Annotated in this window: 48 protein-coding genes (2 of these 48 only partly in view); 23 read left to right on the forward strand and 25 right to left on the reverse strand. The window is 68.0% G+C overall.

All coding sequences use genetic code 11. The features are described from left to right. A protein-coding gene (locus tag ACZK0Z_RS22110; RefSeq protein ID WP_197633484.1) for a benzoate/H(+) symporter BenE family transporter crosses the window boundary here: on the forward strand, positions 1-158 show its final stretch. 1,030 nt of this gene lie to the left of the window's left edge; the window shows 158 of its 1,188 coding nt (coding positions 1,031-1,188); its start codon lies off the left edge, out of view; the stop codon is at positions 156-158. A 6-nt stretch (positions 159-164) separates the two neighbouring features. Here the strand turns inward: ACZK0Z_RS22110 and ACZK0Z_RS22115 are convergent, their stop codons facing one another. From ACZK0Z_RS22115 to egtB, 5 genes are all read right to left on the reverse strand, one after another. Next, complete coding sequence (locus tag ACZK0Z_RS22115) at positions 165-938, reverse strand: DUF2628 domain-containing protein (RefSeq protein ID WP_049429223.1); 774 nt, start codon at positions 936-938, stop codon at positions 165-167. A 50-nt stretch (positions 939-988) separates the two neighbouring features. Continuing rightward, positions 989-1,855 carry a D-hexose-6-phosphate mutarotase gene (locus ACZK0Z_RS22120; protein ID WP_049429222.1) on the reverse strand — a complete coding sequence of 289 codons (867 nt, stop codon included), beginning with the start codon at positions 1,853-1,855 and terminating at the stop codon, positions 989-991. A 40-nt stretch (positions 1,856-1,895) separates the two neighbouring features. Further along, positions 1,896-3,164 carry a lytic murein transglycosylase gene (locus ACZK0Z_RS22125; protein WP_049429221.1) on the reverse strand — a complete coding sequence of 423 codons (1,269 nt, stop codon included), beginning with the start codon at positions 3,162-3,164 and terminating at the stop codon, positions 1,896-1,898. Between the two features lie 81 nt (positions 3,165-3,245). Further along, positions 3,246-4,220 (reverse strand): L-histidine N(alpha)-methyltransferase, encoded by a 975-nt coding sequence (gene egtD, locus ACZK0Z_RS22130; RefSeq protein WP_197619870.1) that lies wholly within the window; start codon positions 4,218-4,220, stop codon positions 3,246-3,248. After that, on the reverse strand, positions 4,217-5,488 hold the full coding sequence (egtB, locus tag ACZK0Z_RS22135; protein WP_197633486.1) for an ergothioneine biosynthesis protein EgtB: 1,272 nt from the start codon (positions 5,486-5,488) through the stop codon (positions 4,217-4,219). The genes egtD and egtB overlap by 4 nt, the downstream gene beginning before the upstream one ends. Before the next feature lie 150 nt (positions 5,489-5,638). Here egtB and ACZK0Z_RS22140 point away from each other — a divergent pair, with 150 nt between their 5' ends. Next, entirely contained in the window at positions 5,639-6,919 is a 1,281-nt protein-coding gene (locus tag ACZK0Z_RS22140) for a diguanylate cyclase (protein WP_197633482.1), read from the forward strand. Between the two features lie 3 nt (positions 6,920-6,922). Here ACZK0Z_RS22140 and ACZK0Z_RS22145 read toward each other — a convergent pair whose 3' ends face one another. Beyond that, complete coding sequence (locus ACZK0Z_RS22145; RefSeq protein WP_197633480.1) at positions 6,923-7,315, reverse strand: YchJ family metal-binding protein; 393 nt, start codon at positions 7,313-7,315, stop codon at positions 6,923-6,925. A gap of 102 nt (positions 7,316-7,417) precedes the next feature. On the opposite strand from ACZK0Z_RS22145, the gene ACZK0Z_RS22150 reads away from it, so the two are divergent. Beyond that, positions 7,418-8,197: a sulfite exporter TauE/SafE family protein gene (locus tag ACZK0Z_RS22150; protein WP_029380158.1), complete on the forward strand. Its 780-nt coding sequence runs from the start codon at positions 7,418-7,420 to the stop codon at positions 8,195-8,197. 105 nt (positions 8,198-8,302) lie between these two features. Here ACZK0Z_RS22150 and ACZK0Z_RS22155 read toward each other — a convergent pair whose 3' ends face one another. The 4 genes from ACZK0Z_RS22155 to folE all read right to left on the reverse strand — a co-directional run bounded on the left by ACZK0Z_RS22155 (position 8,303) and on the right by folE (position 14,581). After that, complete coding sequence (locus ACZK0Z_RS22155; RefSeq protein ID WP_197619871.1) at positions 8,303-11,683, reverse strand: SbcC/MukB-like Walker B domain-containing protein; 3,381 nt, start codon at positions 11,681-11,683, stop codon at positions 8,303-8,305. Positions 11,684-11,699: 16 nt separating this feature from the next. After that, positions 11,700-12,401 (reverse strand): DUF4194 domain-containing protein, encoded by a 702-nt coding sequence (locus ACZK0Z_RS22160; RefSeq protein ID WP_049429216.1) that lies wholly within the window; start codon positions 12,399-12,401, stop codon positions 11,700-11,702. Further along, a complete protein-coding gene (locus tag ACZK0Z_RS22165; RefSeq protein WP_049429215.1) occupies positions 12,388-13,857 on the reverse strand; it encodes a DUF3375 domain-containing protein in 1,470 nt (489 codons plus the stop codon). The genes ACZK0Z_RS22160 and ACZK0Z_RS22165 overlap by 14 nt, the downstream gene beginning before the upstream one ends. Positions 13,858-13,969: 112 nt before the next feature. After that, positions 13,970-14,581, reverse strand: a complete 612-nt coding sequence (folE, locus tag ACZK0Z_RS22170) for a GTP cyclohydrolase I FolE (protein ID WP_004141296.1) — start codon at positions 14,579-14,581, stop codon at positions 13,970-13,972. Between the two features lie 691 nt (positions 14,582-15,272). Between folE and ACZK0Z_RS22175 the strand changes: the two genes are divergently transcribed. From ACZK0Z_RS22175 to ACZK0Z_RS22200, 6 genes are all read left to right on the forward strand, one after another. Then, positions 15,273-15,728, forward strand: coding sequence for a MarR family winged helix-turn-helix transcriptional regulator (locus ACZK0Z_RS22175; protein ID WP_008265191.1), 456 nt, complete (start codon positions 15,273-15,275; stop codon positions 15,726-15,728). 108 nt (positions 15,729-15,836) lie between these two features. Further along, a complete protein-coding gene (locus tag ACZK0Z_RS22180) occupies positions 15,837-16,046 on the forward strand; it encodes a DUF1656 domain-containing protein (protein WP_049429213.1) in 210 nt (69 codons plus the stop codon). Then, positions 16,043-16,960, forward strand: a complete 918-nt coding sequence (locus ACZK0Z_RS22185) for an efflux RND transporter periplasmic adaptor subunit (protein ID WP_049429212.1) — start codon at positions 16,043-16,045, stop codon at positions 16,958-16,960. Before ACZK0Z_RS22180 ends, ACZK0Z_RS22185 begins: the two co-directional genes overlap by 4 nt. Then, positions 16,957-18,426 carry an efflux transporter outer membrane subunit gene (locus ACZK0Z_RS22190; protein WP_049429211.1) on the forward strand — a complete coding sequence of 490 codons (1,470 nt, stop codon included), beginning with the start codon at positions 16,957-16,959 and terminating at the stop codon, positions 18,424-18,426. Before ACZK0Z_RS22185 ends, ACZK0Z_RS22190 begins: the two co-directional genes overlap by 4 nt. A 3-nt stretch (positions 18,427-18,429) precedes the next feature. Continuing rightward, positions 18,430-20,469, forward strand: coding sequence for an FUSC family protein (locus tag ACZK0Z_RS22195; protein ID WP_459004588.1), 2,040 nt, complete (start codon positions 18,430-18,432; stop codon positions 20,467-20,469). Positions 20,470-20,562: 93 nt separating this feature from the next. Then, a complete protein-coding gene (locus ACZK0Z_RS22200; RefSeq protein ID WP_197633478.1) occupies positions 20,563-20,961 on the forward strand; it encodes a hypothetical protein in 399 nt (132 codons plus the stop codon). Positions 20,962-21,414: 453 nt separating this feature from the next. On the opposite strand, the gene ACZK0Z_RS22205 is transcribed toward ACZK0Z_RS22200, so the two are convergent. The 4 genes from ACZK0Z_RS22205 to recC form a co-directional block, all read right to left on the reverse strand. Further along, positions 21,415-21,957, reverse strand: coding sequence for a hypothetical protein (locus ACZK0Z_RS22205; protein ID WP_197633477.1), 543 nt, complete (start codon positions 21,955-21,957; stop codon positions 21,415-21,417). Between the two features lie 130 nt (positions 21,958-22,087). Next, positions 22,088-23,968 carry an exodeoxyribonuclease V subunit alpha gene (gene recD, locus ACZK0Z_RS22210; protein WP_197633475.1) on the reverse strand — a complete coding sequence of 627 codons (1,881 nt, stop codon included), beginning with the start codon at positions 23,966-23,968 and terminating at the stop codon, positions 22,088-22,090. Beyond that, entirely contained in the window at positions 23,965-27,645 is a 3,681-nt protein-coding gene (recB, locus tag ACZK0Z_RS22215; RefSeq protein ID WP_197633473.1) for an exodeoxyribonuclease V subunit beta, read from the reverse strand. The genes recD and recB overlap by 4 nt, the downstream gene beginning before the upstream one ends. Beyond that, positions 27,642-30,989 carry an exodeoxyribonuclease V subunit gamma gene (recC, locus tag ACZK0Z_RS22220; RefSeq protein ID WP_049429206.1) on the reverse strand — a complete coding sequence of 1,116 codons (3,348 nt, stop codon included), beginning with the start codon at positions 30,987-30,989 and terminating at the stop codon, positions 27,642-27,644. The genes recB and recC overlap by 4 nt, the downstream gene beginning before the upstream one ends. A 189-nt stretch (positions 30,990-31,178) precedes the next feature. Between recC and ACZK0Z_RS22225 the strand changes: the two genes are divergently transcribed. The 6 genes from ACZK0Z_RS22225 to ACZK0Z_RS22250 are packed head-to-tail and all read left to right on the forward strand — an operon-like array spanning position 31,179 to position 35,278. After that, positions 31,179-31,967, forward strand: coding sequence for an ABC transporter ATP-binding protein (locus tag ACZK0Z_RS22225; protein ID WP_049429226.1), 789 nt, complete (start codon positions 31,179-31,181; stop codon positions 31,965-31,967). After that, the gene (locus ACZK0Z_RS22230) at positions 31,967-32,716 is read left to right on the forward strand and encodes an MlaE family lipid ABC transporter permease subunit (RefSeq protein WP_005414955.1); all 750 of its coding nucleotides are present in this window, start codon (positions 31,967-31,969) and stop codon (positions 32,714-32,716) included. The genes ACZK0Z_RS22225 and ACZK0Z_RS22230 overlap by 1 nt, the downstream gene beginning before the upstream one ends. Positions 32,717-32,775: 59 nt before the next feature. Beyond that, a complete protein-coding gene (gene mlaD / locus ACZK0Z_RS22235; protein ID WP_005411706.1) occupies positions 32,776-33,300 on the forward strand; it encodes an outer membrane lipid asymmetry maintenance protein MlaD in 525 nt (174 codons plus the stop codon). Further along, positions 33,297-33,959 (forward strand): MlaC/ttg2D family ABC transporter substrate-binding protein, encoded by a 663-nt coding sequence (locus ACZK0Z_RS22240; protein ID WP_049429205.1) that lies wholly within the window; start codon positions 33,297-33,299, stop codon positions 33,957-33,959. The genes mlaD and ACZK0Z_RS22240 overlap by 4 nt, the downstream gene beginning before the upstream one ends. Continuing rightward, the gene (locus tag ACZK0Z_RS22245) at positions 33,949-34,260 is read left to right on the forward strand and encodes an STAS domain-containing protein (RefSeq protein WP_197633471.1); all 312 of its coding nucleotides are present in this window, start codon (positions 33,949-33,951) and stop codon (positions 34,258-34,260) included. The genes ACZK0Z_RS22240 and ACZK0Z_RS22245 overlap by 11 nt, the downstream gene beginning before the upstream one ends. A 1-nt stretch (position 34,261) precedes the next feature. After that, a complete protein-coding gene (locus tag ACZK0Z_RS22250; protein ID WP_197633469.1) occupies positions 34,262-35,278 on the forward strand; it encodes an MlaA family lipoprotein in 1,017 nt (338 codons plus the stop codon). A gap of 106 nt (positions 35,279-35,384) precedes the next feature. Here ACZK0Z_RS22250 and ACZK0Z_RS22255 read toward each other — a convergent pair whose 3' ends face one another. From ACZK0Z_RS22255 to ACZK0Z_RS22265, 3 genes are all read right to left on the reverse strand, one after another. Continuing rightward, positions 35,385-35,930 (reverse strand): glutathione peroxidase, encoded by a 546-nt coding sequence (locus tag ACZK0Z_RS22255; RefSeq protein WP_049429202.1) that lies wholly within the window; start codon positions 35,928-35,930, stop codon positions 35,385-35,387. A gap of 126 nt (positions 35,931-36,056) precedes the next feature. Then, positions 36,057-36,455 (reverse strand): hypothetical protein, encoded by a 399-nt coding sequence (locus ACZK0Z_RS22260; RefSeq protein ID WP_049429201.1) that lies wholly within the window; start codon positions 36,453-36,455, stop codon positions 36,057-36,059. Between the two features lie 71 nt (positions 36,456-36,526). Continuing rightward, complete coding sequence (locus tag ACZK0Z_RS22265) at positions 36,527-38,077, reverse strand: DNA recombination protein RmuC (protein WP_049429200.1); 1,551 nt, start codon at positions 38,075-38,077, stop codon at positions 36,527-36,529. Between the two features lie 45 nt (positions 38,078-38,122). Between ACZK0Z_RS22265 and ACZK0Z_RS22270 the strand changes: the two genes are divergently transcribed. After that, positions 38,123-38,728, forward strand: coding sequence for a glutathione S-transferase N-terminal domain-containing protein (locus ACZK0Z_RS22270; protein WP_197632695.1), 606 nt, complete (start codon positions 38,123-38,125; stop codon positions 38,726-38,728). Between the two features lie 68 nt (positions 38,729-38,796). On the opposite strand, the gene ACZK0Z_RS22275 is transcribed toward ACZK0Z_RS22270, so the two are convergent. Continuing rightward, the gene (locus tag ACZK0Z_RS22275; RefSeq protein WP_197632694.1) at positions 38,797-39,804 is read right to left on the reverse strand and encodes a zinc-binding alcohol dehydrogenase family protein; all 1,008 of its coding nucleotides are present in this window, start codon (positions 39,802-39,804) and stop codon (positions 38,797-38,799) included. Positions 39,805-39,895: 91 nt separating this feature from the next. On the opposite strand from ACZK0Z_RS22275, the gene ACZK0Z_RS22280 reads away from it, so the two are divergent. Continuing rightward, a complete protein-coding gene (locus ACZK0Z_RS22280; protein WP_065428073.1) occupies positions 39,896-40,867 on the forward strand; it encodes a LysR family transcriptional regulator in 972 nt (323 codons plus the stop codon). Between the two features lie 14 nt (positions 40,868-40,881). Next, positions 40,882-41,511 carry a leucine efflux protein LeuE gene (leuE, locus tag ACZK0Z_RS22285; RefSeq protein ID WP_049429196.1) on the forward strand — a complete coding sequence of 210 codons (630 nt, stop codon included), beginning with the start codon at positions 40,882-40,884 and terminating at the stop codon, positions 41,509-41,511. A 148-nt stretch (positions 41,512-41,659) separates the two neighbouring features. On the opposite strand, the gene ACZK0Z_RS22290 is transcribed toward leuE, so the two are convergent. Next, on the reverse strand, positions 41,660-42,562 hold the full coding sequence (locus tag ACZK0Z_RS22290; RefSeq protein WP_049429195.1) for a LysR family transcriptional regulator: 903 nt from the start codon (positions 42,560-42,562) through the stop codon (positions 41,660-41,662). A gap of 97 nt (positions 42,563-42,659) precedes the next feature. Here ACZK0Z_RS22290 and ACZK0Z_RS22295 point away from each other — a divergent pair, with 97 nt between their 5' ends. The 3 genes from ACZK0Z_RS22295 (at position 42,660) to ACZK0Z_RS22305 (ending at position 45,808) form a co-directional block, all read left to right on the forward strand. Next, a complete protein-coding gene (locus ACZK0Z_RS22295) occupies positions 42,660-43,745 on the forward strand; it encodes an aldo/keto reductase (RefSeq protein ID WP_197632692.1) in 1,086 nt (361 codons plus the stop codon). 57 nt (positions 43,746-43,802) lie between these two features. After that, positions 43,803-44,222, forward strand: coding sequence for a hypothetical protein (locus ACZK0Z_RS22300; RefSeq protein ID WP_049429193.1), 420 nt, complete (start codon positions 43,803-43,805; stop codon positions 44,220-44,222). Between the two features lie 158 nt (positions 44,223-44,380). Next, on the forward strand, positions 44,381-45,808 hold the full coding sequence (locus ACZK0Z_RS22305; RefSeq protein ID WP_197619878.1) for an amino acid permease: 1,428 nt from the start codon (positions 44,381-44,383) through the stop codon (positions 45,806-45,808). A gap of 126 nt (positions 45,809-45,934) precedes the next feature. On the opposite strand, the gene ACZK0Z_RS22310 is transcribed toward ACZK0Z_RS22305, so the two are convergent. Both ACZK0Z_RS22310 and ACZK0Z_RS22315 read right to left on the reverse strand, forming a co-directional pair. Further along, positions 45,935-47,170 (reverse strand): dipeptidase, encoded by a 1,236-nt coding sequence (locus ACZK0Z_RS22310; RefSeq protein ID WP_049429191.1) that lies wholly within the window; start codon positions 47,168-47,170, stop codon positions 45,935-45,937. A 138-nt stretch (positions 47,171-47,308) separates the two neighbouring features. Continuing rightward, entirely contained in the window at positions 47,309-48,478 is a 1,170-nt protein-coding gene (locus ACZK0Z_RS22315) for a class I SAM-dependent rRNA methyltransferase (protein ID WP_010487449.1), read from the reverse strand. A 320-nt stretch (positions 48,479-48,798) separates the two neighbouring features. Here ACZK0Z_RS22315 and ACZK0Z_RS22320 point away from each other — a divergent pair, with 320 nt between their 5' ends. Next, positions 48,799-49,761: a TerC family protein gene (locus tag ACZK0Z_RS22320; protein ID WP_010487446.1), complete on the forward strand. Its 963-nt coding sequence runs from the start codon at positions 48,799-48,801 to the stop codon at positions 49,759-49,761. A gap of 106 nt (positions 49,762-49,867) precedes the next feature. Continuing rightward, on the forward strand, positions 49,868-50,638 hold the full coding sequence (locus ACZK0Z_RS22325; RefSeq protein ID WP_197632690.1) for a rhomboid family intramembrane serine protease: 771 nt from the start codon (positions 49,868-49,870) through the stop codon (positions 50,636-50,638). A 140-nt stretch (positions 50,639-50,778) separates the two neighbouring features. Here the strand turns inward: ACZK0Z_RS22325 and ACZK0Z_RS22330 are convergent, their stop codons facing one another. The 4 genes from ACZK0Z_RS22330 to yidC all read right to left on the reverse strand — a co-directional run. Then, on the reverse strand, positions 50,779-51,894 hold the full coding sequence (locus tag ACZK0Z_RS22330) for a glycerophosphodiester phosphodiesterase (RefSeq protein WP_197632689.1): 1,116 nt from the start codon (positions 51,892-51,894) through the stop codon (positions 50,779-50,781). A gap of 137 nt (positions 51,895-52,031) precedes the next feature. Then, on the reverse strand, positions 52,032-53,381 hold the full coding sequence (mnmE, locus tag ACZK0Z_RS22335) for a tRNA uridine-5-carboxymethylaminomethyl(34) synthesis GTPase MnmE (protein ID WP_197632688.1): 1,350 nt from the start codon (positions 53,379-53,381) through the stop codon (positions 52,032-52,034). A 3-nt stretch (positions 53,382-53,384) separates the two neighbouring features. Then, a complete protein-coding gene (locus tag ACZK0Z_RS22340; protein ID WP_197632687.1) occupies positions 53,385-56,057 on the reverse strand; it encodes a polysaccharide deacetylase family protein in 2,673 nt (890 codons plus the stop codon). A gap of 168 nt (positions 56,058-56,225) precedes the next feature. Continuing rightward, positions 56,226-56,809 carry the final stretch of a membrane protein insertase YidC gene (gene yidC / locus ACZK0Z_RS22345; protein WP_049429186.1) on the reverse strand. Its footprint extends 1,132 nt past the window's final position, so the window shows 584 of its 1,716 coding nt (coding positions 1,133-1,716); the start codon falls outside the window, past its right edge; it ends in the stop codon at positions 56,226-56,228.

Here is a 56,809-nt window from a genome sequence, read left to right on the forward strand (position 1 = left end):
CCAGTGCGCTGGCGGTAGAGCGGGACCGCGAGGCGGCACTGGTCACCTTCCTGGTCACCGCCTCCGGTGTCACGCTGGCCGGCATCGGCTCGGCGTTCTGGGGCCTGGTGGCCGGTGCGCTGTGCCTGCTGGTATTGCGGCCCCGCGGGGGTCGCTGATCCAGCCTATCCCGCCAGCACAGCACCAACCGTACCCACCGCCAGCATGATGACGATGGCCACCAGTGTGGCAACTACGCTGGTGCCACCACGCGCGGCCAGTTCGTTGCGCATGCGTGCTTCATCGCCCCCCGCCACGGCACGGGCGCGGGCGATCTGTCGCTGGCAATGGGCCAGGTACCAGCTGTTGCCGAACATGCCGGTGGTGATGCTGAGCGCAAAGGTGATGACCAGTGACAGGCCATCCGGCACATCCAGCAAGGTCTCCACCACGCTGATCAGCAGCAGCAGGCCAACCCAGAGCGCCGCGAGGCGGTACATCCTGCGGTACATCATCCACACCAGGCCGATCAGGAATGCCGGCCAGTGCCAGGTTCCGGCACCCGTGGCGATGCCTTGATCCAGGCGCCAGCGCTGTCGGTAGACCGGGAAGTTGCCGCCGACCACGCTGGCGTACAAGGCCATCTCGCCCTCCAGCCCGGCGGCCGCAGCCATCTCCGGTGCAGCGGCAGGCGCACGATACGGATCGGACGGGTCGCCGACACTTGGCGCAATGCCCTCAACCCCCGGTATCGCGTCGATATCCGGGGGCGGAGCCACCGCGATGGGTGTTGAGACCTGCTCCAGCTCCGCCAACGGCCGCCACGAGAGCATGCCTTCGCACCACACCAGCGTGCGTGCCGTAACCGTTCCTTCCTGCTGCAGCTGGCGAAGACCGGCCAGATCCACCGGTCCTTCGCTCTGCCTGCCGTTGGCGTACCACCATTGTGCTTCCTGCATGTTTTCCATCCTTGTTACCCACATCGACAAACTGAAACTGCTGCCAGCGCTTACAGCGTGGAACTGGCCAGGGTCTGCACCAGCTGATGGCGCGCGCCCGGCACAAGGGTCATCTGCCCAGGCCCGGCGTTGGCCACTTCCAGGCACACATAGTCGCGCCAGCCATCGCCGACATCCGCCATGTTTGCCGCCGCCTCGGCGCCCGGATTCCAGGCCACCAGGGTCTGGCTGCCTTCGCTGCGGATCTCGATCCGCCGTTGCAGCACCGGATCGCGCAGCACGTAATGGCCGCCGGCACCGTTGTAGATGCGATCACTGCGGCCCGGGTCACGCGGGTCGCGCAATGACCACGGCCCCTGCTGCAGGCGCAGCTGCGCGTAGTCCTCGTACTTGTCCAGGTACTGCAGGCCATCAAGGCCATCGACCTGGGCACGGAGCGCATCGCCCACGCGGAAGTAGCTGTGCAGGGCCTGGGTGAACGTCACCGGCGACGTTCCCGTGTTCTCGGTGATCAGCTGCTGGCGCAGCTGGCGGCCGATGCGCAGCTGCATCTGCAGGCGCAGGCCGGGATGGTCAGCCGTGGAGGGTGCCAGCCCCAGTTCCACGTCGCCGGCCTCATTCTGCCCGGCGTGCTGCAACTCCCAGCGCGCGGTTCGCACCAGGCCATGTGCGGGAGCATCAGCATCCTGCCCCTGGCGGCCGAACCACGGCCAGCACACCGGCACGCCACCGCGGATCGGCGTCGGCAGCTCCGCGCGTTGCGGCGACAGCCACAGCAGGTCCGGTTGCCCTTCGGGGATGAACGACAACAGCTGTCCACCGAACACGCTGATGACCGCCGTCGCGTTGGAGGTGCGCACGTGCCAGGCCTCCAGGCCGTGATACAGGCCGGTGCTGATGTCCGGATTCAACTGCATGCGATGACGCTCCTTGAAGACCGCGGCGATGATGTCGCGGTCAACGTGCCGCCGGCAAGGCCTTCTGCCCAGCGGGTGCGATGGCGGCGGCCTCTTCCTGCAGCGCGCGCAGGATGCGTTGTCCGGCGCGCCCATCCGCATTGGCCCATCCAAGGCGTTGCTGCTCGGCCTGGATCGCGCGACGCGTGGCGGTGCCGATCATGCCGTCGGCAGCGCCGATATCGTGGCCGCGGGACAGCAGCAGGGTCTGCAGCTGGCGGCGCTCATCACGGCCGATGCCGGGATCGTCGGTCGGCCAGGCCGTGGCCAGCCCGGTACCGCCGCGCAGCTGGTCGGCCAGCGTGGCGATCGCGAGCGCGTAGCTTTCGGCGGCGTTGTAGCTGTAAATCGCGTCGTAGTTGCGGAACACCAGCAGCGCTGGGCCCTTGCTGCCGGCCGGCAGCAGCAGGGCGGCACGCGCGTCGGCCGGGAGGTTGGCCGGGGCCAACGCACTGCCATCCAGCGCGGTCACGCCTTGCACGCGCCAGTCGGCCAAGGCCCGACGTTGGGTACGCCCCGCCTGGCTGGCATTGAAACCCGCGGGGATCCGCACTTCCATGCCCCACGGCTCGCCACTGCGCCAGCCGGCGCGCTTGAGGTAGTTGGCGGTGGACGCCAGTGCATCGGGAATGCTGCCGACCAGATCGCGGCGGCCATCGCCATCACCATCGACGGCGATGCGTGCATAGGTGCTGGGCATGAACTGCGTGTGCCCGAAGGCACCGGCCCAGGAGCCGGTGAGCCCCTGTGCCTGGAGGTCGCCGCGGTCGATCAGCTTGAGCAGGGCCAGCAGCTCACCGCGGAAGAAGGGCTGGCGGCGGCCGGCGCAGGACAGCGTAGCCAATGACTGCAGCAGCGGGCGCTTGCCGAACACCCGGCCATAGTCGCTCTCCACGCCCCAGACCGCGACGATGGTGGCCGGATCGACGCCGTACTGGGCCGACACGCGATCGAGCAGGTCGCGGTGCTGCAGCAGCAGGGCGCGCCCATCGTCCACGCGCTGGCGATCGACCAGCGCGGCCAGGTAGTCCCAGATCGGCGTAGTGAATTCGGGCTGTGCATCGAGCAGGCCGAGCACGCTGGGGTCGGGTGTGAGGCCGGCGGTGATTTCATTGAAGCGGTCGGGACGGATTCCTTGTGTCGCAGCAGTGGCCTGCAGGCCCGACAGGCAGCGGCTGAACGCCGGATCGATGCCGGCGGCAGGGGCGGCAGGCGCTGTCGGCGCCGAGGCAAGCGCGGCCGCCAGGCCGAGCGTGGTCAGAATGGGCATGGCGTCCTCCGTGTTGCCGTTGCAGGGCCATCTTAGGCGCAGCGTCGCCATCGAACCTGAAGCGGCGCCGGCTGCCGGTGGCTATATGCCGCGCAACAGGCGCAGGCCATAGGCCGGGCTTTCAGCATCCCAGCGCCGCACGAGCTGCAGGCCCGCTGGCAGCAGAAGCGCTTCGAAGCTGTCGTCGGTGTACTTGTGGCTGTATTCGACGCGGATCGGTTCGTTGGCCTCGATATGGAAAGTGCGGCCATCCAGATGGACGTCCTGTGCGCGCTGGCTGACCAGATCGGTCTCAATGCGCAGCCGCGCGATGCTGTAGCGGGCGCGGTGGCGGAAGCCGTCCAGGTCGAAGTCGCTGCCGATCTCGCGGTTGAGGCGGGCCAGCAGGTTGAGGGTGAACGCGGCGGTGACACCCTGTGCATCGTTGTAGGCCGCCTCGATCAGGGCCGGGTCCTTGTGCAGGTCGATGCCGACCAGGGCCAGGCCATCACGGCCCATGGTCTGGCGCATCGCGCGCAGCAACGCGATGGCATCCTCTTCGACGAAATTGCCCAACGTGGAACCGGGGAAGAACAGCAACCTCCGCGCGGGTTCGCGTTCGGGCATGGGAACGGCAACGGGACGGGTGAAGTCTGCACAGACCGGCAGCATCTCGACCTCGGGCAGCGCCGGGGCCAGATGGTCGATGCTGGACAGCAGGGCGGCACGCGAGATCTCGATGGGGGTATACGCCACCGGTTCACGCAGCGCGGCCAGCAGCAGTGCGGTCTTGCGGCCACTGCCACTGCCCAGCTCCACCACGTGCAGGTGCGGGCCGACGCTGCGGGCGATGTCCGGCAGTACCTGCGAAAGCAGGGCCAGCTCGGTGCGCGTGGGGTAATACTCGCGGGTCCGGGTGATCTGTTCGAACAGGCGCGAGCCACGTGCATCGTAGAAGTACTTGGACGGCAGCTGGCGCGGTGTGCGGGACAACCCGGCCACCACGTCAGAAAGGATCTGCTGGCGACCGGGCGTGAGATCGGTCAGCGCCTGCAGCGCGTCGTGCACCGTGCTCATGACAGATCCCGGGCCAGGCGCAGGCCGGAGAACTGCCAACGCGCCGGTGGCATGAAAAAGTTGCGGTAGCTGGCGCGCACATGGCCACGGGGCGTGGCACAGCTGCCGCCGCGCATCACCCATTGGCCACACATGAATTTGCCGTTGTACTCGCCGAGGTTGCCGGCAAAGGGGCGGAAGCCCGGGTAGGCGCCGTAGGCGCTGTGGGTCCATTCCCAGACATCACCGAACAGCTGCCGCAGGCCGCTGCCCTGCCCCACCTGGGGATGCAGATGATCGTCATCAGCGAAGTGACCCCGCACCGGCTGAGACGCGGCCGCAGCCTCCCACTCGAACTCGCTGGGCAGGCGCGCTCCGGCCCAGCGGGCACAGGCGTCGGCCTCGAAGTAGCTGAGATGGCAGACCGGCGCGTGCGGATCCAGTTCGCGCCAGCCGCCCAAGGTGTATTCGCGCTGCAGGGTGTCATCCCAGTACAGCGGATGCTGCCAGTCTTCGGTTTCGCGCAGTGCCCAGCCTTCGCTGAGCCACCAGCGCGGTTCGCGGTAGCCGCCGGCGTCGATGAAGGCGCGGTACTCGGCGTTGCTGAGCGGGCGTTCGGCCAGGGCGTGGGCGGGCAGCAGCACGCGGTGCGGCGGCGATTCGTTGTCGTAGGCGAACACGGCGTGGTGCGGCCAAGAGGCGGCGCCGACGGTGACGATGCGTTCGGGCGATTCGATCCAGCCCTGGGCACTGGCAGCGCCGGGGGTGGTAGGCAGGTCCTCGCGGTAGGCCGGCTGCAGCGGATTGGACCAGAACGCGTGCTTGATGTCGGTGAGCAGCAGCTCCTGGTGCTGCTGTTCGTGCTGCAGGCCCAGCTGCAGGTGCTGCAGCGCCTGATCGTCGAGATCACCCGCGTCCAGCCGTGACTGTACCTGCGCATCGATCTGGCAGCGGTAGTCCTGCACCTGCTGCAGCGAGGGCCGTGACAGCAGCCCGCGCTGCGGCCGTGCATGCGCCGGGCCGATGCTCTTGTAGTAACTGTTGAACAGGTAATCCCAGCCAGGGTCATGCGCCGGTGCAGCCGGGAAGCCGGCCAGCACGAAACGTTCGAAGAACCAGGTGGTGTGGGCCAGGTGCCACTTGCTGGGGCTGGCATCGGCCATGCTCTGCAGCATGGCATCTTCGGCACTGAGGGGGGCCGCCAACTGCACGCTGCGGTCCCGCACACGTGCGTACTGGCGGGCGAGATCGCGCTGCGGGGCAGCGACGGCGGCGGCTACGCTGTCCATGCCGGCAGCATCGGCGCCGGCGGGTGAGTGCGACGTCATGGTTCGACGTCACTGCGTTCACAAGCGTGACCGCGCCGCATTCAAGAAGCCGGTGCGGGCGCCGCTAACGGCAATGCTGCGGCCGCGTCGTCACCGCGCTGGAATTCCTGCTTGCCCCTGCATCCGCTCCGCCAGCCTGCGCATTACCTGTTCGTGCTGCCCGCCGTGCTGGTTGCCGTGGTGCTGTGGGCAGCACTGGGCAACGAAGACGTGGCCAGTCCGGCCCAACGCATCCTGCCCTGGCTGCTGGCCTGCCTCGGCGCCGGCCTTGCCCTGCTCTACCACCAGGTGCGTACGCTCTGCCTGATGCTGGTGGTGGCCGTGATGTTCGCCCTGCTGCACCAGGACGTGGGTGGCTACCTGCGCAGCGGCCATGTCACGGCGCTGACACCGTTGCGCTTCCATGCCATTTCGGCCTGGTTGCCCTTGCTGTTCGCTGGCCTGGCGTTGTGGCCCGAGCGCGGCCGCCGCCGCCGCGACCTGCTGCTGCGGGGCGTTTCCAGTGGCACCGCGCTGATGATCTTCCTGCTGCTGGCCACGCAGCAACCGCGTGGCATGCACGATCTCCTGTCCAACCGCCACTGGAGCTGGATTCCGGCCGACTGGAACGCGCTGGCACAGCTGCCAGCCCTGCTGTTCCTGTTGGCAGCCGCCGCGCTGGGCTGGCAGGCCTGGCGGCATCCGCGCCCACTGCACACGGCGATGCTGCTGGCCCTGCTGTGCCTGTGGTGGATGCTGCCAAGGGTGTTCCTGCAGCCGGTGCTGCTACCGGCACTGGCCAGTGCGGCCCTGCTGCTGCTGCTGGGCGCGATGCTGCAGGAGTCGTTCCATATGGCCTTCCGCGATGAACTGACCGGCCTGCCGGGGCGCCGCGCCTTCAATGAGACCCTGCAACGGGCGCGTGGCACCTACAGCATCGCGATGGTGGACGTGGACCACTTCAAATCGTTCAACGACACCCACGGCCACGACACCGGGGACGATGTGCTGCGCCTGGTGGCCTCGCGGCTGGGGCGGGTGGGCGACGGTGGCCGGGCGTTCCGCTATGGCGGCGAGGAGTTCGCGGTGGTGTTCCTGGATCGTCCCGCAGCGGCCTGCGTGGATGCGGTCGAGGCACTGCGGCAGACCATCGAGGAAACCCGCATGCAGCTGCGCGACCGGAGCACCCGCAGCCGCGACGATGAGACGGGGCGCCAGCAGCGCGGGCGCGGCGGAAGCGGGCAGACGGTGCAGGTGACGGTGAGCATCGGGCTGGCGGACAGCCGCGTGGATGGGCGGCCGGCCGCAGTGATCAAGGCCGCCGACCAGGCGCTGTACGCAGCCAAGGACGGTGGCCGCAACCAGGTCCGCGCGCATGCCGGACAGCGCGTGCTGGCGGTGCGCGGCGGCTGAGGCTCACACCGCGTCGAGGTAGTACCAGCGGCCGTCGATGCGCAGGAAGCGGCTGTGCTCGGCCATCTTCACCGCGCTGCTGCCGCCCACGCGGTAGCGGGCGGTGAAGCGCACTTCGGCGCTGTCGGCACCGGTGACCGTGTGCTCGTGCACGGTCAGGCCCAGCCAGTGCGTACGCTGGCCCGGCGCATCCTCGAGTGACAGCTCGGCCGGGCGGGTGTCCGGGTGCCAGCTCTGGCGCAGGTAGTCGGCCAGGCCCCGCACATAGGCGCTGTAGCGCGAACGCATCAGGCGCTCGGCATCGGGTGCGGCCTCACCGGCATGGAAACGGCCACAGCAGGCGGCGTAATCGGCGGGAAGGCCGCAGGGACAGGGATCGGAGGGTTTTCGGCTCATGCGGGCATTGTCGCCGGGTTGTGCGGATTGATCCACGCGGGGCACGGGTCAGCCGGTGCGGGACAGGCGTATGCTGTCGCGCCCCCACATCGATTGATCGCCGTGCTGGAACTGGTTCCCCCTGAGTTGTGGTGGCTGGTGGTGATCGCCTTCATCGCCGGCCTGGTCGATGCCGCCGTCGGTGGCGGTGGGCTGGTGCAGCTACCCGGCCTGTTCACCGTGCTGCCGCAGCAGACGCCGGCGATGCTGTTCGGCACCAACAAGTTCAGTTCGATGTTCGGCACCGGCGCGGCCGCCTGGCGTTACGCGCGCAACGTACGCTTCCCGTGGAAGCCGGTGCTGTTCGCGGCAGGCACGGCCTTCATCTTCTCCTTCGCCGGCGCCACCGCGGTAAGTTTGCTGCCCAAGGACGCGGTGCGCCCACTGGTGCTGGTACTGCTGATCGCGATGCTGGCCTACACGCTGTGGAAGAAGGATTTCGGCGCGCTGCACCGGCCGCAGGAGATCGGCCGCCGTGAACTGGCGATCGCGCTGGCCATCGGTGCAGCGATCGGCTTCTACGACGGCTTCTTCGGGCCGGGAACCGGCAGCTTCCTGATCTTCCTGTTCGTGCGCTTCTTCGGCCTGGATTTCCTGCGTGCTTCTGCGGCATCGAAGGTGGTGAACCTGGCGACGAATGTGGCGGCGATCTCGTTCTTCGTGCCGACCGGCAACATCCTGTGGTTGTTCGCGCTGCCGATGGCAGCGGCCAACATCATCGGTTCGGTGGTGGGCACGCGTCTGGCGCTGAAGGGCGGCACGCCGTTCATCCGCAAGCTGTTCGTGGGGCTGGTGGTGGTGCTGATCGCGCGGATGGCGTGGGATACGTTCCGCGGTTCTTGAGGGGCGTTATGACGTGGCAGGTGCCAACCTTGGTTGGCACGTTGTTTCAGGTCGCGAAGGGCAGCCGAGCATGGCTCGGCTCTACAGGTGGATTGCCCGAGGCGCTCAGGCCTCGGCTTCTTCCGGTTCGTTGGCCTGTTGGCGGCTGCGTTCGGGCAACCTCAGGCGCTTGCCCTCTTCGTCGTACTCGATCAGCAGCACGCCGGAGTCGTGGCGGCCGCTGATTTCGACGAAGCAGGCGCCGCCGATGAACGGTTCCAGCGTCATCACCGACTTCAGCGGGGTGGCGACCACCATCTGGAAGCCGAAGTTGTCGAAGATGTTCATCGCCAGCGCGGTGAACTCGTTGTCGGCCTTGTCGAAGGCCTCGTCGAGCACAACCGCGGCATAGCTGGGCAACTGGCTGTCGGCACCACCCAACTGGTAGCGCAGCGCGGCGGCCAGGCAGGTGGTGGCCAGCTTCTGGCGCTGGCCACCAGACTTGCCGGCGCCGCTTCGGTAGATCTCGACCTGCTGGCGCGTTTCCGCATCCAGCTCGACGCCGATGAACTCCACGTGCATGCGCACGTCCAGCACCAGCTCGCGCCAGCGCTTGTCCTCGCCTTCCTGCGAGCCGAGGCGGTTGACCAGCTGCCGCAGCACGGTGAACTGCGATTCGGCCAGCTCGCGCTGCTCGGTCTGCTGCTGCGACAGCACCTCACGCAGCTGCAGGTGGAACTCGCCCACCTCCGGCAGACGGCGGTCGCTCAGTTCGATGGTCAGCAACGTGCCACGGTTGAACGGCACCTGTTCCAGGCTGGCGTTCACTTCGTCCAGGCGCTGGCCGATCGACTTGCGGGCCTCGGCACTATGGCGCTGCAGGGCCAGCAGGTTGTTCTTGCTCTGGTTCTGCAGCAGGTCGAAGAAGCGCTCTTCGTGCTGCGGCAGGCCATCGCGCTCCAAGCGTTCGAGGCGGGCGAGGAAGTCCTCGGCCGAGGCCACCGACACGGTGAAGTCGCCCGATTCCTCCGGCCACTGCTGGATGAAGCGGCGGAAGCAGCCGATCAGCTGGTTCTCGATGCGGTTGAGGTCCTGCTGCGAGGAGGACAGCTGCTCGTTCAGCGCGTTGCTGACCTGGCGCATGTGCGCTTCCAGCGTTTCCAGGCTGAGCGGGCCCTGCTCCTGCAGGCGCTCGGCCAGACCGGCTTCCTGCTCCTGGGCCAGGCTCGGCAGCACCAGCGCACGGCTCTGCTGGCGTGCGCGGTCGAGGCGATCGCGCTCCTTGACCAGCTGGCCACGCTCGACGCGGACGTCTTCATAGGTGCGGCGCGACTGTTCGATGTCAGCGCGCACCGCGTCGATCTGCTTGGCCAGCTTGGCCAGGTCGGCATTGCCTTCGCGCAGGTCGCGCAGCGTCGCTTCGATATCGCTCAGGCGCTGCTGCGGGGCGGCGATATCGATCTCGTTCCAGCTGATGCTGACCAGCTCGTGACAGGCCAGGCGGCGTTCGTTGTCGCGGTCACGCTGGCCACGCAGGCGCGCGATGTCGGTCTCGCAGCCGGCGATGCGCTTGGCCAGTTCCTGCGCTTCACGCTCGAAGGCGCCGACCTTGTCGTGGTTGTTGAAGCCGAGGATCCAGCGACGGCGGTCGCCAACGGCGCTGCGGTCGTCCTTCTCGAAACGGTCGCCCGGATGCTTGACCTGGCCTTCGCGGGTGATGCCGCGGTCAACGTTGCGCAGCTGCCTGGCGTCCACGCACTCGTAGTCGAAGCGCTTGCCGAGCTCGCGCCGCAGCCAGCTTTCGAACACATGCTCGCGCAGTTCCAGCTTGTGCAGCAGCGACTTCGCCGACGGCTCGCGCGCGAACGCATCGTCGTTGCGGCGCACGCGGTAATAGGTGAAGCGCATGCCCAGGTGGGTACGGTTCACCCACTCGGCGACGTCGTTGTAATGCTTGTCGTCGACCAGCAGCGACAGTGCGAAGCCGCCCAGCACGCGCTCGATGGCACCCTGCCAGCCCTGCTCTTCCGAGCGGACCTGGATCAGCTCGCCGACGAACGGCAGCGCCGCTTCGGCGATGCCGGTTTCCTCGGCCAGGCGCGCGCGCAGCTTCTGCATCGGGGCCGGGATGTTGGACGGCGTGCGCTGCATCGCTTCAAGTTCCGCACGGACTTCACCGAAGCGGCGCTCGTCATCGCGCTTGCCGCCCAGACGATCGCTGATCGCGTCGTCCAGCGCCGAGGAGGCACGCTGGCGGTCCTGCAGTTCGTTCTGCGCGCGCTCGACCAGCTCGGCGAAGCCGTGGGCGTCGTCCGGCAGTTCAGCCTGCAGCTGCTGCGCGGCCTGGCGTGCCTGCTCGCGCTTGGCCTGGCGGCGATCGCGCTCGGCTTCGGCACGGCCCTGCTCGCGTTCCAGTTCCTCAATGCGCTCACCGCCCTGCTGGCGGCGCTGCAGTTCCAGCTCGGCCAGGCGCTCGGTGTGATTGTCGAGTGCGGCACGGCGCTGGGCTTCCTCGCCAAGCAGGCCACGGTCACGCACGTCCATCTCGCGCAGGCGCGCTTCGATCAGCGCCTGGCGGCGGCTTTCGCGGAAGCTGTCGACGCCGAGCTTCAGCGCTTCGTCGTCGCCACGCTGGCGGTGCATTTCCTTCAGGTCGTTGTAGTAGGCGCGTGCCGGCAGCAGGGTTTCCACCTGGCGGCGCGCGGTGACCACCGCCTGGTGCGCGCCATCAAGCTCGGCGAAGTCGCTGACCAGGCGCTCGGCGGCGTCGAAAGTCTTCGGCGTGTCGAGCATGAAGTCGCGCAGGAAGACGTTGAGGTCGCCCAGGTTCTTCGCCGACTGCGTCTTGTGCAGCAGGCGCAGCGCCATTTCGTTGTCGATGCCGAGCAGGTCGCGGAAGCGCTCGGCGTAGCCGGAGAAGGTGTCGAAGTGGTGCAGGTCGGACAGCTTCTGCTTGAGCTTGCGCAGGTCCAGGTCGAAGCCACCAAGATCCTTGGCGATGTCGAACGGGCGTTCGGCGATCATGTAGTGCTTGCGCACATCGCCGGCCGAGGTGCCGTTGCCGGAGATCCACAGCAGGCGCACCAGGCTGACCACACGGCCATCGCCGGCGCGGTATTCCAGCACCAGCGCGGTCCAGGTCGCGCCCTTGCGCAGGTACTGGGTGGCGATTTCGCCGGTGCCGCTGTCCTGCTGGTCGGCCCACGCGCCACGCACGTAGGACACCAGGTTGCGGTCGCGGCCACTGCGCTCGGCTTCACGCGCGGCGGCGTTGAAGTCGACGATGGCCGGCGGCGTCAGCAGCGCGGACATGGCATCGAGCAGGGTCGACTTGCCCGAGCCGGAACGGCCGACGAACAGGAAGCCACGCTCGGCGATCGGTACTTCGGTCAGGCCGTTGAACGTGCCCCAGTTGTGCACCTGCAGACGGCGCATGCGGAACTGCTGCAGGCGCGGGTCCGGCAGGCCTTCGTTGAACAGGGCGGGAGTGTGCTTGGAGATAGCCATGCGATGGTCGGGTCTCTCAGGCCTCGGCGGCCGGGGTTTCGCGCAGCTGGCGGTAGACCGCCGAGAGCTGGGACACGTCTTCGGCGGAGAACAGCAGCTTCAGCGCCGGCGAGACTTCGTGGCGGTCTTCCTGGCCGCTGAGGCGGGTCAGGATGTGGTTGTCCTTCATTTTCTGCACCGCCGAGGCGACGCGGCGGTTGAAGCCGGCGCGGTCGGTGGACAGGTTCTTTTCATAGATGGCCAGTGCTTCGGCCATCTCGGCATCGGCGACCACCGCGCGATTGCCGCGCGCATCGGCCTCGGCCAGCTGCTGGCGCAGGTACAGCAGCAGCACCGAGTCGATGAAGGTCAGCGGCGAGGTGCGCAGCAGCACAGGCGCGTCGACATCTTCGGTATCGGCCTGGCGGGTGAACGCCACGCCGCTGTCACGGTCGAGCACCAGTTCCAGGAACAGGTCCGCCAGCGACGAGCGGATGGCCGCTTCGCTGCGGATCAGCGCCGGCCACAGCTTGGCGTGGCGCAGCTGGTCGATGCTGGGACCGATCAGCAGCTGGCACAGCGCGCGGCGCGCATCCAGCGGCAGGCGCCCGGTATCGCCGAGGTAATACACGTCGTTGCCACGGCGGGGCTGCGCCACGGCCGTCACCGGCTCGGCCTCGTAGGCGTCTTCCGCCACGTCGGCCTGCGGTGCGTCGATGGGATCTTCATGCCAGCTCATGGCGTCTCTCCTGGGTGAACCAAACCAGCGGGATGCGGGCGCGACGGATCTGGCCGTCGCCGCCACGCCATTGCGCAAGCTCCTGCTCGCCGGCAACCACGTTGCCGAAGCGCGTGCCCAGCGACAGGTAGCCGATGACGCTGCCGAGGCCCTGCGGCGCTTCGCGCTGCGACAAAGCCTGGGCGATGCTGAGCCGCGGCTGTGCGTCGAGCAGGTCGTGCAGGTCCTGGCGCAGCGTACGGAAGTCGATTTCGGACGAAGCGACCAGGTCGCCGACGCTCTCCAGGCTGATTGCGGCCGCGTCGTTGTACTCGACATTGCCATCGACCTGGGCGCTGCGCGGATCGTGCAGCTTCCACTGCGACCACGAGCGCAGGCGGCTGGTGGTCAGCTGCAGGTCGCGGCCGATGCCGCGTTGTGCGGGGAATTCGTCACGCAGTGCCAGCGCTTCGGACTGCGCCTGCTTCAGCAGCTGGTTGAGGCGGCGCTGTTCCAGGTAGCCACGGCTCTGCACGAAGCCGCGCAGGCTGCGCGCGAAGTTCTGCAGCACATCGTGCACCTGGCCACCGCGCTCGAGCATGGTGCTGGTGAAGCTGCGCAGGAAGTTGCGTTCGTTGCGGTCCAGGCGGCGCGCGAATCCACGCGCCAGCACCGCTTCCAGCGCGGCATCGAGCTGGGCACTCTGTTCGGCGTCGTTGAGCAGGCGCCAGAAGGCCTGGAAACTCCGTCCGGCGTCACTTTCGCCGATGACATCCACACCTTCGAACAGCTGCGACAACACATCGCCGCGCTCGCCCTCGTCGTCGATGATGCGTTCGCGGAAATCGCGGTTGAGCTGCTCGAAGTCATCGCGCACACGGCGGAAGTCCTCGGTCAGCTCGTCGGCCAGGCCGATGATCTGGCGGGTGCGTTCCAGCGCGCGCTTGCCGTCCAGCGCAACCACGCGGCCAGTGCCGACCCGGGCGATTTCGGCATCGATGCGGTCGCGCTCGTCGTGCAGCGCGGACAGGCGCGCATCAGGATCGGCTTCGGTCTGCGCAGCCAGCGCCGAGAGCTGCTCAATGACCAGCGCCAGGCGGCTTTCGGTGGCGGCCACGCGCGCCTGCTCGAGGCCGTCCGCGAAGCGGATCGCCTGCAGTGCAGCAGTGGACAGCTCGTACTGCTCCTGGTCGGCGCCTTCGGGCAAACGGCGTTCCAGCCAGCCCTGGGCCAGCCAGTGCGCGATGTAGGCCTGGGCGGTACGCGGCAGCTCGCGCGAGAGTTCATCGCCGGCCAGCTGGTCCAGCGCGCGCTGCAGTCGCTCGTTCAGCACCGAGGACGGCAGCGTGCGCTCGCCGTCCATCAGCAGGCCCTGCAACAGGCCGATGATTTCCGGGGCGTGGTCGGCGGCAAGCAGCTTCCACTGGGGCTGTTCGCGCAGGTGGCGGTAACGGGCAATGCGTTCGCGATGCTTCATGCAGCGAAAGAAGTCTGTAGGGCTGACAGGGACGAGCCGCCATGCACGGCTGCCGCGTGGGCAGCCGTGGGCATGCCGGCCTGCAGGGGCCGGCGCGGTGCGGGCAAGCGGCTCAGCGCTTGCCGCCCACTTCGATGAAGCGCAGGAACTCGGCGCGGGTGCGCGCGTCGTCGCGGAAGCTGCCCAGCATCTTGGAGGTGACCATGCTGACGCCGCGCTTGTGGATGCCGCGGGTGGTCATGCATTCGTGGGCGCCTTCGACAACCACGCCGACGCCGATCGGCTGCAGCACATCCTGGATGCACTGGGCGATCTGCGCGGTCATCTTTTCCTGCACCTGGAAGCGGCGGGCGTAGGCTTCGACGACGCGGGCCAGCTTGCTGATGCCCACCACCTTGCCGGCCGGCAGGTAGCCGACGTGCACGCGGCCGATGATCGGCGCCATGTGGTGCTCGCAGTGGCTTTCGTACTCGATGTCACGCAGGACGATCAGTTCGTCGTAGCCGGCCACTTCCTCGAAGGTCCGCTCCATGTAGGCGCGCGGGTCGTCGCGGTAACCGCTGAACCAGTCGCCATAGGCTTCGGCGACACGGCGGGGGGTATCCAGCAGGCCTTCGCGGGACGGGTCCTCACCGGCCCAGCGCAGCAGGGTGCGCACCGCATCCTCGGCCTGGTCCTGGGTCACGTCGCCCTGCGGGGCGGCCTTTTCGTTGTTCTTGCTCATTGCGTACAGCGTCCCGAACGGGGGGCGAGCATCGTACCCGACCGGGGGGTGGGTCGTCCTGTTGGGACGGTTCATCGGGGGTCTCTTGCGGCGCCTCGTTGCTATCGGTTTGGAGGAGGAGAGGGGGCTGCGCAGGACACGCCGTAAACCCGTCCCTGGGGGCTCGATGGCGCCATCCATGGCGCCAACGGTCCTGCGCAGCCCCCTCTCCCCCTCCCTGACGGTTTCCTGCGGGCGCGGCCGAACCGCCCAAAAGCGGGGTCGAAAGCTTGGGTTCATGGCTTCGGAAGCGCCGCGCGACTGCGCGACTGCTGTGGTGGGTGCGAACCCTTAGTCCGCACAGCGTTGGCTTCTGCCCCTGCCTTTAAAGAGCCAACCCACCGCGCTCGCGGGATGTGGGGTGGGTGGCGGAGGGCCGGGCGGGGCAGGGCCGTGAGGCGCATGGATGCGCCGATCGAGCTTACATGGGTGAGGGCGCTTTGCTTGCGAGGCATGCCTCGCAAGCGACCGAACGCCCGGCCGCCAGCGGCTGGGCCGGGCCCCGGAGGGGTACTTGCAGCGTGCCCTGCCCCGTCCGGCCCTCCGCCACCCCAGCCGATAGCCAGCAGGCGCAACGCTTTCCTCAACCCACCCACCCATTCAGCAAAAACCATTGATAGGAATGAAATTAGTAGTATCCTATCTATCTCTTATGGACCGACCCCTCGACGAGCGCACCGTGCTGCAGATGCAGCTCAGCTCCGGCCTGCTGTACGCAGGGCGGCAGTGGCAGCGCCTGGCCGACAGCCGGCTCGGCAGCTACGGCATCTCCACCGCCTGCACCATGCCGCTGCTGATGATCGGCCGCTCCGGCGGTGGCATCCGGCAGGTGGCGCTGGCCCAGCAGCTGGGCATGGAGGGTCCCTCCCTGGTGCGCCTGCTGGACAAGCTGTGCGCCAGCGACCTGGTCCGCCGCGAAAGCGATGCCAGCGACCGCCGCGCCAACCTGTTGTGGCTGACCGACGCCGGCCAGGCGCTGGTCAGCGAGCTGGAAGACCAGTTGATCGGCCTGCGCCAGGACGTGTTCGGCGAACTGTCCATGGATGAACTGCACGCCGTGCTGAAGGCATGGCGCCTGCTGGCCGAGGCCGCCGACCGCATCACGTAAGCGCGCTGCCCCCGAACACCGCCGCTGCCGTGCACACGCCAGCGGCTTTTGCCCGTTGCCGTTGTTCTGTTGTTCCTCCCCTCCCCCACTTGCCCCCGCCCCCTACCGATGCCCGGTGAATTCAGTCTCCACGGAGTGTTCGTCCCGACCCTGCTCGGGTTGATGGTGTTGGCCTACCTGGTCAACAGCGGTCTGCATGCGCTGCTGCAGCGTGCCGGTGCCTATCGCCATATATGGCACCCGCCACTGTTCAACCTGGCGCTGTACGGGATCGTGCTTGGCCTGCTGTTCCACCTCCTGCGTTGGATGCAATCGTGAACAAGATCGTGAAGAAAGCCCTTCCCGTACTGCTGACCAGCGCAGCGGTGATCGTCGCCCTGCTGGTGCTGCGCCAGCTGTGGGTCTATTACATGGATGAGCCGTGGACCCGCGACGCCCACGTCGGCGCCGATGTGGTGCAGGTGGCGCCGGACGTGTCCGGGCTGGTGGAAACAGTGGACGTGGCCGACAACCAGGCGGTGAAGAAGGGCGACCTGCTGTTCGTGGTCGACCGCGCGCGCTACCGCATCGCGCTGGAGCAGGCGCGGGCCAGCCTGGCCGAGCGCCAGGCCTCGGTGGCGCAGCTGCGCCGCGAGATCGGTCGCGACCGCAGCCTGCAGGACCTGGTCGCCGCCGAGGATGCCGAAGTGCGCCGCGCCAAGCTGCAGGCTGCACAGGCGGCGCTGGCTACCGCACAGGCCGCGGTCGACCTGGCCGAGCTCAACCTGGGCCGTACCGAGGTGCGCGCGCCGGCCGATGGCCGCGTCAACGACCGCACGATGCGCGTGGGCGACTACGTGGTGGCCGGCAAGCCGGTGCTGGCGTTGCTGGATACCGGCTCGTTCCGCATTGATGGCTATTTCGAGGAAACCCGACTGCGCGGCGTGGCGCCGGGGCAGACGGTGGACATCCGGCTGATGGGTGAATCGACGCCGCTGCGCGGCCATGTGGAAAGCATCGCCGCCGGCATCGAGGACCGCTACCGCAGCAACGGCAGCACCCTGTTGCCGAACGTGACGCCGGCCTTCGACTGGGTGCGGCTGGCGCAGCGCATCCCGGTGCGCATCGCCATCGACGAAGTGCCCAAGGGCGTTGAGCTGATTGCCGGGCGTACCGCCACGGTGACCGTGCAGACCAACAGCACGAAGCACGCAGACAAGGCCGGCGCCGCGCCGACACAGGCGGGCCTGTGAACGCCACCCTGCCCCGTCTCGGCCTGATTGTCGCGCTGGCCAGCCTAGCCGCGTGCAGGACCGTTGGCCCGGACTATGCATTGCCGGAAGGCTCGGCGTTCAAGCGCCCCGAAGCCAATGCTGCCTTCATCGATACACAGAACCCGCACGTGGCCGCCAACCAGGCGCTGCCCGACCGCTGGTGGTCGTTGTACAACGACCCGGTGCTGGACGGGCTGATCACCCAGGCGCTGCGTGACAACGTGGAACTGAAGGCCGCCGATGCGCACCTGCGCCGCGCCGCCGCCGTGTACGAACAGGCGCTGGACGCCGGTGGCTTCGAGTACGAGGCCGAGGCCGGCGTCAGCCGCGCGCAGCTGTCGGCCGAATCGTTCCTGCAGGAGCACGAGCTGCCGGTGATCAACCTGGCCGATGGCAAGTTCGCGGTCAGCTACCAGTTCGATCTGTTCGGCAAGCTCAAGCGCGGCGCCGAAGCGGCGCGTGCCGACGAGCAGTCGGTGGCGGCGGCACGCGATCTGGCCCAGGTCAGCGTGGTCGCGCAGGTGGCCGACAGTTACCTGGAAATCTGCCACGCCAACCACGAGCTGCACGTGGCCGAACATTCGCTGCAGCTGCAGCAACGCAGCCGCACGGTCACCGAGCGCCTGATCGCGGCTGGCCGTGGCACGCCGCCGGAGCTGGCCCGCGCCAATGCCCAGGTGGCACTGCTGGAAGCTGCACTGCCGCCACTGCGCGCGCAGCGCTCGGCGGCCGCCTATTCGCTGGCCGCGTTGCTGGGCCAGACCCCGGGCCAGCTGCCGGCCGGCGTGATCGACTGCGCGCACGCGCCCAGCCTGGCGCAGCCGCTTCCGGTCGGTGATGGCCGTGCGCTGCTGCAGCGTCGCCCCGACATCCGCCAGGCCGAACGCAAGCTGGCCTCGGCCACCGCGCGCATTGGCGTGGCCACCGCCGAGCTGTATCCGGACATCCGTCTGGGTGCCTCGGTGGGCGCCGCCGGCCTGCTGGAAGACTTCGGTACGCCGATGACCCAGCAGTGGTCGATCGGCCCGCTGATCTCGTGGACGCTGCCGTCGTCGGGCACGCACGCGCGCATCCACGCTGCCGAAGCCGGCGCCGACGCCGCGCTGGCCGAGTTCGACCACACCGTGCTGCAGGCGCTGCGGGAGACCCAGACCGCGCTGGACCGCTATGCGCAGGACCTGCGCCGCCTGCAGTCGCTGCGCACCGCACAGGAGCAGGCCGCGCTGGCCGCCGAGCAGAACCGCCGGCTGTACCAGGGCGGCCGCACGCCCTACCTGTCCAGCCTGGATGCCGACCGCAGTCTGGCCACCAGCGACGCCACCCTGGCCGCCGCCGAAGCGCAGGTCTCGCGCGACCAGATCCATCTGTTCCTGGTGCTGGGTGGCGGCTGGCAGGCAACGGTTGCCCCGACGGCGCCGGCCACCGCACAGGCCTCGGCGAAGTAAGCCATGAACGCGCTGACCGACCGCCAGGCGTGGCTGTTCTCGATCAAGACCTACCTGGCCGCGGTGGCCCCGCTGTACATCGCCATGGCCGGCAACCTGTCGCGCCCGTACTGGGCGATGGGCACGGTGTACATCGTCAGCCAGCCGCTGCTGGGCCCGACCCGCGCCAAGGGCGTATACCGCATCGTCGGCACGCTGGTAGCCGGCCTGGCCACCCTGCTGGTGCTGCCAGCACTGGTGGAAACGCCGCTGGTGCTGAGCGCAGCGATGTCGATCTGGCTGGCCGGTTGCCTGTTCATGGCCCTGCTCAACCGCGGCCCGCGCGGCTACGCATTCCTGCTGGCCGGCTACACCACCGCCTTCATCGGCTTCCCCGCAGTGACCTCGCCGGAAACCATCTTCGACACGGTGGTGGCGCGCAGCGAGGAGATCATCCTCGGCACGGTGGTGGCGGTGCTGTTTGCCTCGCTGCTGTTCCCGGCCTCGGTGCGCCCGATGCTGCGCGCGCGCATCGGCAACTGGATGGAGGACGCCGCACAGTGGTGCCGGCAGATTCTTGAACGCGGTCGCGCACATGCGCCGCGCAACCGGCTGGCCGCCGACCTGGTGCAGTTCGAGGCGCTGATCGAATTCCTGCGCCGCGATGATCCACGCCATGCCGGGTCGGCGGTGTCGATGGAGCGCCTGCGCGAGCGCATGCTGCTGCTGTTGCCGGTGCTGTCCTCGATCGCCGACCGCCTGAGCGCGCTGCGCAGCGACGGCCAGGCGTTGCCCGAAGGCCTGCCGGCGTTGATCGACGACATCCACGACTGGCTGGACGGGCCGACCAATGCCAGCGAGTACGCTCGCCTGCGTGCGCGCATCAGTGCGCTGAAGCCGCAGGTGGACCGCGACCTGCAGCACCTGCAGCTGGCCAGCCTGCTGCTGCGCCTGGAGGAACTGGTGGACCTGTGGCAGGACTGCCGCACCCTGCAGCACGCGATCGACCACGGCACCGCGCCGCTGGACCGCGCGCATTACCGCATCCGCACCGAGCGCGTGGCCGCCGACAAGCACGTCGACTACGGCATGGCGCTGTTCTCCGCGCTCAGCGCCGGCGTGGCACTGATGAGCTACTGCGTGCTGTGGATCGCACTGGGATGGGAAGGCGGAGGCAACGGCGCGATGATGGCCGCGGTGACCGCCGCGTTCTTCGCCGCGCAGGACGATCCGGCACCGAGCATGGTGTCGTTCCTCGTGTGGGCGATGGTGGCCTCGGTAGTGGCCGGCGTGTACCTGTTCGGCGTGTTCCCGGCGGTACACGACTTCGGCCTGCTGGCATTGGTACTGGCGGTGGTGTTCCTGCCACTGGGCCTGATGCTGCACCACCCGAAGAGCGCGCTGTTCGCGCTGCCGCTGACAGTGAACCTGGCTGCGCTGCTGAGCTTGCAGAACACCTACAGCGCCAACATCCAGACCTTCCTCAACTCGTCCATCGCGATGTTCATCGGCATTGGCTTTGCGGTGGTGATGACCCGTCTGTTCCGTTCGGTGGGTGCCGAGTGGACCGCGCGCCGGCTGGTGAGGCAGGGCTGGACCACGCTGGCCGAAGCCGCCGAGGGTCGTGGCCAGCAGGACCGCCAGCGCTTCGCCGCACGCATGCTCGACCTGCTGGGCCTGCTCGCACCACGCCTGGCGGCAACGCCGGAAGGCAGCGACATCGCCTCGGTGGACATGCTCAACGAGGCACGCATCGGCCTGAACATCCTGCAGCTGCGCCGCGCCCGGCTGGAGCTGCCCGAGCGCAGCCGCGAGGCGGTCGAGCACATCCTGGAGGACATCGCCGCGCACTACCGGCAGCAGATTGCCGCGCGCAAACCGATGGTGGCGGCCGAGGCGCTGCGCGAGCGGTTGGATACCTCGCTGGGCCGGGTCGGCAGCGTGGGCGCCTGCAAGGCCCGCGACGAAGCGCTGATGGGTCTGATCGGCCTGCGCTTCGCGCTGTTCCCGGAGGCGAAGGCGTTGGCGCCGGGCTTGGCAATGGACACGGCGACGCAGCCGTAGCGCGCTACCCTCTGTGTCCACAGACTCCGCTCCGGGGTCGGATCCTTCGCCCCAGGCGAAGGCTCTGACCCCCGCTCTGCACAGGAAGCTCCAATGAGTTACGACATGATGGTGTTCGAGGCCAGCGCGGCCCCACGCGAGGCGGCAGCCTTCATCGCCTGGTTCGAGAAGCAGACGCAGTGGAACGAGCGCCACGAGTACGACGACCCGGCAGTCAGCAGCGCGGCGCTGCAGGCGTGGTTCGCGGAGATGGCGCAGGAATTTCCGCCGCTGGACGGACCACTCAGCAACGACGATGACGATCGTGACGAAGTGACCGAGTACAGCATCGGCCGGCAGGTGATCTACGGTGCGTTCGCCTACTCGGTGGCCGAGCGCGCGCACGGCCGTGTGCAGGACCTGGCCGAGAAGCACGGCGTGGGGTTCTTCGATGTGAGTGCCGATGAAGCCGCGATCGTGTTCCCGGATGGCCTGGTGCTGATTGCTGAATGACGGGGGGCGGCAGGGCTGCGCCCTGCACCTGCCGAATCAACGTCAACGTCAGCGGCAAAAGCCTGCATTCCGTGGGTTGGCGGGGTGGGTCCGGTTGCGGGGGACGCTGCAAGTACGTCCCTGTAAGCTCGGTCGCCGCTTGCTCGTGTGCGCTGTCCTGCGCACACGGCAAGACCGGGGTTGGGCGTCCTGCCCAACCCGCCCGAGGCATGCCTCGGGCCCATGCGGCTCACGCCCCCGCAACCGGACCCACCCCGCCTTCGACAGTTTCCCGCGATCTGTCGGAATGACATGGCTTGCTTCTGGTGGGTGTCGACCTTGGTCGACACGGTAGATCCACGCCATGCGTGGATGATCTCCAAAATGATCGAAGTACGCTTTTGTAGAGTCGAGCCATGCTCGACTGACGCGAGACGATCGTGGAGGCAGCGTTCCCGTTCACCGGCGGAAACACTAGTTGTCTCGTGTTACCTCTGCGAAGAAGATATTGACTGCCTGGTCCATCTCATCGGACATAATCTCGGTATGCAGTCTGGCCATTGGGGTGTGGCCGTGCGCGATAGCAATGGCTGCAAAGAGTGCTGAGGTTTTCCAAGCCTCCTGCGGCGTCGCGACAAGCATTGCCGCGTGTTTACCCATGCGCTGAATGGCCTGCGAATACTCCGGCTCCAATCCAGCAGGAAGTTCAATGCCTCGGTGGCATCGCAACGTTTCTATCGATTGTGCAAGGGAAATGAACTGCCAATCGTCTGAGTCAGCGTCAACTGGCAATGCGTTGACAATATGCGGCACAGCCGCAAACGAAGCGCTGTAGACATCCCCTTGATGGCACAAGCTGCTCCACAATTCTTCCCAGGTGTCTTCAATCGGATCGTCTTCCGATCTTTCACGCTTCGGAATACTCAGATTGGCGAGCAGCTCCGGGATGTCATCCGCAGCCCCGTAGGCATGCTGGAGTTCGGCCCAGCGGTGGTCATCCAGAGCGATAAGCGCCATGTGCCGGTTCCTGTATCGTGGGGTAGCAACGCAGGATAGGTAGCGCCGGCGGCGTCATCAAAGGGCAAATGCGACATCGGGGCGACGGGGTCAGAGCCCGTTCCCGGTGGGAACGGGATCCGACCCGGCGTCAGAACAACGTGCCCTGCACCGTGGGCTGTTCGACGCGCGGCGGTGCTTCGGCCACGTCTTCCGCACCCAGCCGCCAGGCCAACCCACCCAGCCGGCTGGCGTGGCGCTTCAACGCCGCCTGCAGCACCTCTGCGTTGCCTGCTACGTGAAGGCGCTGGCGCGCACGGGTCAGGCCGGTGTAGACCAGTTCGCGCGACAGCACGCGGCTGTCCTGGCGTGGCAGCTGCAACCACACTTCATCGAACTCCGAACCCTGCGCCTTGTGCACCGTCATCGCGAACGCGCTTTCGTGCGCGGGTAGTGCCGCCGAGTGGAACGCGCGCGGCTGGTCGATGGTGTCGCCAGGGAACCAGGCCACCATCGCGCCGCGGCCATCGCGCAGGCAGATACCGATATCGCCGTTGAACAGGCGGTGCCGGTAGCTGTTCTCGGTGACCAGCAGCAGGCGGCCCTGGAAGTAGCCCGGGGTGTTGCCGGCCAGCAGCTGTTCGATGCGGCTGTTGAGCCCGCGCGCGCCCTGCGGGCCTTCGCGCAGTGCCGTCAGCACGCGCAGGCGGCCGGCCTGCTGCAGGGCAAGCACCGGATCGGCCGCGTCGGCCAGTGCGCGCCAATGGCCCAGCAGATGCTCACGCTGGCCACGCAATGGGTCGGCCTCACCTTCGTGGAAATGCACGCCCGCCAATGCACCGCCGCGCAGCAGCTGCAGCGCGGTACCGCTGTCGCCCTCGCGCACGGCGTGCGCCAATGGTGCCAGGTCCAGCGCATCACTCTGCCGGTAACCGCGTTGCAGCTGCACACGGCGCCCGGCGAAGGCGCGTGGCGCGGCCTGCGGCTGCAAGGTGGCCGGTGCCAGCAGGCGGTGCAGCGCCTGTGCGTCGTCGGCACGGGTACCGATGCCATCGCCGCTGGCGCGCAGGATCGCGCTGAGCACATCACCGGCCTCGACCGACGGCAGCTGGTCGGGATCGCCGAGCAGGATCAGGCGGGTACCGCCGGCGATCGCGTCAACCAGCTTGGCCATCATCGGCAGATCGATCATCGAGGCTTCGTCGACCACCACCACGTCCACCGGCAGCGGATTATCAGCGTGGTGGCGGAAGCGCGGTGAATCGGGAATCACCCCGAGCAGGCGATGCAGGGTGGTGCCGGTACTGGGCAATGCCGCGCACAGCGTCGGGTCCAGTCCTTGTTCCTGCAGGCGTTGCACGGCTACGCGCAGGCTCTCGGCCATGCGCTCGGCAGCGCGCCCGGTCGGCGCGGCCAAGGCCACCTCGGGCAGCGGCTGGCCGGCGTGCCGGGCCTGCGCGGCCAGAAGCAGCAACAGGCGCGCGATGGTCGTGGTCTTGCCGGTGCCGGGGCCGCCGGTGACCAGCGCCAACGGATGGCGCAGCGTCACGCCGGCGGCGCGTGCCTGGTGATCCTCGCTGCCCAATGCCTGCGGAAACAGCTGCGCGAAAAGCGGCGCCAATGCAGACATATCCGGCGCTGGCAGCGGATGCCGGCCGATGCGCTGCAGCCCAGCCGCCAACTGACGCTCGTACTCGCGGTAGCGGCGCAGGTAGAGCAGGCCGTTCTCCAGCACCAGCGGCGCATCCTCGGCGATGGCGTCGGGCTGCTCGGGTGTCGCTACCCAGGGCGATGCGCGCAGCTGCGCCAGCCAGTCCTGCGCGGCAGGCCACTCGGGCACGCCTTCCAGCAACCGCTGCGGTTGTGCCGGATCAAAGCCGGCGTGGCCCTGCGACACTGCCAGCGAGGCCAGCGCCGCCGCCAGCGCCACGCTCTCGGGCGTGTCGTCGCGCAGCCGCATCAGGCTGGTCGCCAACACATGGTCGAGGGTGCGCAGCTGGCCTTTCTTGTGCAGTTCCTTCAACAGGCTCATGCGCTGGCTCCACGCGCACGCGCCGCCAGTTCGGCCTGGGCCTGCTCGCCACCGGCGAACAGCGCGTCCAGTGCATCCACCAGCGCCAGCGGGAAGCGGTCCACATGCACGCCGTTGCCAGCGCCATCCAGCCCGCGGCAGAACAGGTAGCGGATGCCACCCATGTCGCGCTCGTAGTCGTAGGCTGCCCCCAGGCGGAAGCGCAGCCAGCGATGCAGGGCCACGGTGTAGATCAGTGCCTGCAGGTCATATTCGCTGTGGCGCATGGCGATGGCCAGCAGGTCCGGGCTGTAGCCGGGCAGGCGGTTGGACTTGTAGTCGAGCACGTACCAGCGCCCATCGCGCACGTAGGTCAGGTCGATCATGCCGGTCATCAGGCCTTCCAACCGGCGGCGCTGGCCGAAGCCTCGGCGACTGCTGGAAACGCCATGCGCGTGCAGTACCTGCAGCAGCGCCGGCACGGTGGTCGGTTCGATGGCGAAGTGGAAGTCGATTTCCGCGCGGCGCTCGCCCTCGGCCAGGCTGCACAGGGCGCCGCCTTCGGGCAGCGGTACGGTCAGCGTGTGGCCAACCAACGGCACCAGCACCGCCACGCCATCGTCCAGATCGACATCGGCATAGCCTTCGTCGTGCAGCGCCTTGCGCAGCACCTCGGCTTGCCCCTCGGGCGCTTCCAGACCCGGTTGCCAATCCGCCCATGCAGCGAAGTCGACGTTCTCCATCGCCTCATGCAGCACGTTGCCGAAGCGGCTGCCCATGAAACGCGGATCAAGCGGCGCGCTGTCTGCGGCGGCCGCGGCGGGTTCCGGCAGGGCCGGTTCCAGCGGCAGTTCCGGGCCAGCCGGTTCGTCGGCCGCCGGTGCTGGCAGTTCGGTGGCGGCCGCTTCGATATCGTCGCCGGCGCCAGCATCGGCATGGGCCAGCTGGGTGAAGCTGTACACCCACCAGTCATGCGGCACGCGCCGGGTCAGCGCACGCACGGCCGGCAGGTCACCTTCCACTTCGGCCGCCAGCTGCGGCAGCGCGGCCGGCGCCTCGCTGTCGTCGACATACACATCAGCATGTGTGCGCAGCACCTGCAGGTCACCCAGCAGCGGCGCCAGCCGCGTCCTGCCGAGCCCAGCCAGATCGCCCACGGCGATCCACAGCGCGTGCTCGGCACGGGTCAGGCCCACATACAACAGGCGTGCATCTTCGGCACGCTGCTCGCGTTCGCGCTGCGCGGTGGCCGCTTCCCAGGCCTCGTCCTTGTCGAGCTTCCAGTGCAGCTGGCGCTGGCCGCCCACATGCACCGTGCAGTGCGACGCGGTGTTCGGCGCCCCGCCGTCGATGCCGATGAAGGGCAGGAACACCAGCGGATACTCCAGGCCCTTGCTCTTGTGCAGGGTGATGATCTGCACACGACGCGCGTCCGATTCCAGGCGCAGCAGCTGCTGCTCGTCATCCTGGTCGGCATTGGCCATCTGTCCCTGCAGCCAGTCCAGCAGGCCATGCATGCCCAGCGCCTGCGCGGAGGCTTCCTGCAGTAGTTCGCCCAACTGCAGGTAGTTGGTCAGGCGGCGCTCGCCATCGATCAGCGCCAGCAGGCGCTCGCCTTGTGCAGCACAGACTTCGGCGATCACCGCGAACGGGCCACCACGCTGCCAGCGTTCGCGCCAGTGCAGCAGCTGTGCCTGGAACCCGCGTTGCAGGTCGCCCTCGCGTTCCATCGCAGCGATCGCGCTGGCCTGCTGGCCGAGCAGTACGGTGGCCAGTGCCGCACGCAGGCGGCCTTCATCGGCCGGTTGCAGCAGGGCCAGCAGCAGCGCACGAAGATCGCGCGCTTCAGGGGTGGCAAACAGGCTCTGCTTGCCGGCCGCCACCGCCGGAATGCCCACCGCGGCCAGCGCGCGCTGTACCAGGGTGGCCTCGCGATGCGAACGCACCAGCACCGCGATGTCGCCCGGCTGCACCGGTCGCCCACGCAGCACGGCGTTGCCGGCACGCGCAGCAACCAGGGTCTGGTGGATCGCTGCCACACAGGCCTGGGTGGCGGCATCGCGCGAGGCATCGGCGCTCATCGCCTTGTCGCCGCCACTGCGCAGCACGCGCAGGGTCAGCGCGACGGCGGCACGACCATCGCGCAGGTAATCCTCGTCAACCCGCACGCCGCCGGGCCGCACCGGCTCGAACTGGATGTCGCGTTCGAGGAAAGCGTCTTCGCCGCCGTTGTCATACAACGCCTGCAGCGCACGCAGCACGGCCGGTCGCGAGCGGAAGTTCTGGTCCAGCACCGGTGCCTTCTGCGCCACCTGCTTGGCCTTCAGGTAGGTGTGGATATCACCGCCGCGGAAGCCATAGATCGCCTGCTTGGGGTCACCGATCAGGAACAGCGCCGGCGCCAGGCCGAGTTCGCGCACCTCCGGCGAATCGCCGAACACGGTGTGGAAGATGCCCCACTGGCGGTCGTCGGTATCCTGGAACTCATCGACCAGCGCGATGCGGTACTGCGCGCGCAGCTGCTTCACCAGTGCCAGCCGCTGCGGGCCTTCCAGCGCCAACGCCACGCCATCGATCAGATCGTCGTAGGTCTGCACCCGGCGAGTGCGCTTCAGTGCCAGCAGCCGCTGCGTGGCGTCGGCGCGAAGCGCGTGCAGGAAATTCAACGCGGTGGCACGCAGCCAGGCATCACGTTCGGCCAGCAACGCGACATAGCGCGCCAACGGCGCCTGCAACGGCGACGATGGCGTGCGCTCGGCGAACTTCTTGTTGGTCTTGGCGGCCAGTGCCTCGGGCAGCAGCGCTGGCAGGCGCTCATTGGCCAGCAGCTCGCGCGGGTCGGCGCGCTCGGCCCAGGCCAGCAGCTGCCGGCCCAGCGGGTGCAGCCACCCCAGCTTGTAGGACACGCCGTTGATCCACTTGTTGTCGACCGCATCGCAGAGGTCGATGAAGAACTGCTCGCCATGCGCGCGCACGCTTGCGGACAGTGCTTCCGCCGCGCTCTGCAGGGCCGGATGCGGATCGGCCAACGCCACCGGCTGCGGCAACGGATGCAGCGGCGGTGCGGCCAGCAGCGCGCGCAGATCGGCGGCCAGCGCGTCCGGGGTGGACCACAGCCAGGTCAGCGGTTCCAGCGTGGCCGGGTCGTTGGCATGCACACGCCACAGGTCGGCCGCCAGCTCCTCCAGCAGCTCACGGTCACTGGCCAGCAGTTCCGGCGGGTCGAAGGTGTGGCCGCTCTCCAGCGCATGCTCGCGCAGCACGCGGGTGCAGAAGCCGTGGATGGTGAAGATGGAGGCCAGGTCGATCTCGTCCGCGGCCACCTGCAGGCGCCGCTTCAGTGCGGTGGCACTCTCGGAGCCGCCCTGCAGGTGGCGCTGCAGGACTTCGCGGGTCAGGCATACATCCGGCGCTTCACCCTCGGCCGGTTCCAGATCGACCAGGCGTGCCGCCAGCGCCAGGCGCTCGCGGATGCGCTTGCGCAGTTCCTGGGTGGCAGCGTCGGTGAAGGTCACTGCCAGGATCTGGCCGATGCGCAGGCCCTGCTCCACCACCAGGCGGGTGAACAGCGTGGCCAGGGTGAAGGTCTTGCCGGTGCCGGCGCTGGCTTCGATCAGTCGAATGCCATCCAGCGGCAGGGCCAGGTAGGGATCGCGGCTGAGGAGCTCGATGCCGTCCCCGATGACCACGGTGCTCATGCGCTGCCCTCCTGGCGTGATTCCGTGCCGAGGGTGCGGCCTTCGCGCACCGCGCTGAAGACCACCTGGCTGTTGCGCAGCAGGTCGGCATAGCTGGCATCGGTGGCGAATGGGTCGGCACCGCGCAGCAGCAGCTGCCAGGCGTCGCTGCTGGATTCACCCCAGGTGCGGTCGCTGCCGTGCCACTGCTTCCAGCCTTCGCTGCGCTGTTTTTCTGCCGGCGCGTTGTACAGCACCCAGCCGGTGTACGGGGCAAAGCGCAGCGGCTCACGCAGGCCACGCTGGCGCAGCTGCAGCAGTGCACGCAGCGCCGCGCGTGCGGCGGGAACGCTCAGCGCCGGTACGACATGCGGGCCCGGCCCGGCATCGCCGCCATCATGGAACTGCACCAGCGGCAAGGCATCACCGGCGGCATTGGCCAGCAGCCAGTCCAGGCCATGGCGGATCACCGCGTTGCCGTTGAGGGTGCCGGCGCGCAGGCGCACCAGGCCCTCGGGATGCCGATCGGCCACGCGGCCGTGCAGGCGCACCCCGTCGATTTCCACTTCGTAGCGACGGCTTTCCAGTGGTTCGCCCTGCATCCAGCCCAGCAGCGCACTGGCATACGGGCGGGTTTTCAGCTGCTCCACCTCGAACTGGCGCTCGCCCAATGGACCCGACGGCAGCAGTCCACGCGCGCGCAGGCGCGGGTACAACGGCTCGGTATCGCCGCTGAGCGTGGCACGTACCACCGCCGCCTGCACGCTGCGCTTCTCCGGCCCCCGCGAAGACAGCACCAGCGGTTCCAGGTCATCCACCTCCTCGACCTCGTCAGCCAGGCGCAGGCCCAGTGACTGTGCGAGAAACTGCCCGGCCGGGTCGCACAGGAAGCGACGCAGGGTATCGAGCGAGACCTCCTCTTCCACCGCATCGTCGAGCGGCGGTGGCAACGGTGCATCGAACCACGGCTGCAGGCCTCCACGCTGGCCGGTGAGGCGACCGGCAGCGGGATGCCACTGGCGGCGATAGCTGAAGCGGCGCGGGTCGCCATCGCCGAACGCGCCTGGCGAAAACGGCTGCAGTGCGTGGCGCACGGTGAAGTCGCGGGTGGCCACAGCCGGATCGAGGTGATACGCCGCAGCCGCATCGATCAGTTCGCTGACCAGCACCGACGGCTCACGCACGCTGCCATCGCGCGGATCAGCACCGAGGTAGCTGAGATAGAACACCTCCTGCGCGGCGGCGAACAGCTGCAGGAACAGGAAGCGATCGTCCTCGCGGGTGGAGCGGTCGCCCGGCCGGCGGCGCGGCGTATCCAGCTCCGCAGTGAGCTGGTTGAGACCGGCGGCCGGGTCACGGCGCGGGAAATCGCCATCGTTGAGGCCCAGCACGCAGATCACCCGGAACGGCAGCAGGCGCATCGGCACCATGCGGCCGAAGCTGATGCCACCGGTCAGCAGCGGTGCGCGCGTATCGGCCTCGCCCAGCGCGCCGGCGAAGTGCGAACGCACCACCTCCGGCGGCACGCCGTCTTCGAAACCGGCCTTGGCGGCGTCTTCAGCGAACTGGTTGAGCAGCTTGCGCAGGCGCTCAAGGGCACGCTGGCTGTTGGGCGAGCTGGGCGCGGTTGGCAGCAGTGCATCCAGCAGCGACAGCAGGCGCTGCCGCCACTGCGCGGGCGTCAGCAGTTCGCCGAGGCGTCGCTGATACACCGCCAGCACACGCAGCAGGCGCAGCAGACGGTCCAAGGCGTCCAACGCGCCGCCTTCCAGTTCGATCCACGGCGCCACGCCGGCCAGATCGGCCTCGCTGCCGGTGGCATGGCCGAGTACCAGGCGATCCAGTGCGAACTGCCAGGTATAGGCATCGTCGGCTGGCGCCTGATGCTGGTTGCGGTGCTTCGCATCCAGGCCCCAGCGCGCACCGGCCTGTTGCAGCCAGCCGTGCAGGCGGTCGAAGTCCACTGCTTCCAGCCCGGCCGCTTCGGCCAACGGCGCGCTGGCCAGCAGGTCCAGCACTTCGTTCAGGCCAAAACGCGAGACCGGCAGGCCCAGCAGGTGCACGAACACATCGGCCAGCGGCTCGCCGGCCAGCGGGCTGCTGTCGGCCAGCGCATACGGAATGTGCTCCTCGTCGCCCCCCCGGCCTCCGAATACCGCTTCCAGATACGGCACGTAGGGATCGATGTCCGGCGCCAGCACCGCGATCTCGCGTGCCTGCAGCGGTGGGTCGAAACGTGGGTCCTGCAGCAGGCTGCGCAGCTGGTCGTGCAGCACCTGCAGCTCGCGCAGGCGGGTATGGCAGGCATGCACCTGCAGGCTGGGATCGTCGCTGCGCAGAGCCTCGCGCAGCGCGCCCGAGGGCAGCGCACGGCGGTGGAACAGATCGCGCTGGAGGCGATGCAGCAGGCTGTCGGACAGTCCACCTTCGTCCAGGGTTGGCCGGGTGTCTTCCTCCGGATCGGAATAGGCGGCGATCTCGCCGGCCGGGTGCACCACCTCGTAGCTGCCCAGCACCGCCATGAAATCGCGGCCGGCCGCCCCCCAGGCTTCCAACAGGCGGTTCTCGCCGGCGGCCTCGCCGAACGGGTCCGGTGCGCCGCTGCGCAATCGCTCGGCCAGCGTCTGCAGGTCGCCCCAGTACGACTGCACCGGGGTGGGCATGTAGAAGTGCAGTTCGCCCACCCGCGCCTGGGTGGCCATCACCCGCAGCACATCGGGCGAGATGTTGAGCGTCGCGAACGCAGACATGCGCGGCGGCAGCCCCTGCGGCAGCGGCTTGCCGGCGCCTTCGAAGCGGTCCAGGTACTCCTGGATGCGACGTGCACGGTAATCATGACCGTGGGTGATGGTGCGCCACAGGATCGCCTGCGGGTCGGCCGGATCGGCACCGGCTGCCCAGCGCAGCAGCCAGTCGCGGCGCCACGCCTGGTACTTCTCGAATACCGAGGCCAGCTCGCCCGCCAGCGCCCATGGCTTCAATGCGTCACCGCCGGCAAGATAGGACCGCAGCGCGCGCATCGGTGGCTGCGCCAGCAACGCCGGGTCGCGCAGCGCCTGGTACAGCTTCCAGTGCAGGCCGGCCGCGTCCAGGTCGTCCTGCTCGCCGCTGACATTGGCCTTCAGCGCGCGGGCCACGAACTCGCCCGGGGTGAGGAATTCGAGGTTGGCAGCGACACCGAATTCGGCGGCCAGTGTCGCTTGCAGCCAGCGGCGCATCGCGACCTGCGGGATCAGCACCACTTCCGGCGCCAGCAACGGCTGGCTCGGCACCGGCGCGCGCACGTTGCGCGCCAGCAGCGCGGCCAGCACGTCCAGGGAATTGGAATGGTAGAGGCGGAAATCGCTGCCTGGGTCACTCATCATGCACAGTGTGCAGGACGGCAGGCAGTATTCAATGGTCGGCCCATCGACGGTACGGATTGTTCCGGGCTGCCGGCCGATTGTCCCGGCCTGCGCCAAGCCCTGCCGTGCAACAATACTGGACCGTCCAGTCTGCTTATGTTCAGCCGGCTGGCCCGATCCTTCGATGTCTAAAAAACGTTAATGGTGCCCATGTCGGCTTCCGCCTCCAGTCTGGTGCAGTTGTCCAACGTCCGCATCGACCGGAGCGGACGCACGATCCTGCGCGACGTGTCGCTGCAGGTGCCCAAGGGCAGCATCACTGCCGTGCTCGGCCCGTCCGGCAGTGGCAAGTCGACCCTGCTGGCGGCACTGACCGGCGAGCTGCGACCGGTCGCCGGTGAGGTCACCCTGTTCGGCAAGCCGATCCCGCACGACAGCAGCGCGCTGCTGGAGATGCGCAAGAGCGTGGGCGTGCTGCTGCAGGGCAATGGCCTGCTGACCGACCTCACCGTGGCCGAAAACGTCGCACTGCCGCTGCGCACGCATACCCGCCTGCCGGCCGCCGTGCTGCGCCGGCTGGTGGAGATGAAGCTGCATGCGGTGGGCCTGCTGGCCGCCGCCGATGCGTGGCCGCGCGAACTGTCCGGCGGCATGGCACGCCGCGTGGCGCTGGCCCGTGCGCTGGCGCTGGACCCGCCGCTGATGATCTACGACGAGCCGCTGACCGGGCTGGACCCGATCGCCTCCGGGGTGATCATGAGCCTGATCCAGCGCCTCAACCACAGCCTGGGCCTGACCAGCATCATCGTCAGCCATCACGTGCACGAGACCCTGCCGATCTGCGACCAGGTGATCGCCATCGCCAATGGCGGCATCGTGTTCCAGGGATCGCCCGAGGCACTGGAGTCCAGCCAGGATCCGCTGCTGCGGCAGTTCCTGCATGGCCAGCCCGATGGCCCCATCCCGTTCGATGCCGCGCCGCGCGCGAGGGTTGCCTGATGCCGTTCGTTCAAGCCACCCGTTCGCTGGGCCGCGCCGGCCTGTTCTCGCTGACCGTGCTGCGCGGTTCGCTGCCGACCCGTGACTTCCTGGCCGAACTGACCCGCGAGATCTACAAGATCGGCGCGCGCTCGCTGCCCATCATCGCCGTCGGTGGCGCCTTCGTCGGCCTGGTGCTGACCCTGCAGGGCTACCGCACGCTGACCACCTTTGGCGCGGCCGACGCGCTGTCGACCCTGCTCGGCCTGTCGCTGTACCGCGAGCTGGCGCCGGTGCTGACCGCGCTGCTGTTCATCGGCCGCGCCGGCAGTTCGATCGCCGCCGAGCTGGGCCTGATGCGCGCCACCGACCAGATCAAGGCGCTGGAGCTGATGGCCATCGACCCGGTGGCCAAGGCCGTGGCACCACGCTTCTGGGCGGCGGTGCTGACCGTGCCGCTGCTGACCGGCATCTTCTGCTCGCTGGCGATCAGTGCCAGCTACTTCGAGGCCGTGCACGTGCTGGGCCTGGACAATGGCGTGTTCTGGTCGGCGCTGCGCAACAGCGTCGATTTCTGGGATGACTTCGGCGTGGCGATGCTGAAGTCGGCGATCTTCGGCGGCACCGCCGCCCTGGTCGCCGCCTACGTTGGCTTCCACGCCGAGCCGACCATCGAGGGCACCTCGGTGGCGACCACCCGTGCGGTGGTCAACGCCTCGCTGCTGGTGCTGATGTTCAACTTCGTGCTGTCGGCAATGTTGTTCACCTAACCCCTCCACCGGCGGTGCGCTGGCGCGCGCGGCCACCACGACTTGATCAGGTAATCCACATGGCCATCCGCGGTCCCAGACTCGAATTCTCCGTCGGCGCTTTCCTGCTGCTGGCCCTGGCCTCGCTGATGGTGCTGGCCGTGGCTTCGACCAACCAGCGCTGGAGCTGGGGCAGCCAGGGCTACGAACTGAAGGCGCGCTTCTCCCAGGTCGGCCAGCTGCGCAAGCAGGCGCCGGTGAAGATCGGCGGCGTCACCGTCGGCCAGGTCGCCTCGATCGACCTGGACCCGGTGAAGTTCGAGTCCATCGTGACCCTGCGCATGGACAGCAAGGTCAAGGACCTGCCGGCGGATACCTCGGCCGGCATCTTCACCAGTGGTTTGCTCGGCGAGAGCTATATCGGTCTGCAGCCGGGCGGTGATCCGGACGTGCTGAAGGCCGGCGACGAGATTGTCTTCACCCAGCCGGCGGTTGACCTGATCCAGCTGGTCGGCAAGTACATGTTCAGTGGTGGTGCCGGTGGCGGCGCTGCTCAGAAGCCCAACGATGGCGCGCAGGCGCCTGCAACGGAACCGCAACCATGAAGATGAAACTGATCCCGGCCCTGCTCGCCTCGGCGCTGCTGGCGGCTACTCCGTTCCTCGCCCAGGCCCAGGCCGCCGCTCCCGCCGCTGCCGCGACGCAGGGCCAGGCCGGCAAGGTGGTGATCGATGCCAGCACGCGCATCCTCACCACCCTGCAGCAGCGCAGGAGCGAGTTCGGCAGCAACCCGGCCAGCCTGCGCAACTACATCGACAGCGAACTGAACCGCACCTTCGACCGCGACTATGCCGCGCGCCTGGTGCTGGGCCCGCACGCACGCGGTGCCTCGGATGCCGACATCAAGCTGTTCGCCGATGCCATGGCCGACAGCCTGATGCAGCGCTATGGTTCGACCCTGCTCAACATCCAGGGCAAGCCGAGCTTCCGCCTGAAGGGTGAAAGCCCGCTGCCGGGCAACCGCGGCGTGCGCGTGAGCACCGAGCTGGTGCGTGCCGGCAGCGAGCCGACCCCGGTCGAGTACTGGATGCGCAACGTGAACGGCCAGTGGAAGATCTTCGACGTCAACATCGAAGGCATCTCCTACGTGCAGACGTTCCGCAACCAGTTCGACACCCCGCTGCGCCAGAAGGGCATCAAGCAGGTGGCCAGCGAACTGCACAGCGGCAGCATGCAGGCCGGGCCCGCGGGCAATGGCAAGTAACCCACTGGCACTGCTGGAAGGCGACACCCTGCGCCTGCGCGGGGTGCTCGACCGCGCCGCGGTGATCGCGCTGTGGCCGCAGCTGCAGGCCCTGCCGGCAAAGCTGGCACGGCTTGAGCTGAGCGAGGTCGAACGCGTGGACAGCGCCGGCCTGGCCCTGCTGGCCGAGCTCGCGGCACGTGCGCGCAAGGCCGGCCACCCGCTGGTGATCACCGGCGCGCCGGCTGGCTACAACGAATTGAGCGCGGCCTATCGGCTGTCGCCCAACCTGGATTTCAACGCTACTTCTGCTGCGAGCTGACATGAACGTCGTGCGCACCCTCCCCCTGATCGTCCTGGCCACCGCCCTCACCGCCTGTGCCGGCAAGCCCGCGCGCAGCGATGCACCCGCGGCCAGCACCCTGGTTCCGGCCAGTACCACCACCTCGCCTACTGCCGCAGCCACCGATGCAGGCACGGCTGACGCTGCACCGGTCGCACCCGTGGCCAATCCGCCGGCTGCTGTCGCATCGTCGCCGGCTGCGCCGACCGACAGCGGCGACAGCAGTGCAGCGAAGACCGCCACAGCCGCCACGCCCGGTGGCGATGACGACTTCGATGCCCTCTATGGCGGTGCCGGCAACACCACCAATGCGGCGGCCTACGACCCGTGGGAACCGTTCAACCGCAAGGTGCACAAGTTCAACAACGCGGTCGACCGCGGCGTCGCGCGTCCGCTGGCCACCGCCTATACCCACGTGGTGCCGCGCTTCGCCCGCACCGGCGTCAGCAACTTCTTCAGCAACCTGCGCGCGCCGGTGACCATCACCAACCAGCTGCTGCAGGGCCGTGGTGCCGATGCCTGGGACAGCCTGGGCCGCTTCCTGATGAACAGCACGCTGGGCATTGGCGGCCTGTTCGATCCGGCCAGCAAGGCGATGGTGCCGCGTCGCAATGAAGACTTCGGCCAGACCCTGGGCGTGTGGGGCTGGCGTCGCTCGCGCTACGTGGAACTGCCGTTCTTCGGCCCGCGTACCGTGCGCGATGTGTTCGGCCTAGCCGGCGACATCCCGCTGTCACCGATCCGCCGCATCGAGGAAGACAAGGTCCGCATCGGCCTGCAGGGCCTGCAGCTGGTGGATACCCGCGCGCAGCTGCTGGCGATCGACGACCTGCGCGACACCGCAGTGGACGAGTACTCGCTGGTGCGCGATGCGTGGATGCAGCGCCGCAACTACCAGATCGAGAACGATCTGCGCAGCAAGCGCGAGCGTGGCCACGACGATGCCAATTCGCCGATTCCGGTCGATGCGATGCCGATGCCGCAGTGGACCCACTGAGTCATTTCAGCGATGCATGAAAAACCCCGCCTCGGCGGGGTTTTTCTTTGGCGCTGCGGGGTGGGTCGGAGCCCTTTCCCGTGGAAAGGGATCCGGCCCCGGCCGATCAGGCCGCCAGGGCGGCCTCGATGGCTTCGCGCAGGCGCGCGTCATCGGCCGCCACGTCCGGAGCAAAGCGCGCGAGGACCTTGCCGTCGCGGCCAACCAGGAACTTCTCGAAGTTCCACAGCACCGCCGGTGCTGCGTGGATCGGGATCTCCTTGCTGGCCAGGCGCTCGCGCAACGGGCCTTCACCGATCGACTGCGGCTGAGCGGCGATCAGCTGCTGGTACAGCGGGTGGGTGTCGTCACCGGCCACGCTGATCTTGGAGAACATCGGGAAGCTGACGTCGTAGGTGAGCTGGCAGAACTGCTGGATTTCCGCCTCGCTGCCCGGCTCCTGGCCGAGGAAGTTGTTGGCGGGGAAGCCCAGCACTTCCAGGCCCTGCGCGTGCTTTTCCGCATACAGCGCCTGCAGGCCTTCGTATTGCGGGGTCAGGCCGCACTTGGAGGCGACGTTGACCAGCAGCAGCACCTTGCCCTGGTAGTCGGCAAGCGAGGACGGCTGGCCGTCGATGGTGGTGAGGGAAATGTCCTGGATCGGGGTGCTCACGCGGGGGCTCCGGCTACGGCGGGGAATGGCCCACCAGCATAGCGCCGCGCACGCGGTTGTAGAGCCGGGCCCACGCTCGGCTGATGCCACAGCAGCCGAGCGTGGGCTCGGCTCTACAGGCAGGATTCAATCCACGCAGATCGTGCCCTGCGCCTTGCCGTCCTCGATGCGCTGGCGGCAGCCGAAGTTCTGGCTGGCATCGCGCTGGCAGGTACCGGTGGCGACGCTGCCAGCGGCCACCTCGCCGCTGGCCAGGCATTGGCCCGTGCAGTCGCTCTTGCGACTGCAGGCCTTGCCGGCATCGGCGTAGGGAATCACGCACTGCTCGCGCTGCAGCCGGCCCAGCCGCTGCAGGGTGCCACCGGCCGCCTGGCAGTCGACGTCGCGTGCCTCCTGGTAGGCCTCGGCGGCTTCGGGGCTGGCCGCAGTGCCGGTCTGCGCCGCCACGTCCACGGCCGGCGGCGCACTGCTGCAGGCGGCAAGCAGTGCGGTCAAGACAAGGCTGGAGCAGAGGCGCAGGCGCATGGCGGTACCTGATCGAAGCGGACAGGCCGCCAGCATACGCATCGGCGATGCAGGCGGCGTGTCAGCGTGGCTCAGGCCTCGTCGCCGTCGTTGCCTTCGTCCTCGCCGGCCCCATCGCCCTCGGCCAGATCACCCAGCAGCGACTGCGCCTGTTCGGACGCCAACGATTCCACGCCACGCAGGCGTCGTTCGATGGTGCGCGTCTTGCGGCTGGCCTCGCCGATGCTGCGGCCGACCGTGGTGATCTGCTTCTCGGCCTTTTCCAGGATGCCGGCGAACTTGCCGAACTCACTCTTCACCGCACCCAGCAGGCTCCACACTTCGCTGGAGCGCTGCTCGATGGCCAACGTTCGGAAGCCCATCTGCAAGCTGTTGAGCAGGGCAGTGACGGTGGTCGGCCCGGCCACCACCACGCGATGCTCGCGCTGCAACAGGTCGACCAGGCCCGGGCGCCGGATCACTTCGGCGTACAGGCCTTCGGTGGGCAGGAACATCACCGCGAAATCGGTGGTGTGCGGCGGCGCGATGTACTTGTCGCAGATCGACTTGGCCTGCACGCGCACCGCGCGCTCCAGCTGGATGCCCTGCAGGCGCACGCCCTCTGCGTCCCCCTGGTCCTGCGCATCCAGCAGCCGTTCGTAGTCCTCGCGCGGGAACTTGGAGTCGATCGGCAGCCACACGGGCGTGTCATCGCTGCTGCGCCCCGGCAGGCGTACGGCAATGTCGACCATTTCACCGCTGTCCGGCCGCACCTTCACCGCACGTGCGTACTGCTCCTGGGTGAGCGTCTGCTCGAGGATGTTCTCCAGCTGCACTTCACCCCAGCTGCCACGGTTCTTGACGTTGGTCAGCACACGCTTGAGATCGCCGACGCCGGTGGCCAGCTGCTGCATCTCGCCGAGGCCACGCTGCACCTGCTCCAGTCGCTCGGACACCAGCTTGAAAGAGTTGCCCAGGCGCGTTTCCAGCGTCGACTGCAGCTTCTCGTCCACCGTGTGGCGCATCTGCTCCAGCTTCTGTGCGTTGTCGTTCTGCAGCGCGCGCAACTGTTCTTCCAGCGTGGCGCGCATTTCGGCAATGCGCTGTTCGTTGCGCTGGGTCAGTTCCTGCAGGCGCAGGCCCAGGCTTTCGGTCAGGCGCTGCTGCGACTGCGCACCTTCCTCACGGCCCTTGCGCGCATCGTCCACCAATGTCTGCCGCAGCGCGCCAAGCTGGGTGTCGGTGCGCCCGGTGAGCTCCTGCAGCTGCTGGCCGAACGCGTGGATGCGCGCTTCCTGCTGCTGGCCGAAGGTTTCCAGCTGGCCGCGCAGTTCCTGCAGGCGCTGTCCCATCAACGCGGCGCCGCGCTGCTGGCTGTCGGCGGCTTCGGCGCGCGCCTTGCGGGCGTCTTCGCCCAAGGCTTCGCGCAGCAGGTCCAGGCGCTGGTCGGTGCGGGTGGAGAGGTCGGTCAGCGCGCGGGCAAAACCATCGAGCTGTTCGCGCAGTTCGCTGCGCCCGGCGCGTGCCTCCTCGCGCACCGCCTGTTCCAGGCGGTCATGCGGTGGACGGCGCAGCAGGGCGACCAGCTGCAGGATGAGCACGGCCAATAGAAGGCCGCCGATGAGCAGATATTCCGTTTGCATGGCACAAGTGTAGGCTGGCGGAGTCTCAGCTGCTGCGCCGGAACCATGCTCGCTCTGTACGGAAAGCCAACCTCCATCAATGTGCGCAAGGTGCTGTGGCTGTGCGCGGGGCTGGATCTGCCCCTGCACCACGAGCCTGCGCCACCGGCAGACCTGGTGGCCACACTGAATCCGAACCGACAGGTACCGGTGCTGCGCGATGGCGACTTCGTGCTGTGGGAGTCCAACAGCATCTGCCGGTACCTGGCCGTGCTCGCCGGCCGTGACGACCTGCTGCCTGCTGCGGCGCAGGCCCGTGCGCGGGTGGAGCAGTGGATGGACTGGCAGGCCAGCGACCTCAACAGTGCCTGGCGCCACGTGTTCATGGCGCGGGTACGGCAACACCCGGACTACCCGGATGACGCCCGCGCCGAGGCCAGCCTGGCGCAGTGGAACCGGCTGATGGGGGTGCTTGATGCACAGCTGGCCGCCACCGATGGCTACGTGGCGGGCAGCACCTCCACCCTCGCTGATGTCGTGCTGGGGCTGTCGACCCAGCGCTGGCGCAGCACACCGGGCCACAAGCCCGTGCTGTCACACCTCGCGGCGTGGTTCGAACGCCTTCGCCAGCAGCCCGGTTTCGCCGAACACGTCGACAACGGCGTGGCCTGAGGCAGGGGTCAGATCCCTTTCCCAAAGGGAAAGGGATCTGACCCCAACGACGCAGGAAAGGCCTGGTGTTACCAGCCTTCCAGCACGATCTTGCCCTTGGCGCGGTGGCTTTCCAGCAGCGCGTGCGCGCGCCGCAGGTTGGCCGCGTCGATGCGCCCGAAGTGCTCACCGAGCGTGGTCTGCAGCACGCCTGCATCGATCAGCTCGGCCACCCGGTTCAACAGCTCATGCTGGCGCTGCATGTCCGCGGTCCTGTACAGCGGGCGGGTGAACATCGATTCCCAGTGCAGCGACAGCGCCTTGCGCTTGAGCGCAATCACATCCACCTGGCCCGGGTCATCGATCAGGCCGAACTGGCCCTGCGGCGCCAGCAGTTCGACGATCTGCGCGTAGTGCTGGTCGGAATGGGTCAGGCTGGCCACATGCTGCACCTCGCTGATGCCCAGCCGTGCCAGGCCTTCGGCCAGCGGCTGGCTGTGGTCGATCACGTGGTGCGCGCCCATCGCATACACCCAGTCCTGGGTGTCCGGGCGCGATGCGGTGCCAATCACCGTCAGTTTCGTCAGCTTCCGCGCCAGCTGCACCAGGATCGAGCCGACGCCACCGGCGGCACCGATCACCAGCAGGGTCTGGCCCTCGCCACCACCCTCGGGAATACGCAGGCGGTCGAACAGCAGCTCCCAGGCGGTGATCGCAGTCAGCGGCAATGCCGCGGCGGCCGCATCACCGAGGCTGGCCGGCTTGCGACCGACGCTGCGCTCGTCCACCAGCTGGTATTCGGCATTGCTGCCCGGCCGGTCGATCACGCCGGCGTAGTAGACCGCATCGCCGGGCTGGAACAGGGTCACTTCGCTGCCCACGGCGTCGACGATGCCGACCGCATCCCAGCCCAGCACGCGCGGGCCATCGGTGGCCACGCCGCGGCGGACCTTGGTGTCGACCGGGTTCACCGCCACCGCGCGCACCGCCACCCGCAGGTCGCGGGGGCCAGGCTGCGGCAGTTCCAGTTCGATGTCGATCAGGGCCCGGGCGTCGTCGATCGGCAGGCCGGCGTGGGTGTAGGCAATGGCGCGCATGGCAGCGGTCCAGTGGGGAAGGAGTGGACAGGTTGCGCCGCGCAAGGCCGCTCAGAAAGGCGCAGAATCGGGCAGCACTTTCACTCTGGCAATGAAGATGATCCGCTTCGACGATCTGCAGTTGTTCGTCCGCACGGCCGCACTGGGCAGCTTCTCGCAGGCCGCGCGCGAGGCCGACCTGTTGCCCGGCCAGGTCGCTGCCGCCGTGGCGCGGCTGGAGCGCGAACTGGACCTGCGCCTGTTCGTGCGCACCACCCGCAGCCTGCGCCTGACCGGTGAGGGCGCGCTGTACCTGCCGTATGCGCAGGAGGTGCTGGCTACCCTGCGCGAAGGTCGGGCCCGCGTGCAGGGCGAGGACGCCGAACTGCACGGCACGCTGCAGCTGTCGGCGCCATCGGACTTCGGTCGCAACCTGCTGCTGCCGTGGCTGACCGCGTTCCGAGCCGCCCATCCACGGCTGCGCCTGCACCTGCAGCTGTCCGATGAGGTAGCTGACGTGTTCCGCGATCCGGTCGATGTGGCAATCCGCATCGGCCACTTCGACGACGCCAACTACGTGGCCCTGCCCCTGCTCGAAGGCAACCGCCGTGTACTCGCGGCTTCGCCCGATTACCTGCGGCGACGGGGCACGCCCGTGCGCCTGGACGAACTGCGCGAGCACGATTGCCTGGTCTACCAGCTCAGTGGCCGCGCCTACGATCGCTGGTCGTTCGAGGTCGACGGGCGCCGCACCGTGATCCCGGTGCGCGGCCCGCTGGTCTGCGACGACGCCGACGTGGTGCGGCGCTGGGCGGTGGCCGGCGAAGGCATCACCTACAAATCCTGGCTGGACCTGCGCGAAGACGTGCTGGCCGGCCGCCTGCAGCTGCTGCTCGATGGCGTTGGCAGCCACATTCCGCTGCAGCTGGTGTGCCCGCATCGCAAGCAGTTCTCGCCGGCGGTGCGGCAGCTGCACGCGCAGCTGCGCCAGCACCTGCAACCGCTGCTGTCTGGCATGCCCGATGGACTCACCAGCCCCCTGTCGCCCGCCCCGGTGCTGGCCGACAATGACGGCCCCCCGTAAAAGAGAACACCGCCATGCCGTGGATGGGCATCCAGGACCTGTGGACGTTTCTGGTCGCCGTGCTGGTGTTCCTCGCCCTGCCCGGCCCCGGCACCTTCACCCTGCTGACCGCCACCGGCCGAGGCGGCGTGCGCGGTGGCTACACGGCACTGGCCGGCCTGCTGGTCGGTGACCAGATCCTGATGTGGCTGGCGCTGGCCGGCGTGGCTGCGCTGCTCAAAGCCAATCCGCTGGTGTTCCATGCCGTGCAGTACCTGGGTGCGGCCTACCTGGTGTGGGTGGGCATCAGCCTGCTGCGCACGCCCAGGCACGAGGGCGGCGACGCCGGTCCGATCCGCATGCAGCCCGGCCGCTACTTCCAGCAGGCGATCCTGGTCAGCCTGCTCAACCCGAAGGCAATCCTGTTCTACATGGCCTTCCTGCCGTTGTTCATCGATCCCAAGGCACACCAGGGCATCGCCACCTTCGCCGCGCTGGCCGGCATCATCCTGGTGGTCAGCATCGCCTACTGCTCGATGCTGATCGGGGTCGGCAACCTGGCCCGCCGCCGGTTGATCCAGCATCCGCGCATCAGCGATGCGCTGCGCCGGGTGGCCGGCCTGTTCCTGGTGGGGTTCGGCATCCGGCTGGGGTTGAACGGCTGATACCGCCGTCGAGCAGGCTCTGACGCCGCGTCGACCAACCAAGGTTGGCCTCTACCAGAGCGCGGGATCCGGTAGTCGCCGGCCTTGGTGGCGCTGGCGCCACCGGCGTTCATGGTCCCAGAGGCCGTCTGCCAACCAGGGTTGTCCTCTACCGGCCGTGCATTTCGGCACGCAGATGGTCGATGAACACCCGCAGTTTCGGTGCCATGTGCTCGCGTGCCGGGTAGTACAGATGAAAGCCGGCAAAGGGCGGCTGCCAGTCGTCCAGCACCGCCTGCAGGCGCCCGGCCACCAGATCATCGGCTACCAGCGAGGCGAACCCCTGTGCCATGCCCAGCCCGGCCAGCACGGCGGCGTAGGCCAGTTCGGCATCGTTGAACACCAGGCGGCCGGTCACGTCCACCTCCAGATCGTGGCCATCCCGGCTGAACTCCCACGGCATCAACCGGCCATTGGCACGACGGTGGACGATGCACGGATACCCCTGCAGATCATGCGGGCTGGCCGGGATGCCATGCCGCGCGAAGTAATCCGGCGTGGCCACCACCACCTGTCGCTCCGGCGGCCCGATCGGCACCGCGATCATGCCGCGCGCCAGTGATTCACCCAGGCGGATGCCAGCATCGAAGCCCTCAGCCACCAGATCGGTCAGCGCCGGCTCGACGCACAGTTCCACCTCCACCTGCGGGTAGCGCGCCAGGAACGCAGGCAGTGTGGGCAGCACCCGGCGCTCGGCAACGATGCGTGGCAGGGTGATGCGCAGCTTCCCGGCCGGGACCGCGCGCACGCTGTCGAGATCGGCGAACGCCGATTCGATCTGTGCCAGCCCGCCGCGTACATGTGCGAGGAAGCGCGCACCGTGTTCGGTCAGGCCAACCCGGCGCGTCGTCCGCTGCAGCAGGCGCACGCCCATCCGCGCTTCCAGCGCGCGCACGCTCTGCGACAGCGCCGAGGTGGAGACCCCCAGCGCATCGGCGGCGCGGGTAAAGCTGGCATGGTCGGCGACGTGGACGAAGGCAACCACCGCCGACAACGGTGCGGAGGGATCCATTGTGAAGCCACTCTTCATGGTGAGTCCGGTTCCTTCCAGTTTATCCACAGGATCGGGCGACGGATGCTGTGGCTCCCGGCGGTGCAGCCGCCTTCCTGTGAGAGAGCCCCACATGTCGCTGGACCACTACCGCCTGCTTGGCCGCTCCGGCCTTCGCGTCAGCCCGTTGGCACTGGGTACGATGACCTTCGGTGCCGACTGGGGCTGGGGCGCGGACGAAGCCGAGGCCCGCCGCATCTTCGACAGCTACGTCGAACGCGGCGGCAATTTCATCGATACCGCGAACAACTACACCAATGGCAGCGCCGAGACCCTGCTCGGACGCTTCGCCCAGGGCCAGCGCGACCGGCTGGTGATCGCCAGCAAGTACACGCTGGCCACCGTACCCGGCGACCCGAACAATGCCGGCAACCACCGCAAGAGCATGCTGCGCTCGGTGGAGGACAGCCTGCGCCGGCTGGGTACCGACTACCTGGACCTGCTGTACCTGCATGCCTGGGACGACACCACCGGCGTGGACGAGGTGATGCGCGGCTTCGACGACCTGGTCCGCAGCGGCAAGGTGCTCTACGCCGGCATCTCGGACACGCCGGCCTGGCAGATCGCGCGCATGCAGACCCTGGCCGACCTGCGCGGCTGGGCACCGTTTGTGGCGCTGCAGATCGAGTACAGCCTGATCCAGCGCAGCGTCGAGCACGAACTGCTGCCGATGGCCGATACGCTTGGGTTGGGCGTGGTGGCGTGGTCGCCGCTGGGCAGTGGCGTGCTGACCGGCAAATACAGCGCCGCCGACCTGGCCCAGGGCGATGCCCTCGATGCCTCACCGGGTGGCTCACGCCGCAATGTCGCCCTGATCAATGGTGCATTGACCCCACGTTCGCTGCAGATTGCCGAGGAAGTCGGGTTGATCGCCGCCGCTCTTTCGCATTCGCCTGCGCAGGTGGCACTGGCCTGGTTGCTGCAGCGCCCCGGTACCGGCGCGCTGCCGATCATCGGCGCCCGTACCCTTGCGCAGTTCGAGCACAACCTGGCCGCGCTGCAACTGGTGCTGCCGGCCGATGCCCTGGCTCGTCTTGATGCGATCAGTGCGGTGGCGCCTTCGTTCCCACACGATTTCCTGCAGATGCCATTGCCAAGAATGCTGATGAGCGGCGGCACCCGCCTGCGCGCCCGCGGGCGCTGAGGCCCTGGCAGGGAGGGCGCGCTATGCTGGCCTTCCCTGCCGAATGGACGCGCGTGGATGGCCCGGTTGGCTCGCTGTACCCTGCCCTTGCTGCTGCTCGCCGGCACCGCCTCTGGCACTACCGTGCAGGACCATCGCTGCCTGACCGGTGGTCGCAATGACAGCATCCACCTGGAATGGCGCTGGCTGGAGGACGGCCAGTCCGACGTGCGCTACGCGGGCCACCGCGATCGCCTGCCGCTGCGCCGGGTTTCGATGGAGACCACGGTGCTGGCCGAAGATCGCCCCTACCAGTTCGACAGCGTCTGGGAAGAGCATGTCGATGGCCGCCTCAACGGCCGTTACCTGCTGAGCACGCAGGGTGCCCTGGTGCTGGATCTGCGCTACGAACGCGCCCGCGACGGCCGCAGCACCACCTTCCACGACGACCCCGAAGCCTGGCAGGAAGACGGCTGCCACTGGCCCAGCCCCCCCTGAGGCGGTACCGGGCTTACGGCCCTTTATGCCGATTCCGGCAGCCTGCTCGCGGTGCAGCGCGCGGCGTGTCGGGTATGACCCGCGTCAGTGGTAATGCTGCGCTGCGTTCGGTCACACTCGGGGACTTGTCGTTCTTAGTCACCCCTTCCGAGGCCTGCATGTCCCTGTTCCGGCGCAAGTCCCTAGATTCCGTCACCGTCCACGAAGCCGGCAGGCGCCTGATCCCGACGCTCAGCTGGCCGCACCTGATCGCGCTGGGCATCGGCGCCATCGTCGGTACCGGCATCTACACGCTGATCGGCGTGGGTGCCAACCTGGCCGGCCCGGCCGTTCTGATCTCCTTCGCGATTGCCGGTGCGGTCTGCGCCTGCGCGGCACTGTCCTACGCCGAACTGTCGACGATGATGCCGGCCGCCGGCAGTGCCTACACCTACAGCTACAGCGCGCTGGGCGAGGTATTCGCCTGGGTGGTGGGCTGGAGCCTGATCCTGGAGTACTCGCTGGTGGTGAGTACGGTGGCGGTGGGCTGGTCCGGCTACTTCGTCGGCTTCCTCGAATGGGTCCACACCCAGTTCGGCTGGAACGTGCACCTGCCGGCCTGGCTGGCCGCCGGCCCGCACGTGGAAGGCGGCATGATCAACCTGCCGGCGATCATCATCACCTGGCTGGTAGCCGGTATGCTGATGGCCGGCACCAAGGAAAGCGCCACCCTCAACGCCATCCTGGTGGTGTTCAAGCTGATCGCGCTGGCCATCTTCGTGGCGGTGGCCCTGCCCGCCTTCGACAGCAACAACCTGCAGCCGTTCATGCCGTACGGCTTCGCCAAGTCGATGGGCCCCGATGGCGTCGAGCACGGCGTGATGGCGGCAGCGGCAATCATCTTCTTCGCCTTCTACGGCTTCGATGCGATCTCCACTGCTGCGGAGGAAACCAAGAACCCGGGCCGCGACCTTTCGATCGGCATCATCGGTTCGATGATCGGTTGCACCATCGTCTACGTGCTGGTCGCGCTCGCCGCCGTTGGTGCGATGAGCTACGCCGTGTTCGGCCACAGTGCCGAGCCGCTGGCGCTGATCATGCGCCAGCTCGGCCATCCGACCGCGGCAATGGTGATCGGCGTGATCGCGATCATCGCGCTGCCGACCGTGCTGCTGGCCTTCCTGTACGGCCAGAGCCGCATCTTCTTCGTGATGAGCCGCGATGGCCTGCTGCCGCGTGGCCTGTCCAAGGTCAACGCCCGCACCGGCACGCCGGTGGCGACCACGCTGTTCACTGCGGTGGTGGTGTCGGCGCTGGCCGGTGTGGCACGCCTGGACGAGATCGCGGCGCTGGCCAACGCCGGTACCCTGGCCGCGTTCACCGCGGTGGGTATCTGCCTGGTGGTGCTGCGCCTGCGCGAGCCGAACCGCGAGCGCACGTTCCGTACGCCGCTGGCCTTCGTGGTCGGCCCGCTGGCCGCGCTGGGCTGCATCTACCTGTTCCTCAGCCTGCCGCACAGCACCCAGCTGTACTTCCTGCTGTGGAACCTGGTCGGCCTGGTGCTGTACTTGCTGTACAGCCGCCGCCACGCGTTGATCGCGAAGTAAGGAGGCCGCCGGGCATGGCCCGGCGCTCCTCTGTAGAGTCGAGCCATGCTCGGCTCACGGGGTGCCTATCGAAAGCAGTCGAGCATGGCTCGACTCTACAAAGGCGCAGTCGAGCGCCGCTCGACTCTACGGAGCAGCGGCGTACTCCTGCGCCTGGCGCATCACCCGCAGCAGGTTGCCGCCCCAGATGCCGGCAATCTGCTGCTCGGTATAGCCCTTGCGCAGCAGCCACGCGGTGATCTTCGGCAGCTGGCTGACATCGGGCAGATCGCTCAGGCCACCGCCGCCATCCCAGTCCAGGCCGATGCCCACATGTTCCGGGCCGACCACCTTGAGGATGTGCTCGAAGTGGGCGAAGAAGTCGTCCAGGCTGGCATGGCGCACCGGGTGCTCATGGTCCAGCGCCTGTTCGGCGTTGAGCAGAGCCACACCCTGCTCGATGCCCATGCCTTCCCAGCCGCCCAGCTGCTTGCTGAGCGCTTCTTCGGCCTGCTTGCGCTCGGGCGTCTTCGCGGTGTCGATCAGGTAACCGCCATAGGCATTCACCTGGATCACGCCACCGGCCTTGGCCAGCTTGCGCAGGCGCGCATCGTCGAGGTTGCGCGGGTGGTTGTAGATCGCCTTGGCCGAGCTGTGCGAGAGCACGAACGGCACCTGCATCATCGCCAGCAGGTCATCGAACACCGCGTCCGACGCATGCGACTGGTCGATCACGATGCCCAGCTTCACCGCTTGCCGCACCAGGTCCTTGCCGGCCGGGCTCAGGCCTTTCCATTCCGCGCCCTTGGGGTCGGTGGCCGAATCGGCGAACTCGTTGTTGGCGAAATGCACGGTGCTGAGCAGGCGCAGGCCGGCGCGGTGGTAGAACGAGAGCAGGCTCGGGTCAGCCACCAGCGGGCTGGCATTTTCCATGCTGATGTAGACCACGCGCTTGCCGGCGGCCTTGATCCGCGCCGCGTCATCGGCGGTCAATGCCAGCGCGAAACGCTCGGGATTGGCGGCCAGCATTTCGCGGATCTCCAGCAGCCGCTGCAGGCCGTGGTCACGCTCGGCCAGATGGGCGGCGGCGGTGCGGTCGCCCTGGTCGGTGTAGATCGCCCAGAAACCGCCGTCCAGCGCGCCTTCGACCATGCGCGGGTAGTCCACCTGCGAGAGCGCGTTGCGGTCGTGGCGCTGTTCGATGTCGAAGCCGGCGCGGCCGAAATTGGCCGGCGTATCCAGATGGCTGTCGAGGGTGACCAGGCGTTGCTGCAGGGCCTTGGCCCGCGCCAGCTCCTGCGCGCTGAACTCGATGGCATGGGCGGACAGCGGCGCACTCAGCGCCAGGGCAAGCACAACGGACAGACGACGCAACGATGGCATGGGCTCTCACCGGCATTGGGAAGAGCCCGACCATAGCGCTGCGGCCGCGCATTGGGTAGCGCCGGGCCACGCCCGGCGGATCTTGAGGCTGTCAGGCAGATCAGCCGAGCATGGGCTCGGCTCTACAGCGTCCCGCGGTCAATCCACCACGCGGCAGAACACGGCCTTCAGGTAACGCGATTCCTGCACGTGGGCCATGAACGGATGGTCCGGACCGGCGCCAGCCACCTTCAGGATCTGGATCGTGCGGCCGGAGAAATAGGCCGCGCGGCGCAGCATGTCGAGGAACTGGTCCTCGGCCACCAGGCCGGTGCAGGAGAACGTGGCGAACAGGCCGCCCGGCTTCACCACGCCCAGCGCCAGCTTGTTCATGTCCAGGTACTTCTTCAGCGCAGTGATCACCTGGTCGCGGTCGCGGGTCATCTTCGCCGGGTCCAGGATCACCACGTCGTACTGCTCGCCACGGTTGGCGGCATCGCGCAGCCACGGGAAGATGTCGGACTGCACGAACTTCGGGCGCACGTTGTTCAGGCGCGAATTGCCCTTGGCGATCTGGATGACGTCTTCATCGATGTCGATGCCGACCACTTCCGAAGCGCCACGCGCCGCCGCATACACGGCGAAACCGCCGGTGTTGCAGCACAGGTCCAGCACGCTCTTGCCTTCCACCTGCTGGCTCAGCCACTCGCGGTTCTCGCGCTGGTCGGCGAAGAAGCCGGTCTTGTGCGCACCGGCCGGGTCGGCGCGGAACTTGATGCCGTACTCGGTGATCACCGACGCTTCGGTGGTGGTGTTGCCGTGGAAGTCGAAACTTTCCTGCTTCTGCACGTGCTCGTCGGCGAAGCTGTGGAAGCGGCAACCCGGGAACTGCTCGCGCAGGGCGTCGTAGATCCACTCGCGGTGGCGGAACATGCCGGCGGCGAAGAACTCGACCACCACCAGGTCGCCGTAGCGGTCGACCACCAGGCCGGACAGGCCGTCGCCTTCGCTGTGCACCACGCGCCAGGCGTCGGACACCGCGTCCAGCTTCAGCACCTCACGGCGCAGCGACACCGCTTGGGCGATCTTGCGCGAGAACCAGCCGGCATCGACCGGCACGTTCTGATCGGTTTCGAGGATGCGCACGGCGATGCGCGAGTGCCCGTTGTAGAACCCGCGGCCAATGAACTCACCATCGATGCCGACCACGTCGACGATGGAACCGGGCTTGGGCCGGACGGTCGGCTTCTCGACCAGTTTCTGGAAGATCCACGGGTGGCTGGAACGCCACGCATTCTTGAGGCGGACAATCGGAAGGGGGGTATTCATCCACCTATTGTAAACCGGCCGCCGGGGTCGGATCCCCGCAGGGGCTCTGACTCCATTGGGGTTCCCGCCCCGCCCGGGCCCCATTTGACGGCAGCCCGCCCAGACGGCAGAATCGGCGCCAGAAGGGGAGTAGCTCCCAGACGTTGTCGCCGTCATTTCGAGCCCGCAGGCTCCGGTGCAACGGCAGTTCCAGCCGACTGGGACTGCGAGCGAGACCTTCGCCGTACTGGCGAAGCTCTGTCCCTGGATCCCCCTCCCGATCCTCCGTTGCAGATCCTCGCCGTCCGGCCTGGCATTCATCTTTCCAACGGACATTCCCAATGCAGACGATCGGTAACGTGTGGTTGTGGGGCGGCTTCGCAGCGGTGGTGGTCATCGCCCTGCTGGTCGACCTCGTGTTGATGCGCCATGGTGGACCGCACAAGGTCACCTTCAAGGAGGCCCTGTGGTGGTCGATCGGCTGGGTCGCGCTGGCCCTGCTGTTCAACGCCGGCCTCTGGTACTACCTGAATGAGACCGCCGGCCAGGTCGTGGCCAACAAGGTCGGCCTCGAATTCCTGACCGGTTACCTGGTCGAGAAGGCGCTGGCGGTCGACAACATCTTTGTCTTCCTGATGATCATGAGCTACTTCGCGGTGCCGGAGGAGCAGCGCCAGAAGGTGCTGATCATCGGCATCCTGGGTGCGATCGTGCTGCGTACGATCATGATCTTCGCTGGCAGCGTGCTGATCAGCCAGTTCCATTGGCTGCTCTACGTATTCGGCGCCTTCCTGCTCTTCACCGGCTGGAAGATGTGGTTCGCCGCCGGCCAGGAGCCGGACCTGGAGACCAATCCGGCGCTGCGATGGATGCGCAAGCACCTGCGCCTGCTGCCGGACTACGCCGGCAACGCGCTGAGCGTGAAGCGCGATGGCGTGCGCTGGTTCACCCCGCTGTTTGCGGTGCTGATCCTGATCGCGGTCACCGACGTGATCTTCGCGGTGGACAGCATCCCGGCGATCTTCGCGATCACCACCGACCCGTTCATCGTGCTCACCTCCAACGTGTTCGCGGTGCTGGGCCTGCGCGCGATGTTCTTCCTGCTGGCCGGCATGGCCGACCGCTTCCACCTGCTGCCGTACGGGCTGGCGCTGGTGCTGGGCTTCATCGGCATCAAGATGATGATCATCGACCTGTTCAAGATCCCGACCCCGGTGTCGCTGGGCGTGGTCGCGGTGATCATCGCCGCCACCGTGGTGCTGAGCCTGAAGTACCCGCCGAAGGAAGGCGAAGGCCAGGCCTGAGCCTGACCCGTTGAACGGCGCGGCCGGCGGGATTGTCCCGCCGGCCGTTTCCACTCTCCCGCAGCGGTGGCCTTGGTTTCGCGCCACTCACCGCCATTGCTGGGGTATGGACAACAACGCGCCCCTGCCCGCCGGCGACGTGCCGGCCCCCCGCAATGACCGCTCGCGCATCCTGCGGGCGTTCAATGCCAGCCTGGCCGCCGTGCTGGTGCTGGTGGCCGTGTTCGCTCTGCAGGGCACCTTCGACTGGCGGCCCTGGGCCGTGGCGCCACTGGAAGCGAAGGGCCTGATCGGACTCATCGGTGGCCCGATGCTGCATGCCTCGGTCGAGCACATCGCCGCCAACAGCATCGCCATCCTGATCCTGGGCACCCTGGCCGGCAGCGTGTATCCGAAAGCCACCGTACGCGCGCTGCCCCTGCTATGGCTGGGCTCGGGCCTCGGTGCGTGGATGCTGGGCAACCCCGGCAGCGTGCACCTGGGCGCCAGTGGCGTGACCCATGGCCTGATGTTCCTGCTGGCCAGCCTGGGCCTGCTGCGCCGCGACCGCGCGGCAATCGCCACCGGCCTGATCGGCATGCTGTTCTACGGCGGCATGCTGATGACCATCCTGCCGCACGCCGACGGCGTGTCCTGGCAGTCGCACATGGGCGGCGCCTTCGCCGGCATCATCGCCGCGCTGCTGTTCCGCAACGCCGACCCGCTGCCGCCGCGCCAGCGCTACAGCTGGGAAGACGAGGAGGACGAGGTCGAGCCGCTGGCCGACGACGAGCTGGAGCCGCCGTCACCGCAGCGCGTGCCGGTGCTGTGGCAGCCGCGCGAAGGACAGGACTACGTGGTGATTCCGTTCCGCCGCCCGGACGAGCCGCGCGGTTGATCGGTGACGGGGTCGGATCCCCGAAGGGGCTCTGACCCCATCCGGCATCTTCATGACCCGGTAGTGGCCGACCTTGGTCGGCGCTCCTGCTGCATGCCAACCAAGGTTGGCAACTACCAGAGCACGCGGACCAGCGCGGGTCAGTCCGCCGCGTTGCCCGCCGCGCCCATTCCATCCACCGCCTGCCGGCCCAGCGCCGGGTCATCGGTGAAGAACGCATCGATGCCGGTGGCCAGGTAGGCACGCATTTCGGCGATCGATCCTTCGGCATTGCGCGCGTTGTCGGCGCCCTTGCGCAGGTTGCTGGCCTGGAAATGGTTCTCCGGGCGGAAGGTATACGGGATCACCATCAGCCCCGCCGCATGCGCATCGCGCACCAGCGAGGTCGGCGTGCCCAGTGCACCCTTGGCATCCAGCGGAATGATCGAGCGCAACTCCGGACCGATGCTGTCGGCGTAGCCGGCGACGTCCTTCAGCCCGGCCGGGGTCATCATCTGCGCGTAGGTCAGCTTTCCACCAGCCTTGGCGATGTCGGCCGGCTGGGTATCGCCCTTCCACAGCAGCTGCAGCAGGCGGATGTTGCTGCCACGCGGGATCTTGCCGCGCAGGTAACGCAGGTTGGCGATCTCGAACGACTGGATGGTGACCGGGCCGACGTTGGTATAGGCGTTGCCGCGCAGCGCGGCCAGCAGCTTGTCTTCCATCGGCAGGCCGATCGACTGGAAGTAGGTCGGGTGCTTGATCTCCGGCACCAGGCCGATGCCGCGGTTGGCGCGCCCGGCCTGCTGGACCAGGAAGGCCAGGATCTCGTCCAGGCTGGCGATGCGGAACTGGCCGTCATAGGCGGTGCTGCGCAGTTCCGGCAGGCGCTCGCGCGCGTACAGGGTCTTCAGCTCGGCCAGGGTGAAGTCTTCGGTGAACCAGCCATCAACCTTCTGCCCGTCGATGACCTTGCTGGTGCGGCGGCTGGCGAATTCCGGATGCGAGGCCACATCAGTGGTGCCGCTGATCTCGTTCTCGTGACGGGCCACCATCACCCCGTCCCTGGTCATCACCAGGTCCGGCTCGATGTAGTCGGCGCCGTCGGCGATGGCCTGGGCGTAGGCCGCCAGGGTGTGCTCGGGCAGCAGCGCGCTTGCGCCGCGATGGCCGTAGACCGACACCTTGGGCGCGGCCGGGGTGGAGGATTCAGCACTCATGGCCACCGATGGTGCCACGGCCAGCGACAACAGCAACGCACAACCCCACGACTTCACTGCGACTTCCCCAAGCGGTATGTGATGGGCGTCAGTATGAGGCGGCAATGTGACAGGCGGGGGAAGCGTGCACCTGTAGAGCCGAGCCCATGCTCGGCTGACGGGTAGAACCGCCGAGCATGGGCTCGGCTCTACAGTTACTTCCCGATGCAGAAACTGGAGAAGATCCGTCCCAACAGGTCATCGGCGCTCATCTGCCCGGTGATCTCGCCCAGCGCGTCATGCGCCAGCCGCAGCTCCTCGGCGGCCAGTTCCAGGTGTTCGTGCGCCAGCTCGCCATCGGCGCGCTGTGCGTGTTCCTGTGCGCGTTCGATCGCATCCACGTGGCGTGTGCGTGCGGAGAACTCACCGTCCACCTGCTCCCCTGCCCCGGCAGAGGCAATCGAGCGCAGACGCGCATGCAGGTCTTCCAGGCCGGCACCAGTCGCGGCCGAAACGAACACGCGGTCCGGGTCATCCAGCGCCGGCAACGCTTCCAGCAGGTCCGACTTGTTGTGGATGTAGACCCTGTGCGGCACCGCCGCTACGGCATCACGCAGCGCGGCCTCACCGGCCGCCGGATCGCGCGCGTCCAGGACGATCAACGCCAGATCGGTACGCTCGATCTCCACGTGGGCGCGGCGCATGCCTTCGCGTTCGATGGCGTCACCGCCGTCGCGCAGGCCGGCGGTGTCGACCAGGGTCAGCTCCAGGCCGTCCAGGCGGATGGTCTCGCGCAGGGTGTCGCGGGTGGTACCGGCGATGTCGGTGACGATGGCGCGCTCGCTACCGGCCAGCGCGTTGAGCAGTGAACTCTTGCCCGCATTCGGCGGACCGATCAGCACCGCGTGCAGGCCATCGCGGAGGCGACGGCCGCGTTCGGCATCGCGGCGCAGAATGGCCAGATCGCTGCGCGCCTGTTCCAGCCCACGCCGCACCTGCGCGCCACCGAGGGTATCCAGCGGTTCGTCAGCGAAGTCGATGGCCGCTTCCACATGGATGCGCAGCAGCACAAGCTGTTCGACCACGGCCTCGATGCGGCGCGAGAACACGCCATCCAGCGAGCGGCGTGCCGCGCGCGCGGCGCGGTTGTCACCGGCGGCGATCAGGTCGGCGATGGCCTCGGCCTGGGCCAGATCGAGCTTGCCGTTGAGGAAGGCGCGTTCGCTGAACTCGCCCGGCCGCGCCTGGCGGGCGCCCAGTGCGATGCAGCGCGCGACCAGTTGCTGCAGCAGCACCGGACTACCGTGGCCCTGCAGTTCCACCACTTCCTCGCCGGTGAAGCTGTTCGGCGCCGGGAACCACAGCACGATGCCATCGTCGATGACCTCGCCGTCGGCATCGCGCAGGCGCGCGTAGTGCGCATGGCGCGGCCGCAGCGCGGGCGCGCCCAGCGCGTTGGCGATCACCGCGGCGCGCGGGCCGGACAGGCGCAGCAGGCCGACACCGCCGGCGCCCGGCGCACTGGCAATCGCCACGATGGTGTCGGTGCGGATCGCGTCGTTCATGGCTCAGAGCTTCTCCAGCTGCGCGCGCGCCTGCGCCGCACCGCTGCCCTGTGGCTGCAGCGCCAGGTAAGTGGTGTAGGCCTGCTTCGCCTTGGGCTTGTCGCCCGCGTTGAAGTAGGCATCGCCCAGATTCAGATAGGCCACGGCGCGCGAGGGATCGATGTTCAGCGTGTTCTCCAGCCAGCGTGCGGCTTCAGCGTAGCGCTGCTGGCGGTAATAGACGAAGCCGAGGTTGTTGGCAGCCTGGGCAAAGTCCGGGCGAAGCTTCAGCGCCTCGGTGAACTGCGCCACCGCCTCGTCGTACTGCTTCTCGCGGTACAGCAGCAGGCCGCGGTCATTGGCCTGCTGCGCGCGCTGGCGATCCGATGCCGGGCCCGCAGTGGGCACCACCAGCTTGGCTTTGCCGCCCTGCAGGTCAGCCACGGTCACCGGTGCCTGGCTGCCTTTGGCTTCGCTGGCGGCTTCAACCTTGTTGTTCAGTGCGATCGCGTCGGCGGTCAGCTGGCGCGTATCGGCGTTGAGGAATTCCTGGCTGTCCGGCACCTGGAACACGAACTCGCCGCCCTGGGAACCGGGCAGGCTGCCGAACGCCGGCGTCTGGTGCGAAACGGCCGAGACGGCCGGCGCCACGTAGGCGGCCAGTTCGGTACCCGTGATCAGGCCATCGCCGTTGAGGTCGCCCTTGCCGGCCAGCGCCTGCAGCAGTACCCACGTAAACACCGAATGGCCATTGGGGCCGGCGTCGGCCACCTGCTGGTCGGCACCGCCGGCGGTCAGCATCTGGCGCGCGCTGCGGCGTGCGTTCTCGCGCAGGAACGACGACGACGAAGGGCCGCCACGGGTCAGGCCCAGGCCGCTGTAGCAGGCATCCATCACGAACATCACATGCTTGGCCTGCATGCTCTCGGCGATGTTCTGGATGTCGGTCATCGCGATGGCGTCGGTAGCGAATTCCTTCGGGTCCGAATCAACCGGGATGATGTAGCCGAGGTCGCGCCCGGAGGCGAGCTTGCGGGTAGCACCATGGCCGGCGAAGAACACGAACACACGGTCGTTCTTTCCGGTGCGGTCATCGGCCAGGCGGTCGTGGAAGGCGGCCAGGATGTTGTTGCGGGTGGCCTGCTCGTTCTTCAGCACGATCACCTGCGAGGACGGGAAGCCGAACTGTCCGGTCAATGTGTCGGCCACTGCCTGCGCGTCATGGCTGGCGTACTCCAGCTTCGGCCACTTGGCGTAGTTGTCGATGCCGACCACGATCGCCCACGACTTCTCGTAGCCGGTGGTGACGGTGGCGGCACCGGTGTCGCCCTTGCGCGCGCGCGCAACGGTGAAGTCGCGGCCGTTCCAGCCTGCGAACTGGTAGCCATCGGCAATCAGGCGGTCGAGGATCTGCGGCAGCGCCTTCACCGCACGATCGTGGATGTCGTGGAACAGGATGATGCCGCGCTGTTCCTTGTTCACCTGGTCGAGCACGCGCTGCACAATCGACTCCGGCACCGGATCGGCCCAGTCCATCGAGTCGATGTTCCACATGATCGATTTCAGCCCGGCCTCGTTGAGCAGCTGCAGGCCTTCGGCGTTGCGCGCGCCATAAGGGAAGCGGAACAGCGGTGCACGCTTGCTGTCGACGTCCTTCAGCAGCGTGTCGGTGTCCAGCACCTGCTGGCGCAGCGCATCACCGGTGGTGCGCGAGAGCTGGGCGTGGGTCAGGCTGTGGTTGCCCACCGCATAGCCCTCTTCCATCAGGTTGCGACTGATCTTCGCCATCGGGCCGAGACTGACCTTGCCATCGGCTTCCACCTTGCCCAGGTTGCGGCCCACTTCGAAGAACACGCCCGGCACGTCGTAACGCTTGAGGATGGCCACCACTTCATCGGTGTAGGCCTTGTGCGGGCCATCGTCGAAGGTCAGCACCACGGTCTTGGCGGGCAGGTCGCGGCCGAAGATCTCGCGGTCGCTGTCCTTCATCGACATCGGATACGGCTCGATCACGCCATAATCGCGCAGGATCGCTTCGCGGCTGTAGTCCTTGTGCAGGTGGGCGATGTAGTCCTCCCACTTCTCGCGCTTGAGCTCGATGGCACGGGTGCGCTCGAAGCGGCTGAAGATGCGGGTCAGTTCCTGGTTGTAGTTGCGTTCGATCTCATCGAGCGCTTCCAGGTCCTCGCCGATGCGCTGGTGCAGCTTCACCGCCGGCAGCGAAGAGTCGGTGCCAACGCGCTCATGCAGATCGCGCAGCACTTCGCGGAAAGCCAGGCGGTCGGCGTCTAACAGTTCCGGCGCCGACTCGATGTAGTCCAGCACGGTGCCGAGGGTGGCGAAGCGCTGAGGGCTGGAACCACGCAGCAGCGCATCGAACTGTGCGGCGATCGCCGTGCGCTGTTCCAGCCCATCGTGGAACAGCTGCTGGCCCACGCGCGTGGAGGTGCCGCGGTCGGCGGCCGACTGCTGTTCCTCGTCAGCCAGCAGCACGATGATCCGGCGGTACCCGTCGAGCTGCTTCTGCAACGCAGCCAGCAACGGTGCGGCGGCCGGATCGGCGGCCGCCGCCGCCTGCGCGCTGGGCTGGGTGACGGTGGTCGCCGGTGCCTTCGCGGCCTTGTCACCACAGCTGGCAACGACCAGGGTGAGCAGCAGCGAAGGCAGGAACAGGCGGAACGACGACGCACGCGGCATGGCGGACTCGGAAGTGGGAGGAACGGTGTGCGGGGAATTCTAACGCCGCATGCGAAAAGCCCGCCTTGCGGCGGGCTTCTCGCGTCGATCGGGGCGGTAGAGTCGACTGTTAGTCGACTGCTCCATCCCCAACGCCAGTCGACTAACAGTCGACTCTACAGGTCGGCGTTACTTCTTCTTGACCGGGGCCGGGGCGGTGGTGGCCGGGACCGGCTCGCCGCCATGGCGCTTGGTCATCCACCACTGCTGCAGCAGGCCCAGGCCACCGTTCACCACCCAGTACAGCACCAGGCCGGACGGCATGAAGGCCATCATGACGCCGAACACCAGCGGCATGAACTGCATCATCTTCTGCTGCATCGGGTCCATGCCCGGTGCCGGCGTCAGCTTCTGGGTGAACCACATCACCGCCACGTTGATGACCGGCAGGATGAAGTACGGGTCGCGTGCGGTCAGGTCCTGGATCCAGCCCAGCCACGGCGCCTGGCGCAGTTCGACCGACTCGACCAGCACCCAGTACAAAGCGAAGAAGATCGGCATCTGGATGAGGATCGGCAGGCAGCCGCCCATCGGATTGATCTTTTCCTTCTTGTACAGCTCCATCATCGCGGTCTGGAACTTCTGGCGGTCATCGCCATAGCGTTCCTTCAGCTGCGCGATGCGCGGCTGGAAGCGACGCATCTTGGCGCCGCTCTTGTACTGCACGGCCGACAGCGGGTACAGCACCAGCTTCAGCAGCACCACCAGGCCGA

It is taken from the genome of Stenotrophomonas sp. 116085_Sma, assembly GCF_056479585.1.

Excerpts from the sequence above, each read along its gene's own strand:
- ACZK0Z_RS22280 (WP_065428073.1), top strand. The coding sequence starts at position 39,896 with ATGAAGATGATCCGCTTCGACGATCTGCAGTTGTTCGTCCGCACGGCC.
- ACZK0Z_RS22160 (WP_049429216.1), bottom strand. The coding sequence starts at position 12,401 with ATGAGCTGGCATGAAGATCCCATCGACGCACCGCAGGCCGACGTGGCG.
- mnmE (WP_197632688.1), bottom strand. The coding sequence starts at position 53,381 with ATGAACGACGCGATCCGCACCGACACCATCGTGGCGATTGCCAGTGCG.
- ACZK0Z_RS22325 (WP_197632690.1), top strand. The coding sequence starts at position 49,868 with ATGGACAACAACGCGCCCCTGCCCGCCGGCGACGTGCCGGCCCCCCGC.
- ACZK0Z_RS22125 (WP_049429221.1), bottom strand. The coding sequence starts at position 3,164 with ATGCCCATTCTGACCACGCTCGGCCTGGCGGCCGCGCTTGCCTCGGCG.
- ACZK0Z_RS22315 (WP_010487449.1), bottom strand. The coding sequence starts at position 48,478 with ATGAATACCCCCCTTCCGATTGTCCGCCTCAAGAATGCGTGGCGTTCC.
- ACZK0Z_RS22115 (WP_049429223.1), bottom strand. The coding sequence starts at position 938 with ATGCAGGAAGCACAATGGTGGTACGCCAACGGCAGGCAGAGCGAAGGA.
- ACZK0Z_RS22245 (WP_197633471.1), top strand. The coding sequence starts at position 33,949 with ATGGCAAGTAACCCACTGGCACTGCTGGAAGGCGACACCCTGCGCCTG.
- ACZK0Z_RS22195 (WP_459004588.1), top strand. The coding sequence starts at position 18,430 with ATGAACGCGCTGACCGACCGCCAGGCGTGGCTGTTCTCGATCAAGACC.
- recC (WP_049429206.1), bottom strand. The coding sequence starts at position 30,989 with ATGATGAGTGACCCAGGCAGCGATTTCCGCCTCTACCATTCCAATTCC.
- ACZK0Z_RS22265 (WP_049429200.1), bottom strand. The coding sequence starts at position 38,077 with ATGCAAACGGAATATCTGCTCATCGGCGGCCTTCTATTGGCCGTGCTC.
- ACZK0Z_RS22300 (WP_049429193.1), top strand. The coding sequence starts at position 43,803 with ATGGCCCGGTTGGCTCGCTGTACCCTGCCCTTGCTGCTGCTCGCCGGC.
- ACZK0Z_RS22180 (WP_049429213.1), top strand. The coding sequence starts at position 15,837 with ATGCCCGGTGAATTCAGTCTCCACGGAGTGTTCGTCCCGACCCTGCTC.
- ACZK0Z_RS22240 (WP_049429205.1), top strand. The coding sequence starts at position 33,297 with ATGAAGATGAAACTGATCCCGGCCCTGCTCGCCTCGGCGCTGCTGGCG.
- leuE (WP_049429196.1), top strand. The coding sequence starts at position 40,882 with ATGCCGTGGATGGGCATCCAGGACCTGTGGACGTTTCTGGTCGCCGTG.
- ACZK0Z_RS22230 (WP_005414955.1), top strand. The coding sequence starts at position 31,967 with ATGCCGTTCGTTCAAGCCACCCGTTCGCTGGGCCGCGCCGGCCTGTTC.
- egtD (WP_197619870.1), bottom strand. The coding sequence starts at position 4,220 with ATGAGCACGGTGCACGACGCGCTGCAGGCGCTGACCGATCTCACGCCC.
- ACZK0Z_RS22320 (WP_010487446.1), top strand. The coding sequence starts at position 48,799 with ATGCAGACGATCGGTAACGTGTGGTTGTGGGGCGGCTTCGCAGCGGTG.
- ACZK0Z_RS22175 (WP_008265191.1), top strand. The coding sequence starts at position 15,273 with ATGGACCGACCCCTCGACGAGCGCACCGTGCTGCAGATGCAGCTCAGC.
- ACZK0Z_RS22260 (WP_049429201.1), bottom strand. The coding sequence starts at position 36,455 with ATGCGCCTGCGCCTCTGCTCCAGCCTTGTCTTGACCGCACTGCTTGCC.
- mlaD (WP_005411706.1), top strand. The coding sequence starts at position 32,776 with ATGGCCATCCGCGGTCCCAGACTCGAATTCTCCGTCGGCGCTTTCCTG.
- recB (WP_197633473.1), bottom strand. The coding sequence starts at position 27,645 with ATGAGCACCGTGGTCATCGGGGACGGCATCGAGCTCCTCAGCCGCGAT.
- ACZK0Z_RS22340 (WP_197632687.1), bottom strand. The coding sequence starts at position 56,057 with ATGCCGCGTGCGTCGTCGTTCCGCCTGTTCCTGCCTTCGCTGCTGCTC.
- ACZK0Z_RS22120 (WP_049429222.1), bottom strand. The coding sequence starts at position 1,855 with ATGCAGTTGAATCCGGACATCAGCACCGGCCTGTATCACGGCCTGGAG.
- ACZK0Z_RS22205 (WP_197633477.1), bottom strand. The coding sequence starts at position 21,957 with ATGGCGCTTATCGCTCTGGATGACCACCGCTGGGCCGAACTCCAGCAT.
- ACZK0Z_RS22145 (WP_197633480.1), bottom strand. The coding sequence starts at position 7,315 with ATGAGCCGAAAACCCTCCGATCCCTGTCCCTGCGGCCTTCCCGCCGAT.
- ACZK0Z_RS22225 (WP_049429226.1), top strand. The coding sequence starts at position 31,179 with ATGTCGGCTTCCGCCTCCAGTCTGGTGCAGTTGTCCAACGTCCGCATC.
- ACZK0Z_RS22250 (WP_197633469.1), top strand. The coding sequence starts at position 34,262 with ATGAACGTCGTGCGCACCCTCCCCCTGATCGTCCTGGCCACCGCCCTC.
- ACZK0Z_RS22200 (WP_197633478.1), top strand. The coding sequence starts at position 20,563 with ATGAGTTACGACATGATGGTGTTCGAGGCCAGCGCGGCCCCACGCGAG.
- ACZK0Z_RS22165 (WP_049429215.1), bottom strand. The coding sequence starts at position 13,857 with ATGAAGCATCGCGAACGCATTGCCCGTTACCGCCACCTGCGCGAACAG.
- ACZK0Z_RS22310 (WP_049429191.1), bottom strand. The coding sequence starts at position 47,170 with ATGCCATCGTTGCGTCGTCTGTCCGTTGTGCTTGCCCTGGCGCTGAGT.
- ACZK0Z_RS22275 (WP_197632694.1), bottom strand. The coding sequence starts at position 39,804 with ATGCGCGCCATTGCCTACACCCACGCCGGCCTGCCGATCGACGACGCC.
- folE (WP_004141296.1), bottom strand. The coding sequence starts at position 14,581 with ATGAGCAAGAACAACGAAAAGGCCGCCCCGCAGGGCGACGTGACCCAG.
- ACZK0Z_RS22305 (WP_197619878.1), top strand. The coding sequence starts at position 44,381 with ATGTCCCTGTTCCGGCGCAAGTCCCTAGATTCCGTCACCGTCCACGAA.
- egtB (WP_197633486.1), bottom strand. The coding sequence starts at position 5,488 with ATGGACAGCGTAGCCGCCGCCGTCGCTGCCCCGCAGCGCGATCTCGCC.
- ACZK0Z_RS22290 (WP_049429195.1), bottom strand. The coding sequence starts at position 42,562 with ATGGATCCCTCCGCACCGTTGTCGGCGGTGGTTGCCTTCGTCCACGTC.
- recD (WP_197633475.1), bottom strand. The coding sequence starts at position 23,968 with ATGAGCCTGTTGAAGGAACTGCACAAGAAAGGCCAGCTGCGCACCCTC.
- ACZK0Z_RS22270 (WP_197632695.1), top strand. The coding sequence starts at position 38,123 with ATGCTCGCTCTGTACGGAAAGCCAACCTCCATCAATGTGCGCAAGGTG.
- ACZK0Z_RS22155 (WP_197619871.1), bottom strand. The coding sequence starts at position 11,683 with ATGGCTATCTCCAAGCACACTCCCGCCCTGTTCAACGAAGGCCTGCCG.